The organism is Pontiella agarivorans, from assembly GCF_034531395.1.
Classification (GTDB): Bacteria; Verrucomicrobiota; Kiritimatiellia; order Kiritimatiellales; family Pontiellaceae; genus Pontiella; species Pontiella agarivorans.
This window is the reverse complement of record NZ_JARVCO010000008.1, coordinates 57,672-111,872: the sequence shown is the minus strand read 5'-3', so window position 1 is coordinate 111,872 and position 54,201 is coordinate 57,672. Positions and strand designations below refer to the sequence as shown.

At 50.4% G+C, this 54,201-nt stretch carries 34 protein-coding genes (1 of these 34 cut by a window edge); 7 read left to right on the top strand and 27 right to left on the bottom strand.

All coding sequences use genetic code 11. The annotated features are described in order from the left end of the window. Window positions 1-3,027 (bottom strand): NPCBM/NEW2 domain-containing protein (locus P9H32_RS07460; RefSeq protein ID WP_322608269.1); only part of this gene is annotated, 3,027 nt, incomplete at its 3' end. Between the two features lie 161 nt (window positions 3,028-3,188). On the opposite strand from P9H32_RS07460, the gene P9H32_RS07455 reads away from it, so the two are divergent. Further along, window positions 3,189-3,740, top strand: a complete 552-nt coding sequence (locus P9H32_RS07455) for an RNA polymerase sigma factor (protein WP_322608268.1) — start codon at window positions 3,189-3,191, stop codon at window positions 3,738-3,740. Next, the gene (locus tag P9H32_RS07450; RefSeq protein ID WP_322608267.1) at window positions 3,737-5,062 is read left to right on the top strand and encodes an NPCBM/NEW2 domain-containing protein; all 1,326 of its coding nucleotides are present in this window, start codon (window positions 3,737-3,739) and stop codon (window positions 5,060-5,062) included. Before P9H32_RS07455 ends, P9H32_RS07450 begins: the two co-directional genes overlap by 4 nt. A gap of 35 nt (window positions 5,063-5,097) precedes the next feature. Here the strand turns inward: P9H32_RS07450 and P9H32_RS07445 are convergent, their stop codons facing one another. Together P9H32_RS07445 and P9H32_RS07440 are read right to left on the bottom strand one after the other, a co-directional pair. Next, window positions 5,098-5,898, bottom strand: coding sequence for a 3-keto-disaccharide hydrolase (locus P9H32_RS07445; protein WP_322608266.1), 801 nt, complete (start codon window positions 5,896-5,898; stop codon window positions 5,098-5,100). Between the two features lie 93 nt (window positions 5,899-5,991). Beyond that, window positions 5,992-7,308: a Gfo/Idh/MocA family protein gene (locus tag P9H32_RS07440; protein ID WP_322608265.1), complete on the bottom strand. Its 1,317-nt coding sequence runs from the start codon at window positions 7,306-7,308 to the stop codon at window positions 5,992-5,994. Between the two features lie 419 nt (window positions 7,309-7,727). On the opposite strand from P9H32_RS07440, the gene P9H32_RS07435 reads away from it, so the two are divergent. Beyond that, window positions 7,728-8,342, top strand: a complete 615-nt coding sequence (locus P9H32_RS07435; protein ID WP_322608264.1) for a helix-turn-helix transcriptional regulator — start codon at window positions 7,728-7,730, stop codon at window positions 8,340-8,342. A 363-nt stretch (window positions 8,343-8,705) separates the two neighbouring features. On the opposite strand, the gene P9H32_RS07430 is transcribed toward P9H32_RS07435, so the two are convergent. The 12 genes from P9H32_RS07430 to P9H32_RS07375 form a co-directional block, all read right to left on the bottom strand. After that, window positions 8,706-9,503, bottom strand: coding sequence for an endonuclease/exonuclease/phosphatase family protein (locus P9H32_RS07430; RefSeq protein WP_322608263.1), 798 nt, complete (start codon window positions 9,501-9,503; stop codon window positions 8,706-8,708). Between the two features lie 54 nt (window positions 9,504-9,557). Beyond that, window positions 9,558-13,055 carry a VPS10 domain-containing protein gene (locus P9H32_RS07425; protein ID WP_322608262.1) on the bottom strand — a complete coding sequence of 1,166 codons (3,498 nt, stop codon included), beginning with the start codon at window positions 13,053-13,055 and terminating at the stop codon, window positions 9,558-9,560. A 306-nt stretch (window positions 13,056-13,361) separates the two neighbouring features. Then, entirely contained in the window at window positions 13,362-13,901 is a 540-nt protein-coding gene (locus P9H32_RS07420) for a hypothetical protein (protein WP_322608261.1), read from the bottom strand. Window positions 13,902-13,908: 7 nt separating this feature from the next. Next, window positions 13,909-16,749, bottom strand: a complete 2,841-nt coding sequence (locus P9H32_RS07415; RefSeq protein WP_322608260.1) for a GH116 family glycosyl-hydrolase — start codon at window positions 16,747-16,749, stop codon at window positions 13,909-13,911. Window positions 16,750-17,306: 557 nt separating this feature from the next. After that, the gene (locus tag P9H32_RS07410; protein ID WP_322608259.1) at window positions 17,307-17,624 is read right to left on the bottom strand and encodes a hypothetical protein; all 318 of its coding nucleotides are present in this window, start codon (window positions 17,622-17,624) and stop codon (window positions 17,307-17,309) included. 61 nt (window positions 17,625-17,685) lie between these two features. Beyond that, window positions 17,686-18,450, bottom strand: coding sequence for a 3-keto-disaccharide hydrolase (locus P9H32_RS07405; protein ID WP_322608258.1), 765 nt, complete (start codon window positions 18,448-18,450; stop codon window positions 17,686-17,688). Continuing rightward, entirely contained in the window at window positions 18,451-19,845 is a 1,395-nt protein-coding gene (locus tag P9H32_RS07400) for a Gfo/Idh/MocA family oxidoreductase (RefSeq protein ID WP_322608257.1), read from the bottom strand. After that, complete coding sequence (locus tag P9H32_RS07395; protein ID WP_322608256.1) at window positions 19,838-21,370, bottom strand: alpha-L-fucosidase; 1,533 nt, start codon at window positions 21,368-21,370, stop codon at window positions 19,838-19,840. Before P9H32_RS07395 ends, P9H32_RS07400 begins: the two co-directional genes overlap by 8 nt. Window positions 21,371-21,757: 387 nt before the next feature. Next, entirely contained in the window at window positions 21,758-23,302 is a 1,545-nt protein-coding gene (locus P9H32_RS07390; RefSeq protein WP_322608255.1) for an alpha-L-fucosidase, read from the bottom strand. A gap of 105 nt (window positions 23,303-23,407) precedes the next feature. Beyond that, a complete protein-coding gene (locus P9H32_RS07385) occupies window positions 23,408-24,931 on the bottom strand; it encodes an alpha-L-fucosidase (protein WP_322608254.1) in 1,524 nt (507 codons plus the stop codon). A gap of 22 nt (window positions 24,932-24,953) precedes the next feature. Further along, on the bottom strand, window positions 24,954-26,537 hold the full coding sequence (locus tag P9H32_RS07380; protein ID WP_322608253.1) for an alpha-L-fucosidase: 1,584 nt from the start codon (window positions 26,535-26,537) through the stop codon (window positions 24,954-24,956). A gap of 118 nt (window positions 26,538-26,655) precedes the next feature. After that, window positions 26,656-28,167, bottom strand: a complete 1,512-nt coding sequence (locus P9H32_RS07375; protein ID WP_322608252.1) for an alpha-L-fucosidase — start codon at window positions 28,165-28,167, stop codon at window positions 26,656-26,658. 154 nt (window positions 28,168-28,321) lie between these two features. Here P9H32_RS07375 and P9H32_RS07370 point away from each other — a divergent pair, with 154 nt between their 5' ends. After that, complete coding sequence (locus tag P9H32_RS07370) at window positions 28,322-29,350, top strand: LacI family DNA-binding transcriptional regulator (protein ID WP_322608251.1); 1,029 nt, start codon at window positions 28,322-28,324, stop codon at window positions 29,348-29,350. On the opposite strand, the gene P9H32_RS07365 is transcribed toward P9H32_RS07370, so the two are convergent. From P9H32_RS07365 to P9H32_RS07350, 4 genes are all read right to left on the bottom strand, one after another. Next, the gene (locus P9H32_RS07365) at window positions 29,351-30,493 is read right to left on the bottom strand and encodes a XylR family transcriptional regulator (RefSeq protein WP_322608250.1); all 1,143 of its coding nucleotides are present in this window, start codon (window positions 30,491-30,493) and stop codon (window positions 29,351-29,353) included. Then, on the bottom strand, window positions 30,471-31,472 hold the full coding sequence (locus tag P9H32_RS07360; protein ID WP_322608249.1) for a glycoside hydrolase family protein: 1,002 nt from the start codon (window positions 31,470-31,472) through the stop codon (window positions 30,471-30,473). The genes P9H32_RS07365 and P9H32_RS07360 overlap by 23 nt, the downstream gene beginning before the upstream one ends. A 78-nt stretch (window positions 31,473-31,550) precedes the next feature. After that, window positions 31,551-32,348, bottom strand: coding sequence for a 3-keto-disaccharide hydrolase (locus tag P9H32_RS07355; protein ID WP_322608248.1), 798 nt, complete (start codon window positions 32,346-32,348; stop codon window positions 31,551-31,553). A gap of 9 nt (window positions 32,349-32,357) precedes the next feature. Next, on the bottom strand, window positions 32,358-33,734 hold the full coding sequence (locus P9H32_RS07350; RefSeq protein WP_322608247.1) for a Gfo/Idh/MocA family protein: 1,377 nt from the start codon (window positions 33,732-33,734) through the stop codon (window positions 32,358-32,360). Between the two features lie 160 nt (window positions 33,735-33,894). On the opposite strand from P9H32_RS07350, the gene P9H32_RS07345 reads away from it, so the two are divergent. The 3 genes from P9H32_RS07345 (at window position 33,895) to P9H32_RS07335 (ending at window position 38,452) form a co-directional block, all read left to right on the top strand. Further along, window positions 33,895-34,650, top strand: a complete 756-nt coding sequence (locus P9H32_RS07345; RefSeq protein WP_322608246.1) for an AraC family transcriptional regulator — start codon at window positions 33,895-33,897, stop codon at window positions 34,648-34,650. Between the two features lie 80 nt (window positions 34,651-34,730). After that, on the top strand, window positions 34,731-36,563 hold the full coding sequence (locus P9H32_RS07340) for an arylsulfatase (protein WP_322608245.1): 1,833 nt from the start codon (window positions 34,731-34,733) through the stop codon (window positions 36,561-36,563). Window positions 36,564-36,565: 2 nt separating this feature from the next. Beyond that, the gene (locus P9H32_RS07335) at window positions 36,566-38,452 is read left to right on the top strand and encodes a hypothetical protein (RefSeq protein ID WP_322608244.1); all 1,887 of its coding nucleotides are present in this window, start codon (window positions 36,566-36,568) and stop codon (window positions 38,450-38,452) included. On the opposite strand, the gene P9H32_RS07330 is transcribed toward P9H32_RS07335, so the two are convergent. From P9H32_RS07330 to P9H32_RS07295, 8 genes are all read right to left on the bottom strand, one after another. Then, window positions 38,453-41,455: an FAD-dependent oxidoreductase gene (locus P9H32_RS07330; protein WP_322608243.1), complete on the bottom strand. Its 3,003-nt coding sequence runs from the start codon at window positions 41,453-41,455 to the stop codon at window positions 38,453-38,455. 185 nt (window positions 41,456-41,640) lie between these two features. Beyond that, window positions 41,641-43,758, bottom strand: coding sequence for a DNRLRE domain-containing protein (locus tag P9H32_RS07325; RefSeq protein WP_322608242.1), 2,118 nt, complete (start codon window positions 43,756-43,758; stop codon window positions 41,641-41,643). Window positions 43,759-43,915: 157 nt separating this feature from the next. Then, window positions 43,916-45,841 (bottom strand): hypothetical protein, encoded by a 1,926-nt coding sequence (locus tag P9H32_RS07320; protein WP_322608241.1) that lies wholly within the window; start codon window positions 45,839-45,841, stop codon window positions 43,916-43,918. Window positions 45,842-45,866: 25 nt separating this feature from the next. Beyond that, window positions 45,867-46,625: a PEP-CTERM sorting domain-containing protein gene (locus P9H32_RS07315; RefSeq protein ID WP_322608240.1), complete on the bottom strand. Its 759-nt coding sequence runs from the start codon at window positions 46,623-46,625 to the stop codon at window positions 45,867-45,869. A gap of 113 nt (window positions 46,626-46,738) precedes the next feature. After that, window positions 46,739-47,371: a response regulator transcription factor gene (locus P9H32_RS07310; protein WP_322608239.1), complete on the bottom strand. Its 633-nt coding sequence runs from the start codon at window positions 47,369-47,371 to the stop codon at window positions 46,739-46,741. A 14-nt stretch (window positions 47,372-47,385) separates the two neighbouring features. Further along, window positions 47,386-49,515 carry a sensor histidine kinase gene (locus tag P9H32_RS07305; protein WP_322608238.1) on the bottom strand — a complete coding sequence of 710 codons (2,130 nt, stop codon included), beginning with the start codon at window positions 49,513-49,515 and terminating at the stop codon, window positions 47,386-47,388. Between the two features lie 256 nt (window positions 49,516-49,771). Then, window positions 49,772-51,652, bottom strand: coding sequence for a hypothetical protein (locus P9H32_RS07300; RefSeq protein WP_322608237.1), 1,881 nt, complete (start codon window positions 51,650-51,652; stop codon window positions 49,772-49,774). Between the two features lie 340 nt (window positions 51,653-51,992). Beyond that, window positions 51,993-54,201, bottom strand: the 3' portion of a protein-coding gene (locus tag P9H32_RS07295) for an FAD-dependent oxidoreductase (RefSeq protein WP_322608236.1). Its footprint extends 812 nt past the window's final position; the window shows 2,209 of its 3,021 coding nt (coding positions 813-3,021); its start codon lies off the right edge, out of view; its stop codon occupies window positions 51,993-51,995.

The following is a 54,201-nucleotide window of genomic DNA, read 5'->3' as shown; positions in this document are numbered from 1 at the left end:
GGCGTTTACCCAATTTGCAAAATCACCTGTATTGCCATCTCCGGCGGTGGTGACGACCAGGCGGACCTCACGTTGGCGTTCGGACAGTTCCACATCAAAACACCAGGTGCGGAGGGTATCCCTGCAGAGTTTGGGACTTTTTCCCAATAGCTCCGGAGATTCGCCCATCTCTTTCACATCGCCGTAGACTTCAAAAACAACGCTGGAATAGGGATTATTCTTTTCGGCATCATCAATGCCCGCAACAGCAACAAACCGCTTGGCGCCTTGGGGGATGGAATAGACCAGCAGTGACTGATCAAACAATCCAATACCATCCTCATATTGCTGTCCGTCCAATATCAGGGAGGTCTTCTTCGCCGATTGATTAACCTGCATTTTATTCCATTTACTCGTTTTCACCTCTACCGGCTTGAGCGTCGTAATCGAGATCTCGGGAGCGGGCGGAACGGCTGGTCGTATAGGAACCTGAGGAGTGGACACCTTTAGCGCGGCAGCATCGCCCGTAACACCCTCGATATTCATGGCACAAACCTCATAGGTGTAGGTTTTTCCGGATTGAATATCCCAATCTTCCAAATGATTCGCTGCGGGTTTAAATAATCGCCCATCACTGCGTCGGACCATATAGGTACATTCAGGCACAGCATTCCAAGCCAAGTTAATAGCCTTATAGGATCCCGTTCCCTCTAATCCGCTGACTTCGACAGGAGCCCTGGACTTTTCCGCTGCGCGTTTAAACGTGGCTGACCAATCGACCGACTGACCGGTTTCTGCAAGTAGTTCAACCCGGATAATCGGGCCGTCCTGTTCCTTCGATACGACGCGCACCTGATCATTCCCTACACTGAATCCAGTTAGTTTCCATGAATCACGTCCGGTTGGAACCACGATCCTGAGTTCATAGGGATCGTTAGCTACCAATTGGCTCGTACCCATAAGCTGATTCTTTTTGGGTTTCCATGCTTCGCGGCTGATATCAACAATACCCTGTGTAATGTGACGTGAGGTCGAGATCACTTGCGGGTAAGGAGCCACTTCGAGTACCGATAAAACCCGACAACTGGCTGGCCGCAACTCGGCAGAGAGGTTTTTACTGAAAGGTTGAAGCAATCGGTCATTCCAATAGTCGAAAGCGATATATTGTTTTTCAGGATCCAATCCTAACCGTGAAAGCGGATAATCAATCTGCTCCGCTTTAAACTCATTCCAATTGAATAGACCGATAGTGTTACGTTTCAGCCCGGAGCAATCATCCTGAAGCAGCCAGATTTTGGCTAAAGGGTTTTCCAGCAGATCGACCGGACGTGCCAGCAGCCCGTGATTCGGCAAACTCCGTTTCAGAAGATCCAGGCGTTCCGACGGCAGATTCGGATACCACTCACTCGACATACTGAGCTGACCGGAAATCGTGATCCATGAACAAATCAGTTGTGCATGATCCATCGGCACACTTTTGCGCACATACATCGGATCGGGATCATTATACCAAACTCTACGATGCAGGAAGTAACGGTTTGATCCATGCCAGGGACCCCGCATGAGAGGCGTGAATCGGGTATTATTATCCGGTCCCACCCGCATGGCATCCACCAATCCGAAAGAGGCCCCAAACGACCGCATGTTCTGGCTGATACAACATCCAAGTAAAAAAATATCGTCACCCGCCGCATCACGAATGTCCTTAAATCCGGCCCGATACGCTTCAATCGGCGTCATATAGGGATTATGCACGATCTGTGTACCTAGATCATCCTTCCCGTTATATCCATTGTTCACATAAATCTGTTTCGTGGATGTTCCCATCCAGATGCCATCCATCTTAAAATAGGTATAACCCCACTCCTTTGCCATTAGCTTGGACAGATAACCAACAAAGGATCGCACCGTTGGATTTGTCAAATCAAATGCTGTTCCGCCCCAAGGCGTGTGATAGGGCGTGCCATCCTTTTTTTTGGTAAACCAATCCATTTTATCCGCATAATAAGGATCCTCATGATCTCCGGCAAACGGCATCCACCAGATCCCTGGCATTAATCCCATATTGGAAATTCCTTCCGCAACCGGTTTCATGCCGCCTTTATACGGGCCGTTCGGTGCCACCCGATCGAACACTTTGGCTGGCCCGTTGCGTCGTTTCCCCTCCTGCCAGTAATCATCGATCTGGATAAAATCGAGTCCATAGGGCTTAAGCTCTTTTTTCGCAAACTCTGAAAGTTCGAGAATACTTTTTTCATCGCCCGCACGCCCGTTGGGACGACTGTACCAGGTGCAATAACCGTCAACCTGCGGTAACAAATGGATGTCATAATATTGCGCAACGAGGTCCGCATATTTTTCAAGACCAAGGCGGGCGTCATCAAACTGCCCGATGACAAAGATTTCTCCTTCTGCAGCGTCGCCCGGCTTGATCAGCAGGCGGCCATAATCGATACGCGCTTTGAGTGAGGCCTTGTCCTCATCCCTTCCACTGAAAACAATTCCGCTTCCCCGCTCACTGGAAAGCCAGGCCCCGACCACACCGTTGCGGGAATCCGGATCGGCAATAGCCAGAAACATATAACTGCCGGGATGTCCGTCAACCGGAGTCAGACCGGCCGTACCCAGCGCTTTCAAAGACGCAGCCGGTTCAGACAGGTTAAGAACAGCATCAAACAGTTCCACCTTCTGCAGAGAAATATCTTTTTCGGTTTGATTAACGATCGTCGGCTGAAAGAAAACAAATTCGCTTTGTTCAAAAAGCATGATCCGGTCAACCCGCCCATCCGGATAATGCAGATTGATAGATTCCCCATCCCCGAAAACAGCATGAGATAATGAAGCCGTTTCTGCAGACGATGCCCGGCGGGCAGACCACGGTCCATTCAGAAATGCGCGCTGAGTATACGCCGCCTTGATCACCAGTCTGTTTTCGGTTTTCTGATAAGCAACCGTTAAATAGTCATTTTTAATGGTTAACACGTCCGCAGACACCGTGCCGGAGAGCATGGCAATGCAGAACAGCTTCACTATTTTAATATTTTCCATATCATTACCCTTATATGTATGATTACCAACAACACTTAATGATTTGCGGAACACGCGGTAATCCGTCGTTTAAATTTCATCTTTTTTGAAAAATTCAATAAATTCCGACGGATTCCCGGAATGATTTCGAACAGGTTAGTAGGACGTCATACAGAGGACATATGGATACGGTTTCAGACACCATCATGCAGATCAAAAAAGGAAATCAGGCTGAATTCAAAAAGATTATTCAGGAATTCGGCCCGATGGTACGTGCCTACCTTAGCGGGCACCTTTCTGATTTCCGAGATATTGAAGAGCTGTCGCAGGAAATTTTCGTTGCGGTTTACTGGAACCTGGAGACCTTCAATCCGGAATTAAGTTTTCGCGCCTGGGTGAAAGCCATTGCCCGCAATAAAATGCTGAGCCACTTGCGAAAACACTACAGCCAGAAAAATATGGTAAACCGGCTGCGGGAGGAAATCATAGAACAGCTTCCCGCCCCCTCTCTAGCCCCCAATCACAAAACGGAATCGGTGTTAAAACAACTCAATCTGTGTCTCGGAAAACAATCCGGAAGTACGGCGAAGCTGGTCGAGGCCCGTTACTTTAAACGGGAACCCGTGATACAAATCGCTAAACGACTTAAGACCACGGAAGACGCTATCAGCAGCCGTCTATACCGCATTCGAAACCAATTGAAAAAATGCATTGAACAAGGGCTCGTACCATGAACAGCAGAGCACATCAACTGATTGAACGTTTTATCGATGAAAATCTCAATGAAGCCGAACTGCTGGAACTGAAGGCGTTATTGAATACAACCCCTGAAGTTGCTCAGCAGCTGACTGACGCGCTGCATCTGCACGGCATGACGGCACTGCTTGCAAACTCCGATTATGCTGAACTCGAAAAGCAGGTGGATGCCGCGATACGTGAGTTAGCCCCATCAGAAATTGAACAGGATATTCTCCGGACTCTTCACAAATCTCCTCCAGTTAAGAAGCGGCGCCTTTCGTTGATTTGGGGACTGGCTCTTGCGGCTCAGATTATCATTCTGCTCAGCTTCTTCTTTCTGACCAAACCGTCCCCTTCCCGGCCTATTGCCAAGGTAACTCAACGACTGGGCAGTGCATTTCTGATCCGGGATGAAATAAAAGTTTCAATAAACCCCGGCACTCCCGTTTTCAGCGGCGATCAGATCTTCGTGGAACAAAACGGCCAGGTCGACATCATCTATCCGGACAAATCCATTATCAACCTTCGGGATCAATCCTATATCAAACTGGTTGACCGCCATCGCGCAAAACATATTCACCTCTATGCCGGGCTTCTCAGTGGAGATATTCAGAAGCAGCCGCATAGAAAACCCATGCAGATTATAACCGAAGATTCGAAAGCCACCGTACTCGGCACACAGTTTGAAATTCATTCCTCCGATGTTTCCACACTGCTTGAAGTAAAAGAAGGGGTCGTCCGAATGGAGCAGCCAGACCGACAGGCAGCTGACGTAGCGGCAAATAACTATGCCATATCAAAATCAGACAAGGGCATTGCCGTTCGCACATCCGGGACACCAATCTATCGCAGCCCGTTAATTACCGCTTCAACCCCGGGACAGGGTGTTGACATTGAAGTCGACCTTCAAGGCGCAGAAAAGATCTATCTCGTAACCGGAAACGGCAACGACAATAACCGCTACGATCATGTGGTCTGGCTGAATCCCGAAATCATCGGAGCCGAAACGCAGGATCTGACACAGTATACCCCGGTTCTCAACAAATCGGGCTGGCATCAGTCCCGAATCAACACCGGTCTGTACGGCGGTCCCATTCGGGTCAATGGAAAGGAGTATGAAAAAGGCCTCTCAACCCACGCCACTTCTGTTATTGCCTACGATCTCCCCGCCGGATCAGCCACTTTCCGTTGCCGCGCCGCCCTGCTGGACAGCGGAACGGAACAGACAAATTCCATAGCCAGTGTCCATTTTGAAATCTATACCGAACTGCCGGATGAAAAACTGCAGAAGCTGAAGATCAGAAAAAAATTCTACTAATCTAATTCCCGATCATTTCCGCACCGACCACGCTTTTATTGACTCTGAGCCGACAAATCACGAATCCAGATATTTCGATACTCGACCGGGCTTTTATAACCCTGCAATCCGATCGGGCCGATCGGTCCATGCGGTTTGTAGGCAGGCGCTTTTTGGTGCTCTGTCTTTCCGAGAATTTCGGTATCATTCTGAATCAGAACCCCATTATGAAAGACCGTCATGCGGGCAGGCTTCAGCAACTGATCACCATCAAATATTGGCGCAGTAAAAATGATATCATAGGTCTGCCACTCGCGCGGCCTGCGGCAAACGTTGACCAGAGGAGGAGTTTGTCCATAGATCGCACCAGCCGAACCATCCGGATAGTTTTTACTGCTGTATGAATCATAAATCTGCAACTCATACATCCACATGAAATAGATCCCGCTGTTGCCCATGTTACCGATCATCTGTTCTCCGATCTCTGGATCCGGAGTGCGCCACTCAATATGCAGCTGACAATCTCCGAATGCCCGTTTCGTCGTAAGCGATTTTTTACCGGCTACAACATAATCATCGACAATCGTCCAGTCTGACTTTCCGAATTCATCCAGCGATGAGCCATCAAAAAGAATGATGGCATCCGACGGTGCAGCCGATATCGCCTGCTCCTCATACGCCCCGGGAATCACACGCGGCGGTTGCGGACGATCCAGCTGATGCACCTGATACTTCGACCCCGGAACCAACGGAGTATGCGAATAATTCCCCGTCACCTCATAAACATGGAATCCTTCCTCGGCGCCAACCGATGCGACAGCCAGTACAAGGCTTAAACTAAACACCAACCTCTCCATTTTTTCTCCTCATATCAGTAGAGCCTCCGCAATATCAGAAATCAGATTCCGAACACTCCGCATTTCAAAAAATAAAACACTTAAACGAATTTGTTAAACGGTCCATCCTTCACGTGGCGCCGGCCAGCTCATCATGCGGGAGGCCTCTCTATCGCCGATAATACGACGCGTCTTTGGATCAATCCTGAGATCACGCCCCAGATGCAACGCAATATTCCCCCAATGCATCGTCTCCGTCAGACGCCCCGCATAGTCGAAATGAGAATTCGCCTTTTCCCCGCCGCGAATGGCGTTGATCCAGTTCTGGACATGACCGGACCGTTTTTCTTTATAGCGCGGCAGATCCTTTGCCATTTCCCGGTGAAGTTCTTCCGGAATAATGCGCGGAGACCTGCAGTAAGGCCCCGTAAGCACGGTTGCTTTTGAACCGACAAACATGCTTCCGCCCCACGCTTCCTTAAATCGCGCATCTTCTTCCATGCCTTTCGGTATAGGAGGCCCAAACTGTTTGCCGGAATACCAATGCATCTTCAGTTCTTTGCCGGTCGTTGGATGATCAAAGACAAACGTAACCTGGGAATGTTCCGGGAAAGAGAGCTTTTTCTTGCCGGAGCTCGCTGCAACCTCAACCGATTTCGGACAATCCAGCCCTAACAGAGTATACGGCGCATCGGCGTTATGGCAGAACCAGTCCCCCATGGTGCCGGTTCCAAACTCAAACCAGTTGCGCCAGTGTCCCGGCTGATACCACCGGCTGTAATCCACCTTCGCGGCCGGTCCCAGCCATTTATCCCAATCCAGCGTTTCCGGGATCGGATCCGCCGCGGGTCTTTTATCTCCAACACTGCGCACCTGACGGCACCATGCATGAAGTTCAGTAATCTCTCCCAAAGATCGGGCATTGATCCACTGCTCCATAATTTTGATCCCAACGCCCGAATGGCCCTGGTTGCCCATCTGACAGACCACACCGGTCTCTTTTTCCAGCCGCATAAAGTCACGACACTCTGCAATATTATGAGCCAACGGCTTCTGGACATACACATGCTTGCCCGCCTTCATGCAATACGCACCGATATAATGATGGGTATGGTCGGGTGTAGAAACGATCACCGCATCAATCTCCGGATGCTTGTCGAGCATCTCCCGAAAATCAACATAGAGCGGCTTGTCCGCATAGTTTTTAATCGTCTCCGTCACCCGCTCGCTTTGATCCACATCCGAAAAAGCCACAAGATTCACATTCGCTACACGCTCGATATCCATCAGCGTCCATTTAAAAATTCCCCCGGAACCCACAACGGCCAAATTCACCTGTTCGTTAGCGCCCAGCACACGCCCCGGAATAAAACTGAATGCAGTTCCGGCTGCCACTCCGGCCTTTAATCCATTTCTTCGATTCAACTTCATGTCCATGCTCCATATAATTTCCAATATCTGGACCGCAACGTGTTCTGAAAGAAGTGTCTATCACTTTCTTCGCGACCTTAACGGACCTCTGTTAAACACAGTTACTGAAGGCGTCTGAAATCCCCAGAACAAAAAACTGGAGTCTTATTATATTTTAGCACTATTCTTACATCGTGATTGCAACGCTGACATTTAACAATCCGACTATGATGGAGAACGAGGCCAGAGACGTTCTGGCCGATCTCTTTGCCGCTGAAAAAATCCCAAAGGTCCATATTCCCGGCAAGGAAAGACCTTATACGCCAACCACGCGGAGCTTTTTCCATGCTTACCCGGAAATTTTCATTCAACTCGCTGGAAAAAACCATTTTCGATGCGGCGACGAAATTTTCATACTGAATGCAGGAGAAATCTGCATTATGCCTGCCGGCATCCCTCATGAGGAGCGTGGTGAGAGTGATTCGTTTGCGAACATCGTCATTGCGCATGATACAGACCGCTTTATCGTGTTAGGTTGTCATTGCTGGTACGACCGGCCCGGCGCCATACCGATCAAAAGCTGTGCCAGCAATAAAGCCAAATATCTGAGCGATCTGCTGGCTGAAACGGCAGATTCTTTTAACCATGGATCGCTTGTTGCTCCGCATCTTTATCGGGCATATCTTGGACTGATACTCGAAGAGTATGAACGGGTTGTTTCTAAACCGAAACCCGGAGTTTCTCCCATGGTCGCCCGTTGCATGGACCTGCTGTTTGCCGAACTGGGTTCTACAGACCTGTCAATTATGCATATAGCACGACAGCTAAACTGCAATGCCGACAGCCTCTCCGCCCGGTTCTCGCGCGAAGTCGGCAAGACCGCCATTGAATATCTCACGGAACTACGCATGGAACAGGCGAAAAGGTTGCTACGCGAAACGTCTCTTTCCATTGCCGAAGTCGCCTGGGCCTCAGGGTATCGCGACGCCAACTATTTTTCCCGTCTGTTCAAGAAACAGAACGGCACCACGCCCCGAAGTTTTCGCAGAGGATAACACGCATGAACCTGCCCCGATAAAAACACTGTTCAGCGCTAAACTCCGAGAACCCGACAACCGGCACCCGTCTTTCGTTTGACCGATCAGCCTGCCGGCAACGTTTTCATCCGTAATGCCGTTGCCCGTACTAAAGATGAGCACCGATCCATCGCGATGTTTCATGATTCGTTTCAATACTTCGCCGTCGTCAAAGTCAACCGCTGCCGATCCGCCCCGTGGTGTTATTCCCGAAAGCCCGCAAAGATGCGCTCTTTGCGCCGCGTAGCATCCTTAGCTGAACCGAGAAGACGCGTACCTGATCTTTCGAGGTTCATGAGATGAACACCCTCTCTGATGAGTAATAGAGCATAAGTCCACCCCCTAACGGGAACCCTTGTTCCTCGGGCTGATAACCGCAAAGATGGGCCTGTGATCCGAGGCAATGGCTTCATGAACCACACCATGCTCAACCGGTGTTTCCGAAAATCCCCGCACTGCGAAGAAATCGATTTCAACCTCGGGCCGATCAGACGGCCACGTTTTCTCTCCATTCTTGTCAAGAATCGTCCATTGAGCGTGTTCCAGAAAAATCATCGAAGCATCAGTTCGTTCGCCATTAAAATCGCCCGCAAGAATGATGGGGTTGTCATTCGTTGCTAACGATGAAACCAACGCCTTGACCTGTTTTACCCGGTTGGTTTCGTTCTTCCAGTCATTATGGATACACACAAAAGAAACAGGATCTGCATATCCTTCAGGACGAATACGAACCTCCAGGGCACAACGCGGTTCAGTACCGCCGGGAAGAGGGTGAGTGACCGTTTCACCGATCGGGATCCGGGATAAAATGGCCATTCCATATTCACCTCCCTGATAATTCATAAATTTCCCGAACCGAAACTCCATTCCTAAAAGCTCACCCAGCTTCCGGGCCTGATCCACCCCGCCACTTCTTTTGCAGTTTTTATCGACCTCCTGCAAGGCCACTATTTCAGGGTTCGTTCTGGAAATAACCTCCGCAATTCGCTTCAGATCAATTTCCCCGTCCATGCCCTCTCCATGCTTGATATTATACGACATAATATGAAGAACACTTTGTTTCTGTGGCGGAATCCCTTCCGCATTACAGCATACGAAGAACAGCATCACAGATAAAATACAGCCTACATAACGAATCATTTCTGTTTTCCGTTTTTTATCAAAAATTTAATTCCGCAGCGGGTAGGCATGAGGTCATTCCAGTTCAACTTTAATTTTGTAAAAGCGATTTGTTTTATCGCTCGTATCATACAACTCGATCGATCCACCGGTTCCAGAAATTCCGTTGGTTAAAACCGACCAAACCCCTGTGAGATCTTCGGCATACTCAACAGAATAAGTTCTGTTTAACGTGGAATCAAACAGGATCTGACCTCCAGTCCCTTGGTTCGAAACAAATTCAAATTTAAAATAGTCATTTTCATCGCCCGGATCGGTATCGGCAATAAACTCCGAATAGTTATTAAACTGGTCGCCATCCCTATCCCCCGCAATATCGCTTTCGCCATAATCCTCCATCCAATCCCAGAAAAAGGATGGTTCATTCCCTGTTCTTAGCCCGGAAATATCCGCACGGAAAAAACCGGTTCCGTGCAGACTCATCCAGAGTACATCACGGTTGTGAGGGTCAGCTTCAATTTTACGAATCCCTTCCGGCTGGCCGTGATGATAGTTAATTTTAAACCATTTGGTTCCGCCATCGATGGACACATAAGCCCCGGGATTGCGCGAACCTATGCTTTGCGCTTTATCGACATTTGCAACCATCACATCCGGATCAGCCAACGATGCGGAAAAATGCCGAAGATACGGCATATCAAACAGCAGCTCCCAGCTTTCGCCGCCATCACGACTCACAAATCCACCGCCGGTTTCACCATGATCCGTCCAGGCGCCGCAGGCAATGTAGATATCCCGCGTCGTTTTATGAACCTGAACCTGATTCACACTGACCACATTACCCGGCAGGTTAACCCGAGTCCAATTTGCTCCCCCGTCCGTAGTCTTAAATAACCCGCCCGGATTACGCTCGTGCGTTTCGTTTAAGGCCGCATAGATGATTTCCGGATCAATGGGATCCATGGCCATCCGATACACACTGCTATCTGCTGGAATCCCATTCGTGATCATGTTCCAATCAATTCCTCCGTTGGTCGATTTATAAATTCCCTGTCCAAAATAGTCCGGTTCTCCGGTTACCTGTCGGCCATTGGAAACCGAATCCCCCGACCAACGTTGCCACTCAGAAAGCGGAATGCAGAAGTACATATTGTTTGGATCCTCATGATCAATCAGCAACGAATGCTGGAAGATTACATCATTTGATCCCGGAAAATTGACCGGTGTTGAAAGTGTCTGCCAGCTGGCCCCGTTATCCGGTGAATACCTTAAAGCTCCTCGATTCCCCTGACGGAACTGCAACGTATAAATTTTCTGATTATCGGTCGGATGAACCGCAATGGATGACATGGACAGAGAATCATACTGGACATGACTCTGACCGGTTAGCTGCTCTACGGCAATCGCTCCGGGATAAACCTTATCCCCGTCATCGGTATTGCGCCAAAGCCCGTGTTCACCACTCCCCCATAGATAGATTCCCGGCGTACGGGTATCCAGACAGAACGTCTCTCCGGGCAGGTTACTATTCCCTCTACCTACCCAGTGCCCGCTACCCTCTTCAGTTTCGTCGTCGTCAATCTGATTCCACGTCGCACCGTTATCGACAGAACGCATCATCTGCTGCGCGAAACAGGTATAAATTTCGCCCAGCTGATTGCACCGAACAAAGCGCGGACCGGACCCTGTATTATCCGCTTCGTTGTGCTCCTTCTCAACGTGAGCAAATTTGGTATTAATGCCCAGCGGCTGAACGGCGCGTGACTGCCAATAGGATTTGTCCGTTTCATTTTTCCAATAGGTTCCTTCCCGCGCGGCAGCAAACCAATTGGTGCCGCCGTTTTCCGTCATCCAGATATTGCCGGGCGGAAATGAAAAATCGTGCTTAAAGTTATGCACCAGATAGACCCGATCTTTGTTCGTTGGATCCACCGCCATTTGATGAAACTGACTGAAGGTATTCGTCGGAAGATTATACGTGTTCTTGAACAGCGTTTGATCCATTTCCAACCAGAATGATACCGCACGGTAATATTTTTCGCGATAGCCCCATGAATTCACCCGGGGCAAATCAATCGCTAAATCCCCCGTCATGTTCTCCCAGTTGGTTCCGCCATCGGCACTGCGATAAACACCACCTGAAGTAACGATATCCGAACCCACAATGTCATAATGCGTGATTTCAATAATATAGAGCAGGAACTCATCCGCCTCTTCATTGTAATAAAAACCCATATCTCTCGGCTGATTATACGGCAGCCCGTTCCCGGCAACCTTATCCCAGCTTACGCCGCCATCAGTACTTTTGTAGACCCCGTGTTGACAGGAAGCATAAACAAGATTCGAATCTCGCGGGTCCGCAATAATGCGACTGAAACTGGAATCCGATGGAAAAGGCGTGGAAACCTCCGTCCACGTCCGACCCCGGTTTTTCGAATACATGATAAAGCCTGCTGAAAAATTACCCGAGTTGGTGATTCCGTTTTGATTATAATGACAACCTTTAATATTCATGCTCTGACCGGCACCAATATACCAATTATCATCATTTCCTGGATCTACCGCGATGACACTATGCATCTGCGAGTTTCCAGCTTCAGGATGCGTATCAACCAATCGGTCCCATGATCTTCCACGATCCGTCGTGGAATAGGTCATATTTTTTCCGGTCATCAGTCCAAAGTTTGGATCCTGATAGGAAAAATCAACACTCGTAACGCCGCCGGGATCACCTCCCGTCCCATCAACTCCGCGATAGCTGGTCCAATACGCGCCGCGATTCAGCGTCACATGCCCGTTCCCCATATCCAGCGCATCATACATGGCATTGGGGTCCCCATTGTTAATCCAGAAACTATCAATATAGCCCGACATCCCCGGACCAAAATGTTGCCATTTCACCAGCGGGGTCGACTCCATCTCTCGCGAACGCAGATCGCTGAAATCCCAATTGGCGGAGGGAGGAGGAATAACCACCCCATCCAGTTCAAAAGAGATATTATCAATATAGGCAATGCCGGTAACAGCACTGGCGCCCTGATCAAAACCAATAAACGGAGCCGCCCCATCACACTGTGAAATCGTTGTGATTAAATCCCTGATCTGCCCCGTGTATTCCACGTTGTAAATGCCTGCGTCTTTTTCCACCTGAGAAGCATCCGTTGAACCGGCATCGGTAGAACCGTTGAAGCTGAACCTCGGCTGAATATCACCAATATCCTTGGCCAGGGTGGCAGGAATATAGAGATCAAACGACAGCGTATAGGTTGTATTTGTCGGGGCGGCGGGAAATGTGATCGGCATGTTTTTTGCGACAATGGCTTCATATTGATTTCCCACCGTCGAAATTTCAGCCACCTGCCCGGAATGCCCGATCCAATTCGCCGGCGCTGGAACCACTTCCAGCACCTGACCGTTCTTACTGGCAATTGCCGTTCCCGGCAAATCACTGTTTAACGTTGAGCGGGCACCGATCAAGGCGCTCTCAAAATCCTCTTCCCAGATTACGCCCCCCTGCGCCGATAATGCGGCAATTCCAATCCATCCGATCCACCAACCCACTCGTTTTGTCATCTCATCCTTTTTTAGAATCCTCTGCACCGAGATAATCATCGGAGTACGAAGAGAGATTTTATATAATTTCTGTTTCAGTTACACTCTCCCGGCTAAATTTCCGGTTACTATTCCATCAAAAAAATGCTTTATAACAGCCACATCATGATGTTGCGGGAAGTCAACTCAGTCTCTCCGGTATGTTGAGCGATATCCCCTTCTGTCGGCGTCTCTCAGTTTACTTCCAATACGTTTCCGTAAATCATAGAATCCGCTGTGGCCGCTCATCCTACAAATAAACGGGTACGTCTCGTAATATTCATACCTCTACTCCAACTCCAATGTTTCACGAAGTTGAGCTTCTTTTTCAGCGCTCCAGTACCCGCAATCCAATTTAATAAATACGGACGTATAAGGAATGGTCATATTCGTCTTCAGTAACAGCACATTGAACAGTTTGGATCCGGCATCCAGTTGTCGGATGATATCATCATGCTTCATGATCTTGATTTCACGGCTGCTGAATAACTCTTTCAGTCCGGCCCGATAGTCATCAACACCAGTCGCAACCCGTTCGGTTACTGCATCCAGTTCCGCATCCAACATGATGACAGGCTGTACGTGCTCGGCCGCATCCACCGCCTTCAACACGGCTTCCAATACCTCAATTTGTCCGGCATCGGTAAAGATGGTTTCAATGCCCGGCGCACTCTGTTTCGGGTAAGCCGAATCCGCCACGACAATCCAATTGCGATGGCCATATTCCGGCAAACGATCTTCAACCGTTTTTTTCCACGTCGGAGCACTGGCGCATCCGCCCAGCAATACAGCGCACCCTACCACTCCCATTTGAATACGTTTATTCATCCCGTTATTACCTCAATTCAATTTTCAAAGATTGACCGGTCTTCATGCGAATCGGCTGATTCAGTTTAATGAGTACCTGCTGCTCATTCTGCGTCATTGCCCCTTCCAGAGGTTCACCATCCAGCGTGATGGTTGCGCCTTTCGTTTTCCCATGCTCAGGTAGCTCAAAGGCCAATGTTTTTAACTGGAGCGTTCCGTGAACCACGGTGATTTTCTCGATCTGTGTGTTTCCTTGACGCCGCTGCTCAAACGACCCCCAGGCTTCAGCCGACGTAAAGGCAGACTTAAACTTTTCCGGTGTAATCTGGGGAGCAAACCCGATATGCCCCTTTGGTCCATGATATTCAAATCCGCTTACTGCGGTGAAGTGACCATAGCTAGCCATAGAACGAGAATAGTGCATGCCCCACTCCACCTCGCACCATGGATTGCGCACGGCTCCATGATATCGATCATTATGCATATACCACATGTGCGCCAGTGCATGGTACGGCATGCCATGCCACATCATCAGCGAGGTGGCTGCATATTCATATCCATTCTGACATTCATTATTATAGGCCGCATACGTGGATGCTCCTTTTTTCAGTACATCGGAACCTCCGTACGGCCAGGTACAGGCAATGAGCCCACCTTCTCCAGGCATCGCAAACCACCGTCCGTCTTCGAATTTTTTGCGGTAAGGTCCAACATCCGTAGTAAAATTATACCGCCACATTGATTCCAAAGCGGTGCGGGCCTTATCCGGATCAACCACTTCACCTAAACCAACTTGATAGGCCCAACTCTGTCCCAGGAGCTGACTATATTCCAAACCATTGTACGTCCCCGGAGAATCTGGATGATCGGGATCGGCCTCCTGGAAAAAATATTCTCCATTAAACAGGTGATCCTCAATGTAGCATCGCCCTTTATCCGCGATTGTTCTGCAGAACGAGGCATAGTCATGATCGCCCATTTCGTCAGCCATCTCCGCCGCAGCTCGCAGGGCTGTAGTATAATGAAGACTCAGCCAGGTAATTTTCCCGTACCAAGCCGCATCAAGCGTGTTGTGCTGCGCACCGGTCAGAATACCATCATGATCCGCATCACCAAATTCAGTCAGGCCCTGCATCGCCTTTTTAATTCCCGCATAATTGCGCCGTAAAAAAGAATCATCCTTGGCACTTCGATGGATCATATAACTGCGTAGAATGATACCGGCCTGTCCGTCAACCGCAGGCCCTTTGTGCCACCAGCGAAAACGGATCATTCCGTCTTCCATCATACCGCCATCCTCGGAAATGAGTTTAAAATCTACCTTTTCCCGTAGACTGATTTCTAACTCAGGAAACAGCATGGCAATTGCCTGAATATATCCCCACACATGCGTCGTGGTGCCCGGCGAATGATATGCACCTTCCCAGCCCATAAAGATTCCATCTGCAAAATAGTTTGCCGTGCTGGTCGCCAGCGTGGACATATTCAGGAAAGTACGGTCCAGAAACCAGTACGGGAGCGTTGAATTATACCAGTTATCAACCCACAATTTCGTTAGACGATCGAGCTCATCGAAATCGGCAATCAAAGCATCCGATACTGCGGAAGCATCTTCGAATACTTTACTGTAGTAACGGGGAACACCGTAGGGCTTACCCCGTTGAACCAAGGTCTTCGGAAAGTGCCAAGTTAAAATAAACGTAACCGTCTTTTCTTCCTGCGGTGCAAGCTTCATGCTCTTACTCAGCGTGCTGACCAACGACTCTTCAGAGGGCAGGTCAAGCTTGAAGGAGGTTGCCGCTTCTGGAATCACATCAGAGTCCATCAGCGTTAAAGACATCGTTCCGTAGTCCGGCATTTTACGAACCATTCCCGGTGTATAGACATTATCGCGTTGTTTAATGTCGCTGATATACATCCCGCCCCAGCCGAAAAGCCGTAGATTAATGACTTCAATCGTTGCCTGCCGACCTTCATATGCACTGACATCAAATTCCATCAATTGATAAGACAACGTGCCGGTTCCCACCTCAGAGGCAATCACTTTACCATCCACCAGAATACGAACGATCGTCCCCTCATCATGATTACCGCCGCGCACAGTGCAACTGATTAAAGGGCGTTCAATCTTAAACTCCGGCGTGGCATGTTTGGTTACCGTTTTGGCATCCCCAAGCTCGGTCAGCAACGTGGCAACCGTGGCAGCGTCGATTTCAGTTACCGTCCAATAGGTACTTTTCTTATGATAATCTTCGCCCTTAACCACTGCTATATCTTTGCGGCGGACAGGTTGGCTGGCAGCAATACGCGGCTCTGCAGAGCAGTGAACGCGTTTCCCCACTCCAGCAATCACACTCACATCATTCTGTAGCGATGCACTAAATCCGGTCAGTTCACGGGAGCCGGTCAGCACGGCATTCTCCAGCCAGCCCGAAAGTTCCGCCTCAACCTCTTGATCAGAACTGTTTTTCACCTTAAAGGTCAATACGGTCGCCGGATACAACGACCGTTTGAGTTCTAATGGAATAAACGGTGAATAGGCTTCCAGTTTAACATCAACCGGCAGTTCCGGATCCTGATACCACACTTCACCCAGCGGGTACTGTCCCAAAAACCTGATATCCTTGATTCCATCACAATCCAGCGTCTTCTCTACGCTTTTACCATTGAACTGAACCTTAATAGAAAATCCTTGTTCAATCATGCGGGCATTGGCTTCTTCCGGATGACTGCGCTTATAAGGAAATTCGTAGGCATCAACGCCCTTAATCTGAAACTTCCTATAGTTAAGGTTAAAGATATCCCAAAACCACAACTTACCGTCACCCCCTAGATAGAGTTGTCCACTACAGAGTCCTCCGATCGGCATACCGATATATTCAAAATTCTCAGAATTTTCCCGAGTATATATCGAGGGTTTTCCCCGAGCCGTCAACGCCTCGGGAAAGCTATCAGGAAATTTTTTAACCACTGGCGTCTTCCCGCCCGAAGATACCTGCAACTGTGCCATAATATCTTCATGTTCCGCTAATGTCGTGGAGCACCAAAAGATTAGGTTCAGCATTGCCGCTATAATCATTTTTCCCTTTAGACTGTATTTTATATTCATCAACATCTCGCGTTTATTTAATTATCTCAAAGATACCTAATCGTCATAGTCCAGACAGGCTATGCAGAATCCAAATAGCCGACTAGTATCCTAAAGGATGCAACACTGCTCTTATTACAAAACGGAAAAGGAGACCTTGCTTATTTGCATTACTCAAATCCTTCGCTAAGGCTCAAAATCGCAACCGGGCCATGTCCCCTGAATACAGACCGAACTAATAGAGACTTAAATCCTGTATCATGGGCACTGTCAGGCACAGTGATGTCTGATTATCCAGAATCAGCTCAGATGCATCCTGAAATGTATGCCGCTTCGTATCACCCGCCAAAGCGGGAAGCCAACACATCCAACAGCATCATTTCTGTAAAAGGAGCCGCAAATAAAAGTTTGCCCCCGGTTCTATAGTCCACCCCCTTAAGCAACACGTACCCACCCGACAGAAAGACCGCCTTCAACACGTTCATATATTTCTCGGGATAACCGCAGGCATTCATCACCTCCGGATTGGTCAGGCGGGCTTCCCACATAGTATGCGTTAACGGCTTTTGCGTGCAGACATGCTTTCCCCGTCGCATGGCATCAACCGTGGCCACACTGATTTTTTCATTCGCGCCCAACACGCTTCCGGGAATCATGGACCCCGCCGCGGACGCTCATCCTATAAATAAACGGGTACGTCTCGTAATATTCATACCTCTACTCCAATTCCAACGCCTCGATCTTAAGGCTCCGAATCGCAATCGGGCCATGGTCTCCCTGGATCCATACGGGGCCGGTTGGCACTTCCACTCGTGGAGTATGCGCGCGGGTTGGTCCGGTGACGTCCTGATTGTCCTGAACCAGCACCCCATTCACATGCACACTCACGAAACGGGCATTCTCGGTCTTCTTGCCCTCGGCATCAAAGCGCGGTGCCCGGAAGACGATTTCCAACGTCTGCCATTGTCCGGAAGGTTTTGCAGCATTCACCAGCGGAGGTGTTCCCTCATATCCTTTGGGGCCTCCTTCATAGGCATTCAGGAAGCGTTGGTAGATACCGCCCAGCATGTCGTAGGTCAGCTTATCCCCACGCCATAGACTATCGATAATCTGAATTTCATAATTCCCCATCAGATAAACCCCGGCATTGGAATCGTGCGGAATCATAAATTCCAGATAGACGGCGACATCTTTATAGTGCTGCTTCGTGACCAAATATGGAGCTTTCTTCTGCTTTACCTCGCCGTTGATAAGCAATCGACCTTCCGGCCCCTCTGTCACCTTAAATTCAGACTTCTTCTCGACCGCCTCTACCCCTTCCACTAAACGCCATAGGGTAAGCGGTTCAAAAGACGAGAATACATCGCCTTGAATCAGCTCAGATGCATCCTGAAACGTATGCCGCTTCGCATCATCCGCGAAAGCGGAAGACAACAGCGTAAGGCTCACTAACGTTCTAAAAACCACCTTGGTTACCTTCATTTAACCCTCCAGATATTCGCTGTAGTCCCAGCCTTCACGAATCGGCTCTTTCAGGAATTGATTTAATTCAGGACGATTGGTGATTCGCATACTTTTTGAGTCCCACTCAATCTTTCCGCCAAAGCGGGAAGCCAAAACTCCCAACAGCATCATTTCTGTAAAAGGGGCTGAAAAATCAAAGTTTGCCCCCGGTTCCGGTCCATCCCCTTTAATAGCACGTACCCATTCGGCAAAGGGGCCGCCTTCAACGCGTTCATATTTTTCGTCGGGATAACCCGCAGCCTTGAAGGCTTTCATGGCCTCCTTATTCGTCAGGCGTGGATGATTCGAACGCTCATCGGTATAGGCGTTGTTTTTTTCACCGTTATAAATGGTTCCCGCCCACGGCAACCAACCGCTCCAATCCCATTCCTTCGGAGTCGGTACCCGGAATTTTTCGCCACCGTTATACCAATAAAACGTGCACGGATCTTTTTCACCGCGCTGACTAAATTCCCACCGCACCCGATTCCCATCCGGCACCAGCCATTCATTACCGCCTTCCGAATCTTCCAACTCAACCACTGTTGGTGACGTTAAATCCAGGATCGATACCGCGGCATCAGCAATGTGCGGCATCCAATCGCCAAAAATACCATTTCCAAATTTATTATATCCTCTCCAGCTTTTTGGATGGAACAGATGATTATACGGCGTATCTCCGGCCAGCGGGCCCAGCCAAAGATCCCAATTCAGGTTTGCCGGAATCGGATCCTGCTTCGGCGGAAGAGAACTCGGTTTGTGCCAATACTTATTCGTTTTTCCGTCGTACTCTTCCCACAAAGGTCCATGAATCCAGGAGTGCACCTCATTAATCTGACCGAAGACATCGGCCTCATACCACTCACGCATTGAGCGAATACCATCAAAGGTATGGCCCTGCACGGCCATATTGGTGACCACGCCATATTGAGCCTTCGCCTTTTGGAGCATGCGAGCTTCCCAGATATTATGCGTTAACGGCTTTTGCGTGCAGACATGTTTCCCTCTGCGCATGGCATCAATCGTGGCCACAAAATGGGTATGGTCCGGCGTACTGATACAAACGGCATCAATCTCCTTATCCATCTTATCCAGCATCTCGCGAAAATCGGTAAAGCAACGGGCGTTCTTGCGATCCTCAGCACTGGACACCGCCCAATCCAGCATTTTCGAATCCACATCCGCTAACGCAACAATATTTTCCCCTTTGCAACCTGCATAGGCCATTCCGGCAATATTGCAGGAGCCGATCATCGCAATGTTTAATTTACTATTCGCCGACGGCCCCGGCTTCCCGATGGAAAAACGCGCAGGAATGAAAGCCGCCCCAACAGCACCGGCTTTTAACATGGTCCTTCGATTCGGTTTACTCATGAATAACTCCATCTAATTCCAGTTTGTATACCAACGCCGCATCAGCTTCCGCGGGCTGTTGTTTCGGTGTGTGAACCAAGAGCCCTTCGACCGTTCGTTTCCATTGAATCTGTTCATCGCTACCCAACACCGACACCGTTTTGACCATCAGCTGCCTGGCCTCATTGGCAAAGGCCTTCATCATCAATGGTTCACCCGCTCCCGGCCACCCCAGTTGTATGGCATACACGGTATTTCCTTTACGGGTGTAACGGATATCGCCTGCATTCAAATCCCACAGTCCGGTGCGGATCATGTTGCGGGTATTCCACTCAAAATCCATATCCCGCTTGATCTCGGTTACCCCTTCGCCATAAACCACAAACGGGCGTGTTTCATAAATTGACTCACCGTAGCGCTTCAACCAGGCCCCGATTTTCTTCATCGATTCAACCTGTTCTTCAGGCAGTGTACCGTAAGCCATCGGGCTCACATTCAAAATCATAGTGCCGTTTTTACTCACCAGCTCCGCAAGAATTCGAAGCAACTGATTAGGATCAACCGCCGTACGTTTGGAAGCATTAAAGCTCCAGTTCGGACCCAGCTTAAAATCAGATACCCACGTAAAATCGGTAATATCCGGCAAGGTTGCTCGTTCAACATTTATGATAGCCAGTTCATCAGGAAAAAAGGTCCCTTTGGTATTCACCATTACCTTTTGGCCGGCCTGCTCGGCTTTATTGAAATAGTAGGCTAAAAATTCCTGACGTTGCTCCTCCGAAATAAACTTCTGGCCAAAATCAAACCACATATAATCTGGGCAATACTGATCCACCACTTCCTTCAGTTTTGCCAACCAGTAGGCAGAAGCATCGTCCATCGACATGTTGCCGTACAGCTTGTCGAAGTCGCCGCCTTTCGGATAGGTGAACTCGGGATTCTCCTCCATGTTGTAATTACTTTTAGGGCGCGGGTAAGAACCCTCTGGCTTCGGATAATACATCATGTGAAATCCATGATGAAACGTCGCCATAAATTTAAGGTCGCGCTTCTTAGCGGCTGCCTGAAGCTCCCCAACAATATCCACCCGTGGTCCCATATCGGCCGCATTCCACGGATTTACCGTAGAGTCCCACAACGAAAAACCATCATGATGTTCAGCTAAGGCCCCCACATATTTTGCACCCATTTCCTCGAACAGCTCCACCCATTCGGCCGCATCAAAAGCCTCTGCCTTCCACATCGGAATAAAATCGTGATATTGGAAATCCGGACCATACTTTTTCTGATGAAAATCATAGACCCATTGACCGCGCCCATTGATCCCCGGCGTATACATCCAGCGTGGATACCACTCGCCCCCGCTGGCCGGAATGGAATACAGCCCCCAATGAAAATAAACCCCCAGCTTCGCATCCTGAAACCATTCTGGCGCGGCCTGATGCCGCTTTAATGATTCCCAATCGGGCGTATATGCCTCCTCCACACCCGAGGCACTTATGCCCGCAAACATCACCCCGATAAAACTCATCAGCATATATTTCATGACTACGATCCTTTGAATTATTTCGATTCAACACCACAGCGTCAGCCGTTACCCTGCAATCGGTATAGCAAACACAGCCGGCTTCACCCGCGTCTGAGCAGCATATTATATGTTCTGACGTCCACGTCGGACACACGGCATCGAGAATGACAATTAAGCCTGTTTTCTGAAATCCTTCGCCATCGCTTTCGGATTCAAAAATCTGCTCTAGCTTTCTTTAATGCTTAAAACCCGTCGCGCTGAATACAGTTTGTTAACTTTATTCACAATGTAGAGGCGCACTATACTTTTTGCTATCTATCCAATTGGATAGATAGCAACCGTTCAGGCTTTACCGGACAAAGCCTGTGACTGAAGACTCTCGGCTTGAGAAGGGCATAACGCCTCCTACAACGAGGAGGGATTCAGGATCATCTTATAAACGAAGGCCGCATCCGCCTCGGGCGGTTTTTCTCGGGGAGAAAATACCTCGAGGCCCTCCGGCGTTCTTTTCCAGCGGATTTTTTCTTCGGTTCCCATAACGGAAACAGATTCGATTTCCAGTGCAGAAGCTTCCTTTGCGAAGGTCTTAAGCAATAAACGCTGGCCACCCCCAGGCCATCCCAGTTGTATGGCATAAACAATGTTGTCTTTTCGGGTAAACCGGACATCACCGGCATTGAGGTCCCATAGATTTTCCCGGATCAGGTTGTGAGTATTCCACTCATACTTATAGTCCGGCTTGATTTCTGTTACCCCTTCACCGTAGGCCACAAAGGGACGGGTTGCATAAATGGCTTCACCATAGCGTTTCATCCAGGCACCGATCTTTTGCATGGCCGCCACCTGCTCTTCCGGAATCTGACCATTGGCCATTGGAGCCACGCAGATAATCATATTTCCATTTTTACTGACGACCTCCGCCAGCACACGGATAAATTTTTGAGGATCAGCCGTTGTGCGTTTATTTTTATTAAAGCCCCAGGTTGGCCCCAGTTTAAAATCCGTTACCCACGAATATTCGGTAATGTCCGGCAGCGTCGCCCGTTCCACATTGACGATGGCGAGTTCATCCGGGAAAAATTTACCCTTGTTATTAATAACGACTTCTTTGCCCAGTTCATCCGCTTTATTAAAATAATGAGCCAGAAACGCTTTACGCTGCTCTTCCCCGATAAACCGTTGACCAAAATCCATCCAGATATAATCCGGGCAATATTGATCAACCACTTCATTCACTTTGGCTAACCAGTATTTACTGGCATCTTCCATCGACATATTGCCATACAGCTTGTCGTAGTCGCCGCCCTTTGGATAAGTAAACTCAGGATTCTCCGGAAAGTTATATTTACTCTCAACCCGAGGAAATCCGTTTTCCGGACGGGGATAATACATCATATTAAAACCGCTGTGAAACGTGGCCATAAACTTCAAATCCCGCTTTCGGGCTTCCTCACAGAGCGCCTTAATCAGGTCGGTTTTCGGCCCCATATCGGCGGCATTCCAAGGATTCACCTCGCTGTCCCACATCGAGAAACCGCCATGAAATTCGGCAATCGCGCCAATATATTTGGACCCCATATCCTCGAAAATATCGATCCATTCCGCCGCATCAAATTTTTCCGCCGTCCACAGAGGAAAAAAATCATGATAATGGAAATCGGAACCGTAGTTTTTCTGATGGAAATCATAGACCCACTGTCCTCGGCCATTTATTCCCGGCGTATACATCCAGCGGGAATACCAGTCCCCGCCACACTCCGGAACAATGTACGGTCCCCAGAAAAAATAAACACCTAATTTCGCATCCTGAAACCATGCCGGTGACGGCCGGTGCTGCTTCAATGACTCCCAGTCTGCCGTATATGTGCGGCTTGAAGCCATCATCGGGATGGCGATCAGAAGACCGGCAACAAAAACGGCGGCGGTATGTGTCGAGTGTTTTTTCATCATCCTATTTTCCTCAGACCGTTAATCTGTTTATTCCTCGTAGAGGTACGGCGATCGCTGCAAAAGAAATCCAATACTCACCGCAGCACCTCTTCGAGGCAACTCCATTTACCAATGTTTGAACAAGAATGGTTCAGGGTCAAAGTCGCTGCCGAATTCAACTTTGACTACGTCTGTAATATTTCGGGCTTTACGTTTTTCCGGAATGAAAAAGCTGAGTGTTCCGTTTTTATAACTGAACGGAATGCGGTCTCCGGTGTTCAGCAAGGTCATGGATTTCGGTTTAGCGGCACAGTCTTTCAGGATAACCGGATTTTTCTCCGTGGCTTCATGATCACGGGCGTGGAAATACCAAATACGGTCTCTGCAGGTAATCGGTACATTACATTTTTCCGGCCAGGGACCGCCGCCGTTTATTCCAAAGACCGATTCCTCATTAGTCTTCATCCACAGCTCCATATCATCAAACAAACGCCAAACCTGATCCTGATATGTGCCGTCCGGACGCGGTCCGATGTTGGCTAAGAGGTTGCCGCCCATACAGCGGGCTTCGGCAAACTTTCTCAGGACTTCGTCCGAGGGATAAATCTCTTCCCCCATGCGGGCATCATAGTGCCAGGATCCCTTTTGTATGATGGAATTCACTTCCCACCACCAGCCGTTTTCAATGATCGGCTTAATAAATTTGGGATCCGACATGCCGAATCCTTCCGCGGTGGCATGGTCACCACTGCCTGGATCCCGGTTGTTACAGACAATGCCGGGGCGCAGTTTACGAATCTCTTCAACGGACATTCCGTGGCCGCCATCACCCCACCAGATATCCGGATCAAATTTATGAATCAGCTCCTTGACCTGATGTGCGTTATATTCCTGATACGCCGCCCACCGTTTCGAAGGACGTTTCGGCAGCGTTTTCACCCACTCGCCTTTGAAGTTCATTTTCCGATTCGGATCAAAACTGAAATTCATGTAATCGCGATCAAAATACCAATCCATACCGGAATAATAGAATCCCACTTTCAGCCCGTTGTTTCGGCAGGCTTTCACAAACGGCTCCACAAGGTCTCTGCCGTCCAGATACTGCCGCACCCCCATCAGCGCCCAGTCGGAATCCCACAGGGCATAGCCGTCATGATGCTTGGTTGTCAGTACAGCATATTTAAATCCCGCCCGTTTTGCTCCGGCCATCCATTTCTCCGGATCGTAATTTACCGGATTAAAGGTTTTCGCTGCATCCCAGATTTCCTGTTGCGGATGAAACTCTCCCTGCTTTTCGCGGTCCGGCGTCCAGCGTCCTGCCCACGCTTCACCGGTCGGTTCAAACTCGCTGACAATGCCCCAGTGCATAAAAATCCCCAGCCCGGCATGCGGCCACCATTGCGCGTCCGGATGGGTTGTGCGCTCGCGGCGAACCTGCAGTTTACGGTTTTTCGATTGATTCCAACCCGGCCAGTAAAGGTATTCCTTTCCATTCTCAACCCGCACCTCCGGAAGAATCTCCCCCCGGCTTTCAGTTGTATATGAATCTGCGCTGCCGTCACTGTCGAGCTGTTGCGATCGATTTGCGGCCCATGATAACGTACAGCAAGCACTCACGCTGACCGCAATAATCCACTTCGGGTATTTCATATCTAACTCCTTCATCCGGTTTTTACCTGTAAATTTTAATTGCACATGCATATTTTGACGGCGGGGTTTCAGGGAGCTCAACCACCAATCCCTCCGGTGACATTTTCCAGGCCAGTTGACTGTTCACTCCAAGCATCCCGACCTTCTCCACGACTCCGGATATCAGCCCCCTTTTTTCCGAAAGCGATTTAATCAGGACCTCTCCGCCACCCTCGGGATAATCCATCACAAAGGCATACAAAATATCCCCTTTGGTGGTGAATCGAAAATCTTCCGGCGTATACCGGATACGCTCGTGCTGTTTATCTTTTTCGCCTTCAATACCCGACGGTCCTTCTCCGAAAATTTTCCAGGGACGGCTTCCATGAATCGCCTCTGCATTGATCTCCATCCACTCGGCCATTTCTTCCAGAAAGGTATAAGCATACGGCTGAATTTCCCCATCCGCAGTCTGGGTAATATTCAACAGCATGTTTCCATTTTTACTGACAATATCAATAAGCGTGTGCACCACGTCGGATGTGGGCATAAACCGGGGCGTTTCCCGATCAAAATAAAACCACCCATCCAAACCGATATCGGTCTGCCACGGTTTTTCACGCTGCTGACCCGCATGCGTGTTTTCATAATCGAGCATAAACAGGTCCTCTTCTTCAGGCGTGAGCCTCTTCGCCTGAACAACCCCCTGGTTAATTCCGCCATGCCACTGCATCGATTTGTTGTAAAAACTCGATAACAGCTTCAGACCGCGCTCTTCTCCGGCCGGAAGATGGTAGCTGTCAAAATAGAGCAGCTCCGGCCGATACGAATCCACTACATCGTTAACGCGGCCGATAAATTTATCCAGATATGCATCATCCGGCGGATCGCCTTTTTCGGTAATTTCATCCCCGCTTGCCCACATAATATTGGCCGGTTCAGTAGCCTTGTGGGGCCGGCAATAAAGATCCTGCGGATCATAACCTTCCCACCATTTACCTTTTCCATCCTCTTTGGTTAACCAGCCATCGTACGGAACCCCTTTCATCGGACCGCTTGAATCCGACAGACGGGAAGATTCGAAAAAACGCCAGGCAGCTTCGCCATGGAAGGAAACTCCGAAATAAAGGCCTTCCTTCTTTGCCGCATCCTGCCACTCCTTAACGATGTCCCGTTTAGGCCCCATGTTCACAGAATTCCAGGGTTGCAGTTTGGAATTCCACATATCGAAATTATCATGGTGCTGCCCCATGGAGACGAAGTATCTGGCTCCCGCCCGTTTATAAAGCTTCATCAGTTTTTCCGGTTCCCACGTTTCCGCGGTAAAGAATGGAATCAAATCTTTGTATCCGAACTCCGACTGATGCCCATAGGTTTCCTGATGATATTTATGAGCATCACCGGTCCTGCTGAAATCCAGAACACCTTCCAGATACATTTGCCGGGCATACCAGCCACTGTGCTTCGGCACACTCTGCGGCCCCCAATGAGACCATATACCGAACTTGGCATCCCTGAACCATTCCGGACATTCATACCGTTTCAATGAAGAATACGAATTCGTATATTCCATCGCTCCGCACAGTGCGGCACTCCACAAACAAACCGCGAACAAACATTTATTCATCATCTGCTCCAGTTAAATCACAAACCACACCGCTTATGCGAAAAAAACATAAAGATCCAACGTTGCAAAACCGAGTAAACATCCTGTCCTCTCCTCTGTAATAATCCCGGGGCTGTTGTTACCAATGCCTGAACCGATACGGTTCAGGATCAAAATCATTGCCGAATTCGACTTTAACCACATCAGTAACGTTGCGAGCCTTCAGCTTTTCCGGAATGGAAAACGTCAGGACGTTATTCTTATATTCGAACGAAATCCCGTCACCGGTTCGCATCAGAATCACGGAAACCGGTTTTGTTTCACAATCCTGCAACACGACAGGATCCGCTTTTGTCGCGTCCTGCTTCCGGGCATGAAAATACCAGGTGCGATCGTTGCAGGTAATCGGCACATTGCACTTTTCCGGCCAGGGGCCACCACCGTTGATACCGAATACCGAATTGGAATTCGTCTCCATCCACTCCGCCATTTCTGCAAACAGACGATACGCATCATCCTGCATCCGTCCATCCGGCCGCGGGCCGATATTGGCCAGAAAATTTCCGCCCATACAACGGCAGCGGGCCAGCTCCAGCAAAACACGGTCTGCCGGATAAACCTCTTCGCCCAAATGTTTGTCATAGTGCCACGATCCCTGCTGAATGATGGAGTTTTCCTCCCACCACCAGCCATTGGCAACAACCGGATTTTTGACATATTGCGGCTGTGCCATTCTGAACATTTCAGCGGTTGCGTGGTCTCCTCCTTCGCCGCGGTTATTACAGACAATTCCGGGACGCCATTCCCGAATCTGATCCGCCGTAGCCCCGTGACCGCCATCGCCCCACCAGAGATCAGGATCAAACTTTTCAATCACTTCTTTGACTGAATTTTGATTAAACTCATCATATGCCAGTTTAAAACTCGGCGGGCGCTTCGGCAGACTCTTCACCTTTTCGCCCTTCCAGTTTACATGCGTTCCGGCCTGCATACTGAAATCCATAAAATCGCGCTCAAAATACCAATCCATACCGGAATAATAGAAGCCCACTTTGATCCCGTTATTCCGGCAGGCCTTCACCCACGGAGCCACCAGATCGCGCCCGCCCATTTCCTGACGTACACCGTAAACCGAATAATCAGAATCCCACATGGCATAGCCGCCATGATGTTTCAACGTCAGCACCGAATATTGGAAACCGGCTTTGCGTGCAGCTTCCATCCATTTTTCCGGATCGTAGTGCTCCGGGTTCCACCCTTTGGTTGAAGCCCACAGCTCTGCCTGCGGATAAAATTTACCCGCATCCTCTTTGGCCTGTGTCCAGCGCCCGGCCCAGCCTTCACCATTCGGTTCAAAAACGCTCGGCATTCCCCAGCAGATAAACAGCCCTAACCCGGCATGCGGCCACCACTGCGCATCCGGATGCTGCGTGCGCTCGCCTTGCACCTGCATTTTTCCATTTTTCCATGCGTCCCAATGCGGCCAGTAATAATAGCGTTTACCATTGCGTTCCTCAATACGAGGAACCACAGCATTTCCCTCATAATCTGTATACGCATCAGCACTGCCATCTTCATACTGATTCGGAACATGCTGCGCATTCACTCCGACCGCCAGCGTCAGAATCCACCCCATCACCTTCACATTCATTCATCCACTCCTTAATAATGTTCTCGTGCTCATCACCAATAAAAGACGGATATACAAGCCAGAGATGGACAGGACAATTAAAAAATGTTCTCGTGCTCATCAGTATTGAAAAATCCATCTGTTTATGTATTTTCCAGATACTGGAACGATAACTATGAATCACGATACCTACAAAAAAAACACCGCAACGCTGGCCCAGGTGGCCCAGGCCTCCGGCGTATCCCGCCAGACGGCCGGGCGTATTCTCGGCGGCAAAGCACATAAACACAAGCCCGATACGGTGGAACGGGTCAAGCAGATCGCCGAAGATCTCGGCTACCGCACCAATCTGCTGGCCAAAAGCGTGGTCGCCGGAAAAACCTACAGTATCGGTGTGCTCGTCCCCCGCGCAAACCGCGACTCCTTTTTTGCTGATATTATTACCGGCATTCAGGATGCCCTGATTGATACCGAATGGGTACCGATCATCCTCCAGACTTCCGAAAAATCCGGCGAACGCAGCTGCATCCGGCAACAGGTCGAACGCCGTGTTGACGGCATTCTGCTGATCCCCCACGAAAACCATGTGGACGCCAACCACTTCTCCGAAATCATAGAACGGCAGATTCCCGTGGTAATCATCAACGCTCGCCTTCAAAATATTGCGCCGGTTGATTTTATCGGAACCGATGAATTCGAAGGCGGGAAACGTGCCGCTGAATACCTGCTCTCCATTTCCAGGCGCTGGAAATTCGGGATTGTACGAAATGCGGGCCCATCGCAAAATCTTGGTCAGCGCGCCCAGGGCTTTTTACAAACCTTGGAAAACGAGAGAAAAAAATGCCGGGAACTGAAACTGATAAGCTGGAAAACAGAGGATAATCTGCCGGCATTGACTGCATTTCTGAAAAAGAAAGATCGGCCCAACGCCCTCTTCTGCATCACGGATATACACGCCGCTCAGGTTTATAAAGCGGCCTGGGACCTCGGACTTCATATTCCGTCAGACCTTGCCGTTGTGGGGTATGCCGACCTCGACTTTGCACCGTATCTTTCGCCTTCACTGACCACTTTCCGGCAGGATGGCAAAGCCATCGGACAGGCTGCTGCAGAAAAACTGCTCAGCCGGATTCAGCAGGGTCCCGTGGAAGCCAGTGAAATTCTCCAGCCGCCTGAGCTGATTGAACGCCAATCGGTAAAGTGATTATCCTCTCGAATGCAAACGCTGCTCGGAACGGTACTGACTCGGCGTCAGGCCGGTGGCCTGTTTGAAAACGCGATTCAGATAATTGTACGATGAAAAACCGCATGCTTCAGCAATCACCGTGACCGATTCGTCCGTTTCGGCCAGCAGTCTGCGGGCATGGTTGATACGCAACTGCCGGATCTGCTCCACAATGGAGCACCCGTAAAGCCGTCGAAACCTGCGTTCCAGCGAACGGCGAGCCATCGGATTCGCTTTGAGAATCTCATCCACCGTAATCGGCTCGAGCGCATGTTCTCTGAGATAACGCATCACCGATGCCATGCGCGGATCATCCACGGCCACGGTATCAATCGACAGTTTTTCAACAATACCCTTGGGTTCCAGCCGCCACTCTTTCTGCTTCGGAATCTCCCCCTGCATTAAACTGTCGAGCACCGAAGCGGAAGTCATACCGATCTGTTCCACATTAAAGCGAACTCCGGCCTGCGGCGGATAAGAGGCTTCGCTCAGTAATTCATCATAATCCGTACCCAGCACAGCTACATCATGCGGAACAATAATTCCGGCCAGCTGGCATAGATCAATAACCTGATGACCCAGACTCGGCCCCCAACAGATCACCCCTACCGGTTTGGGAAGATTCTTCAGCCATTCCGTCATATCCCGGCCGTCAGCGGTAGAAAAGCGGTCTATACGTATTCCGGCGTTATTCATTTCCGCCTCCACAATCGAACAGTGCCGGTTAACGTAGGCCTGCGAAAGATCGCCCAGATACGCCAGATTCCGGAAGCCGCGCGATTTAAAGGTTTCCCGGATCAGTCTCGCTTCGGATTCCGGCGAGGTAATGACCCTCGGAAAATCCGCACCCTCAATCTGCATGGCCGAAATATTCACCACCGGCAGGTTCAGGGCATGAAGGTGCTCCGCAATTTCTCTGGATGAAACCCGGCAGATAATCCCGTCGCCTTTCCAGCCCTCGGGCAAATGCAGAAGATGATCTCGCGGCTGGGGCTCCAGATGAATATGCCATGGACCCTGGGCCTTGGAATATTCAAGTATCCCCTCAATCAGCAAACGCGACCACGACGTGGTGGAATCCACAAGAATGGCTACGCGTTTAATTTCCTTGGCCCGTTTCATCTTCATGTATCATGGTCAGGGGAATGTGAAGGTTCATGGTTTCGGTCCCCGATCGCGCTGCACAGAATAGGATGGATGGCTCCCCGTTTTCAATAAACAACTGCGCCCGCTCCAGAAAATCAAACGTACGCATTTCCCCGTTTTCAAAACAGAGAGACCGGCCAGAAAGCTGCTGCACCTCCGAAAGATCCCAGTTGATCGCATCTGCAGACCGCAGCATGACCAGCGATCGCTCCATTCCCGAAAATGACCCGTTCATATCTTTCAGAATAATCCGGAAACCATCTTGTCCAAACCAGAGAAAAGGATCCTCCGCCGGGAAATCGTCCCCGTTTTTTCCAAAGATTGGAAGCGGCTCCGCCCGGAAAGGTCCTGCCGGATTATCAGCAAAAGCCACGCGATGCACCACCGGTCCGCCAAACGGAAGCGGCCGCTCTTTTTTTACGGCTTTATAGATCAGAGTCCATGGGTCTCCCGGCCGGCGGGCCACGGCGGGATTGGAAACCATCAATTCTGATTCATCCGGAGCAATCAGCGGCTGACCCATCCGTTTCCAGGGACCGGAAGGATGCTCCGCAACCGCCACTCCGATCCGCTGATTATTCCGATGCGTCCAATTCCAACTCCTGGAATCCGGCTCCCTTTTTCCATCACCGGTATTCCCCATATAAAAAAGATAAAATCGGCCGTCTGCCTCATGCACGGTCGGATTATGGGTGCAACACCCGTCCCAGTACGACGTACCGCGCGCCGAAAGCGCCACGTCGACATGCCGATACGGTCCCGTCGGATTTTCAGAAACCGCATGCGCCACTTCAGAATGACTGACCCAGGCATTGAATCCATACTCTTTTTTCCAACGGGAATAGAACAGATGACACCATCCTTCCGGGTCGCGCACCATAGATGCGCCCCAGATAAAATATTCCGAATCACAAAATACCGACTCATCGGGTACGGGCTGCAGCAGAAGTCTCATGGCTGTAAAATAAAAAAGCCGCGCCTACGGTTTATACCGACAGCAACGGCTTATTCATGCACTTTTACGCCAGTGCGCTTACAGCTCTTTAATCCGGATATTCCGATACATGGCAGCACCGCCCGGTTTCCATCGGTAGCCCGGATGAATCTGAACCGCAATGGAGCCTTTTCCGCCGGTTATATGCTGAACGGACTTACTATCCCACGCCGGTTTGGCGGCCCAGTTCTGTTTATTTTCCTCTTTCAAGGAACGGCCCGCATAGACGGACCCATCCATTTCCATGATTTTTTCGCCGTTGACCCACGTCGTAATCATCGGCTCCGAACCGACACATTGAATCCGGATTGTATTCCATTCGCCCGGTTTCCAAAGCGCATTCCAGCCTTTGGCATCGATGCCATATTTCAACCGGTCGATTTCAACGCCGTCATAGACGTCATACACCTCACCGGGACGCTCCGTAAAACGGATCGGCCGCGAAATATATCCGCCGGTGCCCTGCCCGAAGAGGAATCCGACATTCCCCTCTTTCAAGTAGTCGTTCAGCACCTGAATCCCGCGACCGTCTTCCGTGCAACGCAGAAAAATTCCGGAGTCGCACCCCCAGTCACTTTTAATTTCCATCTCCAGAATAAAGTCGCCGTATTTACCGTCGCTGAGCAAAAGCCCACCCTTTTTTTCCGGGGTTTGGAAACAGTGAATGGCCCCGTCTTTTGCATAAAAGTTCTTTTCGGTGGCATAATATTTATCACCCTCCGGTTTCTGCAGGATATGCCAGCCATTGAGCGATTTCCCATCGAAAATCGGCTTAAACCCATCACCGGCAAATGCCGTGCAGGCCATCAGCCCGCCCATAATCATCATTATTTTCATCGTGCGCTCCTAGAGATATTCGCTGTAATCCCAGCCACTGCGGATCGGTTCCTGGATAAAAGCATCCAGTTCCGGACGGTTTGAGGCTTTCATCTTTTTCGAGTCCCATTCAATGCGCCCCCCGAAACGTGCAGCAAGCACCCCGATCAGCATCATTTCTGTGAAGGCCGAGGCATAATCAAAATTCGCCCCCGGCTCCGGTCCTTCGCCCTTGATGGCACGAATCCATTCCTGAAACGGACCGCCGGCAATACGCGGATATTTTTCCGACGGATAACCCGACTCTTTAAAGGCTTTCGCCGCCTCTTTGTTGGCCAGACGCGGATGATTTGATCGGTGATCGGTGTACCCGTTCTGTTTTTCACCGCGGTAGATCGTTCCGCTGTTCGGCAGTTTTTTAGACCACGTCCAGTCGTCAAAAAACTCCGGAGCAAATTTCGGACCGCCATTATGCCAGTAGAACGTGCAGGGGGCCTTATTTCCGCGCTTCTTGAATTCCCAGCGTACGCGGTTGGCATCGGGTACCATCCATTCATTGCCCCCTTCTTTCTCTTCCAGCTCAACCACCGTCGGTTCATAAAGATCCAGAATCCAGACCGGCGCATCAGAAATGTGCGGCATCCAGTCGCCGAAGATACCACTGCCGAACGTGTTAAATCCACGCCAGCTTTTGGGATGATAGAAACGGTTGAACGGCAGATCGGTCACAACCGGCCCTTTCCAAAGATCCCAGTTAAAATTCGAAGGAATCGCGGCGCCCGGCGGCGGAAACTCCACCGGTTTATGCCAGTAAAAATTATTGCCGCCGCTGTAGGGTTTCCACGGCGGACCGCTCCGCCAGGAATGCACTTCGGTAACCTGACCGAAAACATCTGCTTCATACCACTCGCGCATCTGACGGATGCCGTCGTAGGTATGGCCCTGAACCGCCATATTGGTGGTTACTCCATATTTTTTCTTCGCTTTTCTCAGCGCACGGGCTTCCCGGATATTGTGCGTCAATGGTTTCTGAGTGCAGACATGCTTGCCGCGGCGCATAGCATCGATGGTCGCAACAAAATGGGTGTGGTCCGGCGTATTAATGCAAACCGCATCAATGTCTTTGCCCATTTTATCCAGCATGACCCGGAAATCCTCAAACGTCTTGGCCCCTTGATCCACCGCCCACTTCGGAAACATATTTGAATCCACGTCGGCCAGCGCCACAATATTTTCGCCCTTGCAGCCGCCATAGGCCATTCCGGCAATATTCCCCGCTCCGATCATCGCGATATTGAGCTTGCTGTTGGCTGACGGCCCAGGCTTTCCGATGGAAAACATGGCGGGAGTAACCGCTGCGGCAGCCGTGCCCGCTTTGAGTACGGATCTTCTTTTCACTTTCTTCATGCTTTAACACTCCTTTATTACGATAAAACCGCTTTCCTGATGGTGGGGTAAGATACACATACAAAGAGACGCTTTTCTTGTAGTCACTGGGACAATTTTTGTAAATTTTCGGCACAACCAGACAGGCAGAACAATGCTTTTATGAAAGATAAGGTGGAATATGGAATATTTTGACAAAATATTTATAGCAAATTTGGGCGACCCGGCTTCAATCATAACCTTATTCAACCAGCTTCCGGACATTCACTTTTTCATGAAAGACCGGCAAAGCCGCTATACTGGATTCAATCGCAACTTCGCGCAGCGACTGGGGTATAAGAACGTTACCGATCTGCTCGGCAAAACTACGGAAGAAACCTGTCCCCCCGAACTGGCCAGCGCATATATCAAAGATGATCTGGATGTTATGCAATCCAATCGGCCCAGCTATGACATTCTTGAACTCAATCAGTCCTACGACGGAACCATGAACTGGTTTGTTACCACCAAAATTCCGCTTCACGATCAGAACGGACAGGTCATCGGGCTGGCCGGCATCGCCCGTGACATCAAACGAGCCAAAGCTGCTCTCGAACATTTCCAACGATTTGAAAAGGTTTTTATGTATATCGAAAATCATGTTTCCGAACGGATTGAGATCCCTGAACTGGCCGCATTGATGCATGTTTCGGTCAGTAAGTTTGAACGGGATTTTAAAAAATTTTTCCGTACAACACCGTCACAATACATTATTCAATTCCGCATTAAATCCGCCTGTCGGCTACTGGCCGAAAGCACCCGCTCCATAGCCGAAATTTCCGGAGAATGCGGTTTTTACGACCAGAGCTCCATGACCCGAAGCTTCCGCTCACACCTGAATATTTCTCCATCGGCCTACCGGAAAACGCACCGTCGCGGTTCCGGGATGTCCAATTGATCATTCACACAGCGTTTCTCCATAGTAGAATAACTTTCAATAGGGGGAGAAAATCTCCATCGCCACAAGAGGATAAAACCATGAAAAAACTCGTGATCGCACTCACCGCACTGCTTGCCGTCCCGGCCGCTTTTTGTGCTCAGAAACCCAATGTCTTGATTGTGATGACCGATGACCAGGGCTATGGGGATCTCGGCATTAACGGGAACACGATTATCGAAACACCGCATATCGATCAATTCGGCGCCCAGAGCATCCGGCTCGATAATTATCATGTAGACACCACATGCGCGCCCTCCCGCTCCGCATTGATGACCGGCCGCTACTCCAACCGCGTTGGGGTATGGCATACCGTGCAGGGTCGCAATATGATCCGTCGCCGCGAAATCACCATGGCCGATATTTTCAGTCAAAACGGATATGCTACCGGCATTTTCGGAAAATGGCATCTGGGCGATGTCTATCCCTACCGCCCCGAAGACAACGGTTTTCAGTACTCGGTGATCCATCAGGCCGGCGGTGTCGGTCAGGCCCCCGATTACTGGGGCAACGACTATTTTGACGACACCTATTCCGTGAATGGAAAACTGAAACGCTTTAAGGGATTCTGTACCGATGTCTGGTTCGATGAAGGCCTCCGCTTTATCGAACGGAACGCCAACGCCGGGAAACCGTTCCTAGCTTATATTACCCCCAATGCACCCCATGGCCCCTTTTACTGCCCGGAAGATTATTACAACCGGTATAAAGATAATCCCGATGTGCCGAATGCCGGATTTTACGGTATGATTACACATATCGACGATAATATGGCGCGGCTTTTCCAAACCTTGGAAAAATGCGGAATTGCCGACGACACCATTCTCATCTTCACCACCGATAACGGCACGTCCGGGGGAACCTGGGATGGCAAAGGATTCGATGCCGGTATGCGCGGCACCAAAGGTTCGCAGTATGAAGGTGGCCACCGCGTTCCTTTCTTCCTGCGCTGGCCCGGCGGCGGACTGAACAAAGGTAAAAGCGTGAAGCAGTTGACCGCTCACCTCGACATTCTTCCGACTCTTATCGATCTCTGCGGACTGAATGCTCCGGACATTGATTTCGATGGAAAAAGCATTCGGAATCTGCTCTACACGGATGGCTCTGAATGGCCGGAACGAACCCTCATGGTTGAAACACAACGCGTAGTCGATCCGGTTAAATGGCGTAAATGCTCCGTTATGACCGAACGTTGGCGACTCGTCGACGGCAAAGAACTTTATGACATCCTGAACGATCCCGGACAGAAAACCGATATTGCCGGCCAGTACCCCGAAGTCGTTGAACGATTGCGCGGAAACTATGAAACCTGGTGGGCCGACGTTTCCCGGGAACATAACCTGACCAGTTATATGATTATCGGATCCGAAGAATCGCCCATTGTTAAACTCTGTTCCCACGACTGGCTGGTCGAACAGATTCCCTGGAACCAGGCGCAGGTCATGCACGGCATGTTTGCCAAAAAAGCACACTGGGCAGTGGAAGTGGAACACGACGGCATCTATGAATTCTCCCTGCGCCGCTGGCCGGTTGAAGCCGATCTGCCGATCAACGACGCCAATGGATACAAAGGGTTCAATTTTGATACCGCAACGATGCAGATCGGGGACTTCAAACAGAGTAAACCGATCCCGGCCGGAGCAAAAGAAATCACCTTCAGCGTCAAACTGAAAAAAGGCCTGACGACGCTTGCTCCCTTCTTTTCCGGAGGCGGAGAAGAATCGACCCCTTACTATGTCTATGTAACGCATAAACCCTTCAAAGGCTGGCAGACCCCGCAGGGCATGGGGATTCCGAAATTTGACCCCGATTACGGCCGTGTTCCGCCACAACCGCTTTCCCAGGACTCCGGAAAATACGCAAAAAAACATTAATCATGATCCGCCGTTTCTGCTTTGTTGCATGCGCGGCCTGGAGTTGCCAGGCTGCGACGCTGTGTGTGGACCCCGACACGCGCATCACGCTGAAAACCGGCCCGCACAAATCGGCATCCATTGACCGGAACATCTATTTCCGCACCTATCATATTCCCGGCATGTTCAATGAAGCACTTGCCGAAGAACTGGCGGAACTGCGGATTTCACCGGGACGCGGAACCGGTCCCTATTTCGGACATAACGGCGGAGACCGCCAACGTGCCGGCTGGGATCCCGACCTGCCCCGACAACTCCGGAACTATGCGGAATTTTACCGGAATGCGGATAAACGGTATCCCGGAGCTCCTCACGCCCTTGGCGGTGGAAACTATCCGGAATTCACAAAGACCGAAAACCGCAAACTGTACGACACCGATGAATCGATGGTCGATAAACACCGCAAGGGCATTCCTCCGGAAGATTTTGAAGAATGCGCCGACCTTGTTGTGCAATGGCTGGAAACCCTCCAAACAGCCAAGGTGACCCCGCCCCGCTGGTTTTCTCCACTCAACGAACCGGACGGAAACTGGAGAAATTCTCCCAACCCATCACAGGATCAGGCCGATTTTTCCCGCCTGCTGGCGCTTCAGCTGAAAGATCGTTTCCCGGAAACAGGAATTTCCGGTCCGTGCACCGCCTGGCCGCACCCGCGCGGTGATTTTCGGCGTTGGACTGATTCCGGATGGGAAAAACAGTTTATCGAAACCTGTGGCGATGTGGCAGCCGCGTATGATTTTCATCTCTATTCCGCGGAACAATGGGCTCTGGAAAATCCACTCAACGACTCCCCGAATTTTTATAATTCCTACACTAACGGCAACTTTTTCGTCTGGGACTTCGGTAAAGCGGATGCGTTTCTCGATCTGGTTTATGCCCACCATCAGGCTTTCTGGAATGAACCGTCGCTTCCGGTGATTATCACCGAATTCGGCCGGCAGAATATTTTTCCGCAAAAAGGCCCCTGGGAAAACGACATCAACTACTATCTGTTCGGCACAACCGTCACCCGGATCTGGATGCAGCTCATGCAGCGTCCGGAAGTGCAGTTAACCGTTCCCTTCATCCTTCCGATCAGCGATCCGGGCTACGCCCCGCGACGCGGACAGGCCATGTATACCCGCAATGAAAACGGCAATCCGGTCAAAACTCCGCTTTTTGATTTCTACCGTTTTTTCCAATCTCTGGAAGGTGAGCGCGTAAAATTCCAATGGCTGGAAACCTCGCCTGAAGAACAGCTCGGTCTGACCGCCCTGCCGATGCGGCACGCAAACCGGCTGATGATTCTTCTGCACAATGCATTTGATGCTGAAAAACAGATTCACCTCGAAACCGGCGGTACGAAATCGGCAAGAGCGGCACGTATGCGCTGGCAAAACAACCGCTGGCGGATTGATCTCCAACCGTTGGAAAAAGTGGATGCTTCCCGCCTGATCCTTCAACCCGAAGAAACCATGATCGTTTATATGGATCTTCCGGATTCCGGAAAATCAGCACGGCAGACCATCGAGCGGTTTTATTCGCGCGACACCCTTAAAAGTCTCCAATCCGGTAAAGCCCGTGTGACGATCGAGCTCCCCCATCCTGTCGTTGGCCGGGCAACAGCCGTACCCACCCTGTCCTGCCCGAACGGATTTACTCCGGGGTCAACACTGACCCTCAAAATCAACGGATTTTCACAGTCGGTTGAACTCGATTTTACCGCCGGCACAAAAGATCTTTTTATCCCGCTTCATTTCGAGCTGCCCGACGGTATTCTTGAAAAAGAAAACACCTTCCATTTCATTCTGAAATCCCCGAAGAAATGGAAGGCGTCGCTGGCAACGCTTCGCGTTGAGCTGGTTCGTTAACTATTCGTTATACGCCCGGACTTCATAAATGCGCGCCGAAGGATCGCCGTTGGTGGCGGTGATCACTACACGGATCATATCTGTGTCTATGGTTTTGAAACGGTGAATGCGCCGGCGCTGATAATTGTTCTTCACATCAGCAACCGTTTTCCACCGATTACCGGTTTTAATCTGAACCTGATAATCGCGAGCTGCTTCCGGCGGCATACGATGCTCTTTTTTCCACTCCCAGGTCGCACGTTTGGCTTCATTCACATCGGTATCAAAGGTCAGATAAACCGCATTCAGCTTTTTCTTTCCGCTAAAATCCAGCTCGATCCACTGCGGCAGTTCCTCATCCGGATCAGACGCCCACATATTCATTTCATCATCCACAATACGGGTTACGCCGTTGATGACATTCTGCGCGCTGAACAGCGCCGATTTTTCGCTCGAAGCCGAAACGGAAGCCATCAGCGCGAGATCGTTTGGATCTTCATTTCGAAGGCCGATGATATACATGTCATCTTTCAATAACTGCTGTTGCAGTTCCGGGATGTGGTGCTCATAAATTCCGCGCGGATCCGTTTCTTTCTGCACACACATCGCAGCCGCAGTACCGGCCGCCTGTCCCATCACGCCTGTAGTGGCCTGCACGCGCAGCGTTCCCAGTGCCACATGCGAACAGGAAACGTTCCGGCCCGCCATAAACAGATTCGGCACGTTTCTGGAATACAGAATCCGGAACGGAATATTATACAGCGGTGTATGCGTGTTGAAATCAAACGGTCCATCTTTCGAGAAGATGCCTTCCGGATGATGAATGTCCAGTCCCCAGCCGCCGTTACCGATGGCATCATCGAAATGGCGAGCCTCCAGCACATCGTCCTGCGTCAGAATATGATCCCCGACCAGACGCTGTGTTTCACGTTTAGCGTTGGTGAGCGGAAGCTGTGTCAGTTTCCGATTGGCCGCTTTTTCTTTAAATTTCGATACGTTTTTAATCCAGTTCCAATAACTGATACTGACATTAATCAGTCCGTCACGCGCTGCTTCCGGATCCCAGAGGTCGTCCACTTCGTTACGGTTTTCATGCCACCAGGTTCCGCTTTTCCAACTGGATTCCACTCCGTTACGCGCTTCCAGCGCTTCCGTGTTATCGGACAGGTCCCACACCCAGTCCGGCGTTTTAAACGGAGCCGGCTTACCCATGTCCACACTACCGTAAGCCAGTTTCGAAGAATGGAACAACGCACCGCTCATCGTGAAAATATCGCCATCTTCCGGCGCATTGCTTTCGTTAAACATCCAGCTGGGCTCACGACCACGTAACAATTCAGCACCGGCGTAGTAACCGATCCATCCATCGCCCGTGCAGTCAATAAACTGTTTTCCGGTGTAGCGTGTCAGGTGCCCGTCAATCATATCAAAGGCCCGGACCGCCGTAATCCGGTTGCCATCGGTACGTTCCACATCGTAGACATGGGTATTAAGGAAAACAGTCAGATTTTCCTCCTGCGCAGCCACGACCTCGGCCCCGTTACTCCACTTCTTCATAAAGTTGTAGGAACGCAACCGGCCGATTTCTTCATTAAGCCCACCTTCACGCGCATTTTTCTTACCGAAATCGGCAGGGCCGAGAATCGGAACCCCCATCTCCGTGCTGTTGTTTCCACCGATCATCGGACGGTTCTGAATCAGCGCGGTTTTGGCTCCTGTACGAGCCGAGGCAATAGCGGCATTAATACCGGCAGCGCCGGCACCCACAACAATCACATCATAATCACCCACGGTTACTTCGTCTGCTCCGCGACCGGTCAAGCGACGCTGTTCCCCTTTATAGCCATCGAATACAAACGGAGGAACATAAACCATATCACGCGTCAGAATAATCGCATCACACCGGCCGTACCAACCGGTCAGATCATGAAGCCGCAATTCAACTTCGCCAACACCGAGCTCAAACGTTCCTCCGTCCTCCCAGACCCATTCCTGAATAGGTTCTGTGCCGAATACCGTTTCGGACTTTTGGCCGTTTACCAATACATTGAACGTTCCGGGATTGTGCTCTTTAATCCAGTTGCGGCTGCGGACCCAAAGTTTATAGGTTCCTGCTTTTTCGATATTGATTTTTGTAACGGCATCTTCGACCGGCTCACCGGTTCCGGCCGCGAGCATGTAGGGCGATCCCACCTGCGGAACAAACTGGGTTTCCAGCCACCAACCGCCGTATTCATCAAAATCTTCGGCATCAATCCAGATATAGCCCGGAACCACTTCTTTGGCTTTCCGTTTTTCGCCCTTGTGGAAAAAGGCCTGAAAGCGTGCATCGGCCCGCTCCACTTCAAAACGACCGGCCAGATGCGTTTCCGCAATAAATTCCGGATTCAGTGCTTTTCCGGAAATCCGGACTTCATCAATCGAATTCCAGAGCACATGTTTTCCGTTACGTGATCCCACAAATACCGGCTCTTTCGATGCATCTATTTTTCCAGACACAGGAAGTTCCGCGTCTTTTTCCCCATCGATATACAAGGTAAGTTTTTTTCCATTGTAGGTGGCCGCCGCATAAATCCATACCGCTTTCGGGAAATTGGATTTTTTCGATTTCACGGTATGCGCTTTCCCATCAATCCAGATGGTCGCCCCGATTTTTCCGCCGGGAATAAATCCCAGACTGTACGCACCCTCTTTATGGATCCAGGTCGGAGAATCGTTATAGTTCGGCTGCCATGGAGCCACCCACCCTTCGACGGAGATTGCGCGGGCCGGATTCAGCGACTTACTGTTTTCGGCAGCAATCAGGCCGTCAGTTTTCATCGTGACCGCCGGGCTGTTCACCCCGGCCGCCCAGGCAAAATTGGTTAAATGAAGCGTGTTTCCACTCCCCGAAGAATCCTTAACGGTTTGGCCTGTTCCTTCATCCATTTTCCAGTATGTCCGAATATCAGGATCCGCCTGAGCCGGACCGGCGGAAACCAGAGCAATACCGGCGACCAATGCATAAAATAACTTTTTCATCATCTCTCCAATGTTCCTGTTTTATTCAATCAACGATGTATACACTCTCGGTATTGAGGACAATATACCTTGCCCCGCATGGTATGATTACTTTTGCGCCAAATAGAATGCACGACTCTTCACAAGCTGGATACTGTACATTCAGTCAGTGTCCGGAAGGACCGCAGGAGATGCTTTCGGGCGCATCATCACGGCTCAAGAATCACGCGGTAAAATCCGGTTCGATTGGTTGAAACCGGCGGTTCAAAAAAGATGGGATCCGTTTCGGCATTGGTCGTGCAGAGATCCGTCCAGCGGTCAGCCATCAGGTTATCTGAATGCTGCAGCGTATAGGTCAGACCGGTGATCGTACCCACTTCAAATACATAAGCATCGCCCACCCGTTCCGCTTCATGGAATACCGGCGGTTCATCCACAATGGAAACAGAAATATCCTGATACCCGCTTCCCCGTGTACCGATTCCCGCAAGGCGCAGCCGATAACGCCCGGGAGTCCCAAAAAGTGCCGTATTGGTGAGCGCATGGATATCCGTAAAATTCACCGAAGCGGGTCCGCTGACCATCCGCCATTCCACTTCATCTACATGATCGGCCCTGCCCTGCAGAACAACCGGCCGGTTGATGATGCCCGTCAGATCAGGTCCCGCATATACCTCAGGAAGAAAACGGCCCAGATAACTGACGGTAAGCGCCGGACGTTCATCTGCCGATGAGGCATCGTCGGAACGAAACCGACTCATTTTACCGTCCGGACTGCTCTCCGTTTCCGGAGATGAAATGATAAGTTTCAGCGGAGAAACAGAATCCAGAGCAGCCTGAGCTGAATCAACGAAAAATGATGAAGAGGGAAATGTTTTATAACCGGCTTCCGAGGCATCGTACCCCGGATGCGATGACAGAAGCGTGGGATAAAAATCCCCGCCGGCCGTGATCCAGTTCTGAGAACCGGTACGCGAAAACCAGGTAGCCCCTGAACCGTCCCCGTTTCCATCACTCCATCCTCCTCCATCTCCGGTTCCTTCAATGAAAGACGTACTCAGTTCACGAAGTTCCATATCACCCACCGCTCCAACACCGCCATAATTATACAGAGTCAGTTCCGCGGACTGAATTACCGCTTCCGGATCCAGCCCACTCAGATCAAACTCCAGCAGACTGCGTAAAGCCCCGCCTCCCCAGCGACCGACAATCAGCTCATTATCCGCCCCGGAATTCACATCCGGATAATCCTCACGAATGAACGTTGCGTCATGCTCATATCCGTCAGTACCATTTCGTAACGTCACGCTTAAAGGCGCATTCACAGCAATGGCAACAGAGTCTGAATTAGTAACATTCCCGATGATTGCAGAGCACATGATTTCATAGTAGCCGTCTGCCGAAAATCGCACTCCCGTATTGGTGGAGGAGATGTCATCAAAAATAACCGAGCCCGGCCCGGACTGTTTTGACCAGATAACCGTCGGCACCGCTCCCGTATTGACCGCCGTCACTGCCGCCTGAAGCACGACGGCCGTATTTGTGTCCGTCAGAGTTGCACCGCCGGAACCGGGAGAAACAATCTCAACGGTGGCGTGCGGTCCGAGTTCAAAATAGCGGACATAATCGTATTGCGCTTCAACCGGAAGCTGCGACTCATCAATGGCCGGCTGCCCGTCATAGACCAGCCCCAGCGAAGTAAGCCATATGTTCATATCGCCCTGTTCAAACTGTGTGGCATCCACTGTCTGCACCACAGTTCCATCAAAATAATAGCGGACCTCATCCGGTGTATATTCACAGCCCAGAATATGAAATGAGGCACTCAAATTCGGAGTCTCGATTTTCCTGGTTCCAAACATCACATGCGGTTCCGGTTTCCAGCGGTGCACATTCACAGAATAGTCAAACAGGTCGATCGAATCATTTTCAAACACATCCAGTTCAATCACCGGCGATTCACTTGCCTTATACGGCATCATCCAGAACGAGGTGTGCCATCCCCCGGTCGGCGGACATCTGAAACGGGATTCATAATAGCCGTAGCGCATTCTGCGGGCGCTGATCAGTCCCCCCGCCGTAAACTCCTTGGTCCCCTTGGTTTCCTTTTTCAGAATGCAGCGATATACGCCGCCGGAAACACTGTTGTTCGCCGCCGTCTGGAAACTTTTGACAAAGCTTCGGCTGTCATCCCCTTCCCGGTATTTCCATTTGGTTTCATCCACAGCCGTTCCGTTAAACTCATCCGACCAGGCCAACCGGTAACCGTTTAACGATGTTGCGGACCCCGGCTGAATATCCGGATCGCTGGCGGGATCGATATCCACAGCACCTGATGTAAAAGGCAGCCCCCCCTGAAGCACGGTTATTAATAAGAAAACTATCTGGAAACTTCGCATATGCTTACGTTTTTCTTTATTTACAAAAAGGGCACCCTGTTACCAGGGCACCCCGTTCTCCAACCAGAGAACCTGAGATGAAACTTTATGGCTGTGTAATTCTCAGACGAATGAAAACCCGCTCTTTTTCGCTTCCGTCCACTTCATGCATCATAGCATTGAAATCAGGATCAGCCGTCAGATTGGTGGAAACCGAACTCCAGCCCGCATTGGTCCAGGTTCCGGTAATCAGATCATCACACTGCTCAACCCAATAGCTGATTCCCGCATCCCCGGCAGTCAGCATCATGTTGGTATAGGCAACGGAATCTCCCGCTAACGTCATCGTCGGCAGCATAGCCGGATCTATTGTTCCATTGGCGGGATGACCGCCCAGAGCAAACTCATAAAGATTGTTCAGTCCATCGGAATCATAGTCGTCATTCGGTCCTGAATTCGGTTCACCCAGCATCCCGAAGAATTCCTTAAATCCATCGTATCCCGGCGGAGCTGGTTCGGGAATTGCATCAAACATCGCCTGCATGGAAGCTTCCGAAAGAGCCCGCTCATTAATCGCAATGTTCTGATAGAATCCGTTCCGGAACGCACGGTTATTATTTCGGCCGGCAAACAGGATGGATTTATTCGGATTTCCCGCTGCGGTCATGACCGACTGCCCCGTTTCGAGCTCAAATTCACCGGCTTTCCCTTTGAACCAATGCAGTTGATTGGTACTTTGCCCAAGATCCCAGGTCATACCGAAATAGTACCAGGTGTTCTCTTCCAGCATATCACCGCAATAGGTCTTGCGGCGTCCGGCATCATTGGTCCATGCACTGTCAAAATGAGTGATACGAAGCTCCCCTTCTTCAATACCAACCTCAAGGTGCTGTCCGTCAGCCCAGACCCCCTGATTAAATAAAGAACCAAATCCGCTCAGATCATTCGTTGCCCCGGTCTTAAACATAAACGTCACCGTTCCAGTATCGCCGGTACAAAACAATCCCGATGAGGAAGCCACACTGGCATAGTGTTTCCCTTCATTGGTTGCAACCGTATAATCAAGACCGAAAGCGGCATCTGCATTGCCCCATACATCCGCCGTCGTATTCGTCATTTTTCCGCCCCAGGTCAGGACATAGGAACTGTCTGCCGACCCCAGATTGGGCTGATTGGCGGTTTTATACCAAAGCTCCGGTCCGGTACCTCCATCTGCCGGGGTGGCAATCACTTCAGAATAATCCGTCAGGCGTTGCGCGGAATCGGAAAGGGTTGCCGCGAACTGATCCTGAATCGCCTGCTCCGACAACATACGTTCATAAACAGCAAAACTCTGTACAGCCCCGTCATCCAAAGAACTTCCTGACGAACGGCCCGCCACGAATACCGCCTTGGTATTCATGCCGGCCGAAATAATGGTCCGTGTTCCCTGATTCAGACTGACCCCCAGTTCGCCGGCGTACCAGGTCAGAGATTCATTTCCCAGCGTCAGATCCCAGGCATACGCCACATAATACCAGGTTCCGCCTTTCAGACCGCTGATCATATCCCAGGTCGGCCGGGCACCGTCGGTTTCCGTCGTGCTGCCCTGCAGGTTGCTGTTATGAATACGTATTTCAAACGGCTCGCCGTCGCCCCACACTCCCTGATTAAACACACTGTACGTCGTTGTTGGTTCAATTGCTGTTGGTGTACGGAAAAGCAGACACACCGTTCCGGTATCGCCCGAAGCAAAAAGGCCCGATGCATCCGCAATATTAGCTCCGCCGGAAGCACCGGCTTCAAGCCCGAAGGCCGAATCGGCATTCCCCCAGAAATCGGTTGAAAGCCGGGTCATCGGCTGCCCCCAGGTGAGCGTATACTGCGCTCCTGCAGAGCCGTCATTCGGTGTGCGGGCCGTTTTATACCAGATAGCCGGGCCGCTCCCGCCATCCGACGGAGTGCCTACTTTATCCAGATAATCCAGCAGGTCGCCGGCCTGCGCAGATACGGCAGCCAAACCTGCCGCCATAACAAATATGATTTTCTTCATCTCTCTTCCTCCTGTAATTTTCTGTTCAGACCATGAATATGCGGCGTATGCAAAGTACCGCTCCGCCGAACAGGGCCACCAGCCCCAGAGTTGCCGGTTCCGGCACAGCTGCAGTTCCCACATACATCATATCAACATCATCCATATCGGGTGTTCCGGTCATGCGCACATAAGCAATATCAGCTGTCGTACCGCCAAAATCAGCCATATCAACCGTCACACCGAAAAGGCCTCTTTTGTTGAGTTCAGATGCCCCGGTCAGGTTAGCAGTACCAAAATGACTGCCTCCCACGTCTGTAAGATTAACCGGACCGCCCACCTGTATTCCGGTGTTGCTGAATGCCTCAATGGAACCGGGCTGGTCATACCACCTGCTGGTCGTTCCGTCTGTTGTAGAGGTTGCATTCCAGATCAGTGCAAGTACATGGTTTGAAGAAACGGACTCTCCCAGCCCGTATTCCACATTGGCTGCAGCGCCCATAATTCCGGTATCCAGCCGGTTATCGGTTAAGGCCTCCACACCCGTCACCGGATTCTCTGTGGCGATACTTCCGTAAACAACACTGTCATTCGCTGACACAACATGATCAATGCCGGTAAACCCGGAATATGACCCTGATTGATCCGTAAGAGTGGATAAAACATTCATCGTTTTATTACTGCTGTTTGATCCGCCGGCCCACCACCCTTCCACCGGCCCGACCGCGGTAATGACTGAAACATCCGCACAAACGCACAGAGTCAGTGCAACCGCACCGCATGTGAAATACATCCTCCCGCTCATTCTGATTCTCCCTTTGCTGTTAATGTTCCCATTCGATACGCCATTTGTATCATTCACAATGGAAACGCAAGGGCTCAAAAAACATTCCCTATTTGGGGGATGGAGCGTCTGAATTATTCGTTTAAATGAAGAATTCCTTTTTCGTAAGCGATTACGACGGCCTGAGTTCGGTCAGCAGCCCCAAGCTTGGAGCGCAGATTTACAAGGTGAGCTTTTACCGTTTCATCGGCAATCCCCAGCATAACGGCCATTTCCTTATTGGAATGCCCCTCTGCCAGCAGCTTAAGCACTTCTATCTCACGCGGACTGAGATCCGACATTTTGCGCCGCTCTCTCAGCTTCTTCGCTATGATTTCCGGATAGAATTCCCTGCCGGATGCCACCGTTTTAACCGCATCAATCAGCTCATCCACATCACCGGCGGTTTTTGTCAGATATCCGCGAACCCCGGCCCGAACCGCTTTCCAGATATCCTCCTCTGAATCAAAAACTGAAAGAAGAATGATTTTTGTTTCCGGAACATCCTTTAAAATTGCTGTCGTGGCCTTGATCCCATTTCCTCCGGGCATTTTATAATCCATCGTAACCACATCCGGCCGATGTTCCCGGACAAAGGCCAAAGCCTCTTCCCCGCTTGCCGCCTCGCCGATCACTTTGAATTCCTCCTCGGAACTGAGACTGCCCCGTAGCCCGAAACGCATCATGGGATTATCATCAACAATCAGAATTCGAATACTTTGATCCATATCATCCGCCCTCATCAAACCGCCGCCACTTCCGCAGTCACCACGGTGCCTTCGTCTTTTTCACTTTCAATATCTAACGAACCTTTTATGTTCTGCATCCGCTCCTGCATACCCTGCAGTCCAAAACGCCCGGCTTGTGCCCGCTCTTTTAAATCAAACCCGCATCCGTCATCGATAACCACCGCCTTCAGGCCCGCCGAAAAATCAAGTTTTACGCCAATCCGCTCTGCCGATGCATGGCGTACCGCATTGGATACCGCCTCTTTGATGACCAGCAGAACATTCCGCTCCACCGCCGGCGCAAACCGGCGGGGCTTTCCATCAATCCTGATGTCCACGTTTACCCCCCGCTCTTTTTCCAGAGTCTGTAAACTGACCCGGACCGCTTCAGCCAGATCCATTTTTTCAAGCAGACCACCGCGCAGATCGAGAATCGACGTTCTCGATTCCTCCGAACAGTGCGAGAGCATATGCTCGACGGCCTCAAGAGCCTCCGCGTTCTGATCCGTTTCCGTTTTCCACTCTCTGGAAAAAGTACCGACCCCCTCAATATTTCCTGCCGTGATCAGATCGTCCAGATGCCGGAAATTCCTTTCAGCACTCTTCCGGAAAATACGCCGAACCCCTCCCAGATGAAAAATCGCCCCGGCCAGGCCCTGTTCCAGATTATCGTGCAGTTCCCGGGCAATCCGCTGGCGCTCTTCATGGATCGATTCGCGTTCCACTTTTTCGGCGATAATACGAGTCTGACGTTCCACGGTTTTCCGCAGGATCACAATCCAGACCATGGAGATCATGGTCACAATCATCACAACGCCGAGCAGCATAAGCAGGCGGGCTTTTGTCCACCAGGGTGGCGGACTCAGCACTTCAATATCCTCTGTTCCGCGCAGCTGAAGCCAAAAGCCGGAGATCACCAGATTCTGGAATTCCGTATCATCCCGCTGCATAGTACATATACCGGAAAGACGTAGCATGGCTCCCGGCTCAACCCGGCCTTCCGGCTGTATCCCCGCCGGCAGGCGCGCTTCAAAAAATTCACCGGCCGAGCGGCAGCGCATGGTATACTGCGGAACAGAGCCGCCATCGGCATAATCTTTCTTGATTTCAACCAGTTCAGCATCCACCTGAATCAGATTATAATTCATCAGCGGGTCAAGCGGGTTCAGCAGATCGAGCACCACAGGAACCGGACGCTCTGCTTTGCCGATCATTTCAATCTCACCGGCCCGGAAAGCGGGGCCGACCGGTTGCAACCAAATGAACCCGGTTAATGAAACTTCAGCGCCGGGCTGGACGTCAACCGGATCATTCAGCGCCACTTTCAGACAAGCCCGTTCTCCTCGAAGAACCATCTCTTTTCCGCGGGAATACAGTACAATACCGTGTGTTCGGAAAGGACGGTTGAACGAAACATTATGCCTCATCAGTTCATGAATATCACCCGTATCAACCGTATTCAGCAACCACTCTTCTCCGGACAGCAGAAAATCATCCGCGGAATGGGCATAAAAAATACGACCGATCATCTGCCGGTTTTCATTGGCCACGGTTCCACAGACCGCACTTAACTTCACAAAGCTGAACATCAGCTCCCGGATCCGCTGCTCATTGGATTCAGAATACGGCAGATGCACCACATACTCTTCGCTGTCGACATCAATCAATTCGAGTAAAATACCCGTTTGATCTGCTGAAACCTTCATGGAAAGCAGGCGTCCCCGAATCCAGCCCCACTTGCAGTCGCTGGCCGGACTCACAAAATCAGTATTATAAATCTGCATCGGCTCCGGCCGCGGCCGGTTGCCCTGCACCCGTATAAACGCAGCTTGAATATCCGGCACAAACGTGCCCGCCGTAGTTTTGCCTCCGACAAGCACCTCATCGCCCGCTTTCAAAGATTTTACAACAGAGGAGTCATTCGTTATTCCACGGACAAAAATACCGACTTCTCCGTCATGCATAAAAAAATGGTTTTTATAAGGATTTACCCGCAGCACCTGTGCTTCGATCTGAACCGGGTAGCCCTGTCCAGCCTGTTTTGCAGATAGGCGGCGAATCTGCTGAATCGAAGTAATGGGTACCTGTCCGAATACCGTTGCACCCAACAACAGCAGGAAGCTCCAGAGCAGAACGATACCCACTCTTGCTTTATAAATTCTGCACTTTTTCACAGAATGAGTAGAATGGGTTGCTTCCTGAATATATACAGCGTTTTACGCAAACAATATTCATATTTGCGCCATCCATCAAAACCGTTCCGGAAAGAGACCAACGCAGCAACAGAGAATAACAGCATCCTGAAAACTCCGTTTTTTACGCCGGAATACCTTCGGTAAGGCAACGCCAAAAATGCGTATTCTGATCAACAGGTCTCTCAATCAGGAAATGACTATGCGTCTACCAACTACTTTCCCGATCTCGGAACGTGAAACGTGGCGGGCTGGCATAGTTGCAGTTTTTGTCAAAGTGCTTTCCGATGGGAATCTGTTTCAGGGCATCAAGGTTTTCAAACAGAAACTCACGTGTCGCTGTATACTGAATGATGCGTCCTAGTTCATCAGTAATCGTGACGAGATACCCGCTGTAGTTAACCCCATGCAGGGGCGTGTCCGGAAGAATGGCTTTCTTTATCGTTCGGACTTTATCTCCTTTGAACAAAAAGTTTTTTTTATTTTCCGCTGCAAGCCTGAAGGTCTGTTCCTGACGATCCAACAGCACATAGTTATCCCCATCCACCTCATCACCAATCGCAAATAATTCGACGGTAAGTTCATACGGATAGTCTCGGGAACTCCTTTGGCTGATCTTTGCACCAAACTCATATTCAAAAATGGTGATAGGCCGTACCCAGGTATTGGGCGGCTGTTCCGGTGATGGGACCTGCCGGCGGTTTGTTTTAAAATCTATTGTAAATTCGGGGAGCGAGGCTAAGGAGATATAGTGCAGATCTTCCCCGCTAAACTTTTCTTTTTCAACTTTAACCTGCTTGCCCTTCCGGGTCTTTAACACGACCAGATCGCCTATGCCCATAACCAGTTCAGCCTCAATCGGCGCTCCTCCATCAACGGTCCAAGTGCGTAACTGATCTTGTTTCGGCGGTTCCTCCGGCTCAACGGAACCTGATACAATCTCGGGGATGGTTATTTTTCTCGGCGCGGATATATAATCGCGGAATATCGGCCCGTTCGTAACGCTTAGATCTCCTTCATGAGTGGAGGCATGAATAGCCTCCATCAAATCCAGTGTTGGTTCTTCCGTTTTGAAAATGGGCAGCGTTGGACCATTTCTGAAAGGATTACGCGGATAGTCCACCCCCTGCACCTCGACACAGAGTAACGCCTGAAAATTACCGCCAGGAATTTCAGCAATAACAACCTCCATGTCCAATGGCTCACCAGCTTTCAAGGTGATCCAGTCTCCCACAACAGCTCCTTTATTCCCCAAAGGATACTTGCCGGAATCCGCCGATCTGGATCGCCAGATATTCTTCAATGCATCTGCACCGTTATTCGACCAGGCCACAGAGAGCAGGACATATTCACCATCCACCCTGACCGCAAGAACATCATCCCCGGCCCCCCAGAAACGAAAGGTGATATCCTCCGGATAAACAAGTTTTCCTTCGTAATGCGCAAGCCAGAAATATCCGACCGTATCATCTTCACCAAAGGCCTGAGGCGCCATGAGCGACAAATCAGGCGGCATCGCAAATGTAGTTGTATAGAGCTTCTTAGGGGATTTGTAATATGGACTTAAAAGAGACTTTCTGAACCCCTTCTTAAGGAACTGCTCCAGAATGCCGATAAACGCTTCACGGCTTTTCTCCGGCAAATCCTTTCCGCGGCGATCACGTTTGGTATCATAGAACGTCCCGACGAAATCATTTCCGATCGTTTGACTGCTGCCAAATGTTGAGATTTCGGCGAGATCAGGCATAATTTCAAATCCGCCGATACTACCGTCGATATTCCCCATGGTTCCGCTCATCTCCGGCAACTGGATATCAGGCATACTCGCACGTTTGACCTTAGTGACGATGCGGGTCGTCGACTTCGGCATAGCGCTCTTCTTAATCTTCACCTTCGGCTTCCTGAGCTTCATTTTAGGGCGATCGATCGGCTTCGGAGGAACAAACTTTTTTTCCGATTTGTTGACCACGGTAAACACAACGAACATTCCAGCCAGCAGAAAGGCGGCGGCATGGACCAGCACGCTGATTAGCAATCCACTCGGAGCCCCTTTAGCCACACCGCGGTTCATCATAACATTTCTTTTCATCGAAACCCCTCTACAGAAGAGTTAATCGCTTTATCAACACCTGTCAAGATAACCATTCTATATTCATAAAAACCGGCATGGTCTTTGGTCAGCATTTCAATATCCGCCATTGTCCATAGCCACAGCGCACTGCCCGCGCATAACCGTAACCGACCGCTTTCAGCAGATATTCAATCTTTTCTTGTTCAGTCATCATTCGCTTCGCTTTTGCGGCATTCACTTTCATTCATTTCAGGCCGGGTTCGAGATTAGGTAGAAAAAATCAGGAAATAAAAAAGCCCCGCGCTTGCATGGAAACAGCGAGGGGCATCGGTTCTATCCGACTTATACGAAAACAGAACTATTCGTTATACGCACGGATTTCATAAATACGTGCTGAATGATCGCCGTTGGTTGCCGTGATCAGAATCCGTACTTTGGACGTTTCCAATGTTTGGAAATGATGCACTCGCCGGCGCTGATAATTGTTCGTCACATCCGCCACCGTTTCCCATTTTCCGTTTTTCTGCACCTGCACCTGGTAATCACGTACACATTCCGGCGGCATGCGTTCTTCCGGTTTCTGCTCCCAGCTGGTGTACCGTTTAACCTTCAGGTTGGTATCAAACGTAAGATAAACCGAGTTCACCTTCTTTTTTCCCCCGAAATCAAGTTCCACCCACTGCGGCATAGCCTGTTTCGGATCGGAAATCCACATATTGTTCGGCACTTTTCCGATCCACATTTCCATATTCTCATCCATCGGACGGGTCAGGCCGTTGATCACATTCTGCACGCCGTCTTCCAATGACTTATGACTGGACGCCTTCACATTGGCCATCAGCGCCAGGTCATCCGGATCTTCATTGCGCAGATGCGGAATGGTCACATCATCCTTCAACAATTGCTGCTGCAGTTCCGACATATGATTTTGCACAATGCCCCGCGGGGTGGTCTCATAATTCAGACACATCGCCGCCGCCGCGCCGACCGCCTGCCCCATCATACCGGTCGTACCCTGAACCCGTGCGGAACCCAGTGCAACGTGTGTGACCGAAACATGGCGCCCGGCCATAAACAGATTCGGCACATCTTTGGAATAGAGCATCCGCATCGGAATACTTGCCGGAGAGATGTTGTTTTCATAGTCATACGGGCTGCCCGGCGAAAAGATGCCCAGCGGATGATGCACATCCAGCTTCCAGACAAAATAACCCACACGGTCCGGGAACACTTTACGGTTGAGTATATCGTGTTCCGTCACAATCACATCCCCCACCAGACGGCGCGTTTCACGCTTCGCGTTGGTGACGGGAATATACCGCAGCTGATAGTTTTTCGCTTTTTCAGCCAGCGGCGAATAATTCTTGATCCAGTGGTAATAGGAGAGACTGACCAGAATCAGATCATCCCGCGTCCATTCCGGATCCCACAGATCATCGTTGCGACCATGATTTTCCGTCCACCAGTTTCCGGCACGGATTCCGCTTTCATACCGCGGACGCTGGTTCACATAACCCTCTTCATTCATCCGAAGATCGTAGAACCAGTCTTCCCCTTCAAACGTATATGGTTTACCGGTATCAATGGCCTGATAACCCAGAATCGAATTTTGCATCAGTGATCCGCTCATGGTGACATTGTCGGCAATATCCTTGGCATTCATTTCGCCGAACTGTTCTTTCGATTCACGCCCGAGCATCCAGTCCGCTCCGGCATAATAGCCCAGCCAGCCGTCACCCGTGCAGTCGGCAAACAGATCGGCGGTATAGCGGGTATGCTGCCCGTCGATCATATCAAACGATTTCACCGCCTTGATATGGTTGTCCTTGTCCGTTTCGGCTTCAAAAACATGCTCATTGAGGAACAGCGTAATATTCGGTTCATCAGCAATCACCCGCTCAGCCCCGGTGGCCCACTTGCTCAGAAAATTGTAGGAATGAATCCGGCCGATCTCTTCGTTCAATCCGGTTTCACGCCCTTTTCCAAGACTCGAACCGCCGGAAACCGGCACGCCCATTTCCGCACTGTTGTTTCCGCCCACCATCGGACGATCCTGAATCAGGGCCACTTTTGCGCCGCCGCGCGCCGCCGCAATGGCCGCATTGCATCCGGCAACACCGCCGCCGACGACAATAAAATCAAAGTGTCCCGCGTCTTTGACCGGAATCGTGCCGACAAATTTTTCGCGCATGGGCAGATAGTCCTTCTGCTCCTGTTTCGGATAGAATTCCAGATCCTTCGTCAGCAGCAGAGCATCGCAGCGGCCGTACCAGCCGGTCAAGTCCTCCAGCTCGAGGGCTGTTTCACCCTTTTTCAGTTCAAACGTTCCGCCATCCTGCCAGACCCATGCACGCTGTTCGCGGGTACCGAAGGTGGTTTCGGATTTTTTACCGTTAATGGAAACCGCAAATTGACCCGGTGCATAGCGGTTGCCATACCAGTTCTTATTTCGCACCCACAGCCGGTACGTTCCAGACTCCGGAACCTTAATCGTGGTCTTTGCATTTTCAACCGGTGTACCAATGCCGGCCGCCATCAGAAACGGCGATCCCATTTGCGGCACAAAC

Bases quoted from the DNA above. Each gene is read 5' to 3' on its own strand.
- P9H32_RS07370 (WP_322608251.1), top strand. From the start codon at position 28,322: ATGAATCACGATACCTACAAAAAAAACACCGCAACGCTGGCCCAGGTG.
- P9H32_RS07455 (WP_322608268.1), top strand. From the start codon at position 3,189: ATGGATACGGTTTCAGACACCATCATGCAGATCAAAAAAGGAAATCAG.
- P9H32_RS07345 (WP_322608246.1), top strand. From the start codon at position 33,895: ATGGAATATTTTGACAAAATATTTATAGCAAATTTGGGCGACCCGGCT.
- P9H32_RS07320 (WP_322608241.1), bottom strand. From the start codon at position 45,841: ATGAAGAAAATCATATTTGTTATGGCGGCAGGTTTGGCTGCCGTATCT.
- P9H32_RS07355 (WP_322608248.1), bottom strand. From the start codon at position 32,348: ATGAAAATAATGATGATTATGGGCGGGCTGATGGCCTGCACGGCATTT.
- P9H32_RS07390 (WP_322608255.1), bottom strand. From the start codon at position 23,302: ATGATGAAAAAACACTCGACACATACCGCCGCCGTTTTTGTTGCCGGT.
- P9H32_RS07430 (WP_322608263.1), bottom strand. From the start codon at position 9,503: ATGATTCGTTATGTAGGCTGTATTTTATCTGTGATGCTGTTCTTCGTA.
- P9H32_RS07315 (WP_322608240.1), bottom strand. From the start codon at position 46,625: ATGAGCGGGAGGATGTATTTCACATGCGGTGCGGTTGCACTGACTCTG.
- P9H32_RS07440 (WP_322608265.1), bottom strand. From the start codon at position 7,308: ATGAAGTTGAATCGAAGAAATGGATTAAAGGCCGGAGTGGCAGCCGGA.
- P9H32_RS07335 (WP_322608244.1), top strand. From the start codon at position 36,566: ATGATCCGCCGTTTCTGCTTTGTTGCATGCGCGGCCTGGAGTTGCCAG.
- P9H32_RS07360 (WP_322608249.1), bottom strand. From the start codon at position 31,472: ATGAGACTTCTGCTGCAGCCCGTACCCGATGAGTCGGTATTTTGTGAT.
- P9H32_RS07395 (WP_322608256.1), bottom strand. From the start codon at position 21,370: ATGAAATATATGCTGATGAGTTTTATCGGGGTGATGTTTGCGGGCATA.
- P9H32_RS07435 (WP_322608264.1), top strand. From the start codon at position 7,728: ATGCCTGCCGGCATCCCTCATGAGGAGCGTGGTGAGAGTGATTCGTTT.
- P9H32_RS07425 (WP_322608262.1), bottom strand. From the start codon at position 13,055: ATGACAAAACGAGTGGGTTGGTGGATCGGATGGATTGGAATTGCCGCA.
- P9H32_RS07450 (WP_322608267.1), top strand. From the start codon at position 3,737: ATGAACAGCAGAGCACATCAACTGATTGAACGTTTTATCGATGAAAAT.
- P9H32_RS07350 (WP_322608247.1), bottom strand. From the start codon at position 33,734: ATGAAGAAAGTGAAAAGAAGATCCGTACTCAAAGCGGGCACGGCTGCC.
- P9H32_RS07405 (WP_322608258.1), bottom strand. From the start codon at position 18,450: ATGAAGGTAACCAAGGTGGTTTTTAGAACGTTAGTGAGCCTTACGCTG.
- P9H32_RS07310 (WP_322608239.1), bottom strand. From the start codon at position 47,371: ATGGATCAAAGTATTCGAATTCTGATTGTTGATGATAATCCCATGATG.
- P9H32_RS07445 (WP_322608266.1), bottom strand. From the start codon at position 5,898: ATGGAGAGGTTGGTGTTTAGTTTAAGCCTTGTACTGGCTGTCGCATCG.
- P9H32_RS07415 (WP_322608260.1), bottom strand. From the start codon at position 16,749: ATGCCGATCGGAGGACTCTGTAGTGGACAACTCTATCTAGGGGGTGAC.
- P9H32_RS07385 (WP_322608254.1), bottom strand. From the start codon at position 24,931: ATGAAATACCCGAAGTGGATTATTGCGGTCAGCGTGAGTGCTTGCTGT.
- P9H32_RS07410 (WP_322608259.1), bottom strand. From the start codon at position 17,624: ATGATTCCCGGAAGCGTGTTGGGCGCGAATGAAAAAATCAGTGTGGCC.
- P9H32_RS07380 (WP_322608253.1), bottom strand. From the start codon at position 26,537: ATGAATAAATGTTTGTTCGCGGTTTGTTTGTGGAGTGCCGCACTGTGC.
- P9H32_RS07400 (WP_322608257.1), bottom strand. From the start codon at position 19,845: ATGAGTAAACCGAATCGAAGGACCATGTTAAAAGCCGGTGCTGTTGGG.
- P9H32_RS07330 (WP_322608243.1), bottom strand. From the start codon at position 41,455: ATGATGAAAAAGTTATTTTATGCATTGGTCGCCGGTATTGCTCTGGTT.
- P9H32_RS07365 (WP_322608250.1), bottom strand. From the start codon at position 30,493: ATGAAACGGGCCAAGGAAATTAAACGCGTAGCCATTCTTGTGGATTCC.
- P9H32_RS07300 (WP_322608237.1), bottom strand. From the start codon at position 51,652: ATGAAAAGAAATGTTATGATGAACCGCGGTGTGGCTAAAGGGGCTCCG.
- P9H32_RS07375 (WP_322608252.1), bottom strand. From the start codon at position 28,167: ATGAATGTGAAGGTGATGGGGTGGATTCTGACGCTGGCGGTCGGAGTG.
- P9H32_RS07340 (WP_322608245.1), top strand. From the start codon at position 34,731: ATGAAAAAACTCGTGATCGCACTCACCGCACTGCTTGCCGTCCCGGCC.
- P9H32_RS07420 (WP_322608261.1), bottom strand. From the start codon at position 13,901: ATGAATAAACGTATTCAAATGGGAGTGGTAGGGTGCGCTGTATTGCTG.